Annotated in this window: 58 protein-coding genes, 4 tRNA genes and 2 rRNA genes (2 of these 64 running past the window's edge); 59 read left to right on the forward strand and 5 right to left on the reverse strand. The window is 62.5% G+C overall.

What is annotated here, in order from left to right:
* Positions 1-1,345 (forward strand): 23S ribosomal RNA (locus tag VXM69_RS20710) (it extends 1,537 nt beyond the left edge of the window).
* Positions 1,346-1,466: 121 nt separating this feature from the next.
* Positions 1,467-1,579, forward strand: a 5S ribosomal RNA gene (gene rrf, locus VXM69_RS20715).
* Between the two features lie 218 nt (positions 1,580-1,797).
* On the opposite strand, the gene VXM69_RS20720 is transcribed toward rrf, so the two are convergent.
* Positions 1,798-2,325 carry a hypothetical protein gene (locus VXM69_RS20720; protein ID WP_367190126.1) on the reverse strand — a complete coding sequence of 176 codons (528 nt, stop codon included), beginning with the start codon at positions 2,323-2,325 and terminating at the stop codon, positions 1,798-1,800.
* Between the two features lie 1,458 nt (positions 2,326-3,783).
* On the opposite strand from VXM69_RS20720, the gene VXM69_RS20725 reads away from it, so the two are divergent.
* The 49 genes from VXM69_RS20725 (at position 3,784) to dsbD (ending at position 41,835) form a co-directional block, all read left to right on the forward strand.
* Positions 3,784-3,869: transfer RNA gene (locus VXM69_RS20725), tRNA-Tyr, on the forward strand.
* A gap of 43 nt (positions 3,870-3,912) precedes the next feature.
* Positions 3,913-3,986 (forward strand) — tRNA-Gly (locus VXM69_RS20730).
* Positions 3,987-4,010: 24 nt separating this feature from the next.
* A tRNA-Thr gene (locus tag VXM69_RS20735) sits at positions 4,011-4,085 on the forward strand.
* A 66-nt stretch (positions 4,086-4,151) separates the two neighbouring features.
* Positions 4,152-5,342 (forward strand): elongation factor Tu, encoded by a 1,191-nt coding sequence (tuf, locus tag VXM69_RS20740; RefSeq protein ID WP_006482910.1) that lies wholly within the window; start codon positions 4,152-4,154, stop codon positions 5,340-5,342.
* Between the two features lie 59 nt (positions 5,343-5,401).
* A tRNA-Trp gene (locus VXM69_RS20745) sits at positions 5,402-5,477 on the forward strand.
* A gap of 42 nt (positions 5,478-5,519) precedes the next feature.
* The gene (gene secE / locus VXM69_RS20750) at positions 5,520-5,900 is read left to right on the forward strand and encodes a preprotein translocase subunit SecE (protein WP_059535562.1); all 381 of its coding nucleotides are present in this window, start codon (positions 5,520-5,522) and stop codon (positions 5,898-5,900) included.
* A 1-nt stretch (position 5,901) separates the two neighbouring features.
* Positions 5,902-6,459, forward strand: coding sequence for a transcription termination/antitermination protein NusG (gene nusG, locus VXM69_RS20755; RefSeq protein WP_006400672.1), 558 nt, complete (start codon positions 5,902-5,904; stop codon positions 6,457-6,459).
* Between the two features lie 141 nt (positions 6,460-6,600).
* A complete protein-coding gene (rplK, locus tag VXM69_RS20760; RefSeq protein WP_006477201.1) occupies positions 6,601-7,032 on the forward strand; it encodes a 50S ribosomal protein L11 in 432 nt (143 codons plus the stop codon).
* Positions 7,033-7,731 (forward strand): 50S ribosomal protein L1, encoded by a 699-nt coding sequence (gene rplA / locus VXM69_RS20765; RefSeq protein ID WP_006482906.1) that lies wholly within the window; start codon positions 7,033-7,035, stop codon positions 7,729-7,731. It abuts the gene before it with no gap.
* A 308-nt stretch (positions 7,732-8,039) separates the two neighbouring features.
* Complete coding sequence (gene rplJ / locus VXM69_RS20770; protein ID WP_034191212.1) at positions 8,040-8,537, forward strand: 50S ribosomal protein L10; 498 nt, start codon at positions 8,040-8,042, stop codon at positions 8,535-8,537.
* 63 nt (positions 8,538-8,600) lie between these two features.
* On the forward strand, positions 8,601-8,975 hold the full coding sequence (gene rplL / locus VXM69_RS20775) for a 50S ribosomal protein L7/L12 (protein ID WP_006477198.1): 375 nt from the start codon (positions 8,601-8,603) through the stop codon (positions 8,973-8,975).
* 381 nt (positions 8,976-9,356) lie between these two features.
* The gene (rpoB, locus tag VXM69_RS20780) at positions 9,357-13,463 is read left to right on the forward strand and encodes a DNA-directed RNA polymerase subunit beta (RefSeq protein WP_034191213.1); all 4,107 of its coding nucleotides are present in this window, start codon (positions 9,357-9,359) and stop codon (positions 13,461-13,463) included.
* Between the two features lie 21 nt (positions 13,464-13,484).
* The gene (gene rpoC / locus VXM69_RS20785) at positions 13,485-17,726 is read left to right on the forward strand and encodes a DNA-directed RNA polymerase subunit beta' (RefSeq protein WP_367190127.1); all 4,242 of its coding nucleotides are present in this window, start codon (positions 13,485-13,487) and stop codon (positions 17,724-17,726) included.
* A 266-nt stretch (positions 17,727-17,992) separates the two neighbouring features.
* Positions 17,993-19,840 carry a DNA helicase RecQ gene (gene recQ / locus VXM69_RS20790; protein ID WP_034191215.1) on the forward strand — a complete coding sequence of 616 codons (1,848 nt, stop codon included), beginning with the start codon at positions 17,993-17,995 and terminating at the stop codon, positions 19,838-19,840.
* A gap of 227 nt (positions 19,841-20,067) precedes the next feature.
* Positions 20,068-20,448, forward strand: a complete 381-nt coding sequence (rpsL, locus tag VXM69_RS20795; protein ID WP_006400662.1) for a 30S ribosomal protein S12 — start codon at positions 20,068-20,070, stop codon at positions 20,446-20,448.
* A gap of 172 nt (positions 20,449-20,620) precedes the next feature.
* Positions 20,621-21,091, forward strand: coding sequence for a 30S ribosomal protein S7 (rpsG, locus tag VXM69_RS20800; RefSeq protein WP_006477195.1), 471 nt, complete (start codon positions 20,621-20,623; stop codon positions 21,089-21,091).
* A 123-nt stretch (positions 21,092-21,214) separates the two neighbouring features.
* Complete coding sequence (gene fusA, locus VXM69_RS20805) at positions 21,215-23,317, forward strand: elongation factor G (RefSeq protein WP_006482929.1); 2,103 nt, start codon at positions 21,215-21,217, stop codon at positions 23,315-23,317.
* 42 nt (positions 23,318-23,359) lie between these two features.
* The gene (gene tuf, locus VXM69_RS20810) at positions 23,360-24,550 is read left to right on the forward strand and encodes an elongation factor Tu (protein WP_006482910.1); all 1,191 of its coding nucleotides are present in this window, start codon (positions 23,360-23,362) and stop codon (positions 24,548-24,550) included.
* A 286-nt stretch (positions 24,551-24,836) separates the two neighbouring features.
* Positions 24,837-25,148, forward strand: coding sequence for a 30S ribosomal protein S10 (gene rpsJ / locus VXM69_RS20815; protein ID WP_004199280.1), 312 nt, complete (start codon positions 24,837-24,839; stop codon positions 25,146-25,148).
* 178 nt (positions 25,149-25,326) lie between these two features.
* Positions 25,327-25,977, forward strand: a complete 651-nt coding sequence (gene rplC / locus VXM69_RS20820) for a 50S ribosomal protein L3 (RefSeq protein ID WP_006482922.1) — start codon at positions 25,327-25,329, stop codon at positions 25,975-25,977.
* Complete coding sequence (rplD, locus tag VXM69_RS20825) at positions 25,977-26,597, forward strand: 50S ribosomal protein L4 (RefSeq protein WP_006477192.1); 621 nt, start codon at positions 25,977-25,979, stop codon at positions 26,595-26,597. The genes rplC and rplD overlap by 1 nt, the downstream gene beginning before the upstream one ends.
* Positions 26,594-26,908 carry a 50S ribosomal protein L23 gene (gene rplW / locus VXM69_RS20830; protein ID WP_004199275.1) on the forward strand — a complete coding sequence of 105 codons (315 nt, stop codon included), beginning with the start codon at positions 26,594-26,596 and terminating at the stop codon, positions 26,906-26,908. Before rplD ends, rplW begins: the two co-directional genes overlap by 4 nt.
* A 2-nt stretch (positions 26,909-26,910) precedes the next feature.
* The gene (rplB, locus tag VXM69_RS20835) at positions 26,911-27,738 is read left to right on the forward strand and encodes a 50S ribosomal protein L2 (RefSeq protein WP_006482900.1); all 828 of its coding nucleotides are present in this window, start codon (positions 26,911-26,913) and stop codon (positions 27,736-27,738) included.
* 10 nt (positions 27,739-27,748) lie between these two features.
* Positions 27,749-28,024 (forward strand): 30S ribosomal protein S19, encoded by a 276-nt coding sequence (gene rpsS, locus VXM69_RS20840; protein ID WP_004199273.1) that lies wholly within the window; start codon positions 27,749-27,751, stop codon positions 28,022-28,024.
* Between the two features lie 12 nt (positions 28,025-28,036).
* Positions 28,037-28,366, forward strand: a complete 330-nt coding sequence (rplV, locus tag VXM69_RS20845) for a 50S ribosomal protein L22 (protein WP_004199272.1) — start codon at positions 28,037-28,039, stop codon at positions 28,364-28,366.
* A gap of 11 nt (positions 28,367-28,377) precedes the next feature.
* Positions 28,378-29,178 carry a 30S ribosomal protein S3 gene (gene rpsC / locus VXM69_RS20850; protein ID WP_006482899.1) on the forward strand — a complete coding sequence of 267 codons (801 nt, stop codon included), beginning with the start codon at positions 28,378-28,380 and terminating at the stop codon, positions 29,176-29,178.
* Positions 29,179-29,180: 2 nt separating this feature from the next.
* Positions 29,181-29,597 (forward strand): 50S ribosomal protein L16, encoded by a 417-nt coding sequence (gene rplP, locus VXM69_RS20855; RefSeq protein ID WP_006482873.1) that lies wholly within the window; start codon positions 29,181-29,183, stop codon positions 29,595-29,597.
* Positions 29,598-29,606: 9 nt separating this feature from the next.
* Positions 29,607-29,801, forward strand: coding sequence for a 50S ribosomal protein L29 (gene rpmC / locus VXM69_RS20860; protein WP_006400652.1), 195 nt, complete (start codon positions 29,607-29,609; stop codon positions 29,799-29,801).
* Positions 29,798-30,070 carry a 30S ribosomal protein S17 gene (gene rpsQ, locus VXM69_RS20865; RefSeq protein WP_006752928.1) on the forward strand — a complete coding sequence of 91 codons (273 nt, stop codon included), beginning with the start codon at positions 29,798-29,800 and terminating at the stop codon, positions 30,068-30,070. The genes rpmC and rpsQ overlap by 4 nt, the downstream gene beginning before the upstream one ends.
* Before the next feature lie 309 nt (positions 30,071-30,379).
* Positions 30,380-30,748 carry a 50S ribosomal protein L14 gene (gene rplN / locus VXM69_RS20870; RefSeq protein ID WP_006752929.1) on the forward strand — a complete coding sequence of 123 codons (369 nt, stop codon included), beginning with the start codon at positions 30,380-30,382 and terminating at the stop codon, positions 30,746-30,748.
* A gap of 9 nt (positions 30,749-30,757) precedes the next feature.
* A complete protein-coding gene (rplX, locus tag VXM69_RS20875; RefSeq protein ID WP_367190128.1) occupies positions 30,758-31,066 on the forward strand; it encodes a 50S ribosomal protein L24 in 309 nt (102 codons plus the stop codon).
* A gap of 16 nt (positions 31,067-31,082) precedes the next feature.
* Positions 31,083-31,622: a 50S ribosomal protein L5 gene (gene rplE / locus VXM69_RS20880; protein ID WP_006477186.1), complete on the forward strand. Its 540-nt coding sequence runs from the start codon at positions 31,083-31,085 to the stop codon at positions 31,620-31,622.
* 7 nt (positions 31,623-31,629) lie between these two features.
* A complete protein-coding gene (rpsN, locus tag VXM69_RS20885) occupies positions 31,630-31,935 on the forward strand; it encodes a 30S ribosomal protein S14 (protein WP_006482884.1) in 306 nt (101 codons plus the stop codon).
* 14 nt (positions 31,936-31,949) lie between these two features.
* Positions 31,950-32,345 carry a 30S ribosomal protein S8 gene (rpsH, locus tag VXM69_RS20890; protein WP_006477185.1) on the forward strand — a complete coding sequence of 132 codons (396 nt, stop codon included), beginning with the start codon at positions 31,950-31,952 and terminating at the stop codon, positions 32,343-32,345.
* 18 nt (positions 32,346-32,363) lie between these two features.
* The gene (gene rplF / locus VXM69_RS20895) at positions 32,364-32,894 is read left to right on the forward strand and encodes a 50S ribosomal protein L6 (protein ID WP_006477184.1); all 531 of its coding nucleotides are present in this window, start codon (positions 32,364-32,366) and stop codon (positions 32,892-32,894) included.
* A 12-nt stretch (positions 32,895-32,906) separates the two neighbouring features.
* Positions 32,907-33,272, forward strand: coding sequence for a 50S ribosomal protein L18 (rplR, locus tag VXM69_RS20900; RefSeq protein WP_006477183.1), 366 nt, complete (start codon positions 32,907-32,909; stop codon positions 33,270-33,272).
* A gap of 14 nt (positions 33,273-33,286) precedes the next feature.
* The gene (gene rpsE, locus VXM69_RS20905) at positions 33,287-33,805 is read left to right on the forward strand and encodes a 30S ribosomal protein S5 (RefSeq protein ID WP_006482895.1); all 519 of its coding nucleotides are present in this window, start codon (positions 33,287-33,289) and stop codon (positions 33,803-33,805) included.
* A 15-nt stretch (positions 33,806-33,820) separates the two neighbouring features.
* A complete protein-coding gene (rpmD, locus tag VXM69_RS20910; protein ID WP_006400644.1) occupies positions 33,821-34,003 on the forward strand; it encodes a 50S ribosomal protein L30 in 183 nt (60 codons plus the stop codon).
* 26 nt (positions 34,004-34,029) lie between these two features.
* Entirely contained in the window at positions 34,030-34,464 is a 435-nt protein-coding gene (gene rplO, locus VXM69_RS20915; RefSeq protein WP_006482880.1) for a 50S ribosomal protein L15, read from the forward strand.
* 42 nt (positions 34,465-34,506) lie between these two features.
* On the forward strand, positions 34,507-35,856 hold the full coding sequence (gene secY / locus VXM69_RS20920) for a preprotein translocase subunit SecY (protein WP_006482915.1): 1,350 nt from the start codon (positions 34,507-34,509) through the stop codon (positions 35,854-35,856).
* 5 nt (positions 35,857-35,861) lie between these two features.
* Positions 35,862-36,080 carry a translation initiation factor IF-1 gene (infA, locus tag VXM69_RS20925; RefSeq protein WP_004521905.1) on the forward strand — a complete coding sequence of 73 codons (219 nt, stop codon included), beginning with the start codon at positions 35,862-35,864 and terminating at the stop codon, positions 36,078-36,080.
* Positions 36,081-36,100: 20 nt separating this feature from the next.
* Entirely contained in the window at positions 36,101-36,217 is a 117-nt protein-coding gene (gene rpmJ, locus VXM69_RS20930) for a 50S ribosomal protein L36 (protein WP_004199844.1), read from the forward strand.
* 38 nt (positions 36,218-36,255) lie between these two features.
* Entirely contained in the window at positions 36,256-36,621 is a 366-nt protein-coding gene (gene rpsM / locus VXM69_RS20935; RefSeq protein WP_006477178.1) for a 30S ribosomal protein S13, read from the forward strand.
* A gap of 28 nt (positions 36,622-36,649) precedes the next feature.
* A complete protein-coding gene (rpsK, locus tag VXM69_RS20940) occupies positions 36,650-37,051 on the forward strand; it encodes a 30S ribosomal protein S11 (protein ID WP_004197937.1) in 402 nt (133 codons plus the stop codon).
* 154 nt (positions 37,052-37,205) lie between these two features.
* Entirely contained in the window at positions 37,206-37,829 is a 624-nt protein-coding gene (rpsD, locus tag VXM69_RS20945) for a 30S ribosomal protein S4 (RefSeq protein ID WP_006477177.1), read from the forward strand.
* 124 nt (positions 37,830-37,953) lie between these two features.
* The gene (gene rpoA, locus VXM69_RS20950; protein ID WP_006477176.1) at positions 37,954-38,931 is read left to right on the forward strand and encodes a DNA-directed RNA polymerase subunit alpha; all 978 of its coding nucleotides are present in this window, start codon (positions 37,954-37,956) and stop codon (positions 38,929-38,931) included.
* Positions 38,932-39,068: 137 nt separating this feature from the next.
* Positions 39,069-39,464 (forward strand): 50S ribosomal protein L17, encoded by a 396-nt coding sequence (gene rplQ, locus VXM69_RS20955; RefSeq protein WP_006477175.1) that lies wholly within the window; start codon positions 39,069-39,071, stop codon positions 39,462-39,464.
* Between the two features lie 201 nt (positions 39,465-39,665).
* Positions 39,666-39,992 (forward strand): divalent-cation tolerance protein CutA, encoded by a 327-nt coding sequence (gene cutA / locus VXM69_RS20960; RefSeq protein WP_034189858.1) that lies wholly within the window; start codon positions 39,666-39,668, stop codon positions 39,990-39,992.
* Positions 39,985-41,835 carry a protein-disulfide reductase DsbD gene (gene dsbD / locus VXM69_RS20965; RefSeq protein WP_034189857.1) on the forward strand — a complete coding sequence of 617 codons (1,851 nt, stop codon included), beginning with the start codon at positions 39,985-39,987 and terminating at the stop codon, positions 41,833-41,835. The genes cutA and dsbD overlap by 8 nt, the downstream gene beginning before the upstream one ends.
* 105 nt (positions 41,836-41,940) lie before the next feature.
* On the opposite strand, the gene hemB is transcribed toward dsbD, so the two are convergent.
* Together hemB and yihA are read right to left on the reverse strand one after the other, a co-directional pair.
* Positions 41,941-42,939 (reverse strand): porphobilinogen synthase, encoded by a 999-nt coding sequence (gene hemB / locus VXM69_RS20970; RefSeq protein WP_021161736.1) that lies wholly within the window; start codon positions 42,937-42,939, stop codon positions 41,941-41,943.
* A 253-nt stretch (positions 42,940-43,192) separates the two neighbouring features.
* Positions 43,193-43,852, reverse strand: coding sequence for a ribosome biogenesis GTP-binding protein YihA/YsxC (gene yihA, locus VXM69_RS20975; protein ID WP_034189856.1), 660 nt, complete (start codon positions 43,850-43,852; stop codon positions 43,193-43,195).
* 214 nt (positions 43,853-44,066) lie between these two features.
* Between yihA and VXM69_RS20980 the strand changes: the two genes are divergently transcribed.
* The 5 genes from VXM69_RS20980 to msrQ all read left to right on the forward strand — a co-directional run bounded on the left by VXM69_RS20980 (position 44,067) and on the right by msrQ (position 50,116).
* Complete coding sequence (locus tag VXM69_RS20980) at positions 44,067-44,720, forward strand: c-type cytochrome (protein ID WP_034189855.1); 654 nt, start codon at positions 44,067-44,069, stop codon at positions 44,718-44,720.
* Positions 44,721-44,842: 122 nt separating this feature from the next.
* A complete protein-coding gene (locus tag VXM69_RS20985; protein ID WP_034189854.1) occupies positions 44,843-47,059 on the forward strand; it encodes a cytochrome c biogenesis protein ResB in 2,217 nt (738 codons plus the stop codon).
* 4 nt (positions 47,060-47,063) lie between these two features.
* Positions 47,064-48,254: a c-type cytochrome biogenesis protein CcsB gene (ccsB, locus tag VXM69_RS20990; protein ID WP_049035624.1), complete on the forward strand. Its 1,191-nt coding sequence runs from the start codon at positions 47,064-47,066 to the stop codon at positions 48,252-48,254.
* 159 nt (positions 48,255-48,413) lie between these two features.
* On the forward strand, positions 48,414-49,409 hold the full coding sequence (gene msrP, locus VXM69_RS20995; protein WP_034189863.1) for a protein-methionine-sulfoxide reductase catalytic subunit MsrP: 996 nt from the start codon (positions 48,414-48,416) through the stop codon (positions 49,407-49,409).
* A 20-nt stretch (positions 49,410-49,429) separates the two neighbouring features.
* Entirely contained in the window at positions 49,430-50,116 is a 687-nt protein-coding gene (gene msrQ, locus VXM69_RS21000; protein ID WP_034189852.1) for a protein-methionine-sulfoxide reductase heme-binding subunit MsrQ, read from the forward strand.
* 80 nt (positions 50,117-50,196) lie between these two features.
* Here msrQ and VXM69_RS21005 read toward each other — a convergent pair whose 3' ends face one another.
* Positions 50,197-50,475 carry a lipoprotein gene (locus VXM69_RS21005; protein ID WP_034189851.1) on the reverse strand — a complete coding sequence of 93 codons (279 nt, stop codon included), beginning with the start codon at positions 50,473-50,475 and terminating at the stop codon, positions 50,197-50,199.
* Between the two features lie 36 nt (positions 50,476-50,511).
* On the opposite strand from VXM69_RS21005, the gene cyaY reads away from it, so the two are divergent.
* Positions 50,512-50,838 carry an iron donor protein CyaY gene (cyaY, locus tag VXM69_RS21010; protein WP_034189850.1) on the forward strand — a complete coding sequence of 109 codons (327 nt, stop codon included), beginning with the start codon at positions 50,512-50,514 and terminating at the stop codon, positions 50,836-50,838.
* A gap of 82 nt (positions 50,839-50,920) precedes the next feature.
* On the opposite strand, the gene VXM69_RS21015 is transcribed toward cyaY, so the two are convergent.
* The gene (locus VXM69_RS21015; protein ID WP_034189849.1) at positions 50,921-53,311 is read right to left on the reverse strand and encodes a penicillin-binding protein 1A; all 2,391 of its coding nucleotides are present in this window, start codon (positions 53,309-53,311) and stop codon (positions 50,921-50,923) included.
* Between the two features lie 226 nt (positions 53,312-53,537).
* On the opposite strand from VXM69_RS21015, the gene VXM69_RS21020 reads away from it, so the two are divergent.
* Together VXM69_RS21020 and VXM69_RS21025 are read left to right on the forward strand one after the other, a co-directional pair.
* The gene (locus VXM69_RS21020; RefSeq protein ID WP_069706026.1) at positions 53,538-54,461 is read left to right on the forward strand and encodes a competence protein ComA; all 924 of its coding nucleotides are present in this window, start codon (positions 53,538-53,540) and stop codon (positions 54,459-54,461) included.
* Positions 54,458-54,915, forward strand: the 5' portion of a protein-coding gene (locus VXM69_RS21025) for a fimbrial protein (RefSeq protein WP_343727713.1). 151 nt of this gene lie beyond the right edge of the window; the window shows 458 of its 609 coding nt (coding positions 1-458); it begins with the start codon at positions 54,458-54,460; its stop codon lies off the right edge, out of view. The genes VXM69_RS21020 and VXM69_RS21025 overlap by 4 nt, the downstream gene beginning before the upstream one ends.

Below are 54,915 nucleotides of genomic sequence, written 5' to 3' on the forward strand. Positions count from 1 at the left end.
CAATTGGAAGTGGTTCCAAGAAAAGCCTCTAAGCTTCAGTCTAACGATGACCGTACCGCAAACCGACACAGGTGGGCGAGATGAGTATTCTAAGGCGCTTGAGAGAACTCGGGAGAAGGAACTCGGCAAATTGGTACCGTAACTTCGGGATAAGGTACGCCCTTGTAGCTTGACTGGCCTGCGCCAGGAGGGTGAAGGGGTTGCAATAAACTGGTGGCTGCGACTGTTTAATAAAAACACAGCACTCTGCAAACACGAAAGTGGACGTATAGGGTGTGACGCCTGCCCGGTGCCGGAAGATTAAATGATGGGGTGCAAGCTCTTGATTGAAGTCCCGGTAAACGGCGGCCGTAACTATAACGGTCCTAAGGTAGCGAAATTCCTTGTCGGGTAAGTTCCGACCTGCACGAATGGCGTAACGATGGCCACACTGTCTCCTCCCGAGACTCAGCGAAGTTGAAGTGTTTGTGATGATGCAATCTACCCGCGGCTAGACGGAAAGACCCCATGAACCTTTACTGTAGCTTTGCATTGGACTTTGAACCGATCTGTGTAGGATAGGTGGGAGGCTATGAAACCGGAACGCTAGTTTCGGTGGAGCCGTCCTTGAAATACCACCCTGGTTTGTTTGAGGTTCTAACCTTGGCCCGTGATCCGGGTCGGGGACAGTGCATGGTAGGCAGTTTGACTGGGGCGGTCTCCTCCCAAAGCGTAACGGAGGAGTACGAAGGTACGCTAGGTACGGTCGGAAATCGTGCTGATAGTGCAATGGCATAAGCGTGCTTAACTGCGAGACCGACAAGTCGAGCAGGTGCGAAAGCAGGTCATAGTGATCCGGTGGTTCTGTATGGAAGGGCCATCGCTCAACGGATAAAAGGTACTCTGGGGATAACAGGCTGATACCGCCCAAGAGTTCATATCGACGGCGGTGTTTGGCACCTCGATGTCGGCTCATCTCATCCTGGGGCTGTAGCCGGTCCCAAGGGTATGGCTGTTCGCCATTTAAAGAGGTACGTGAGCTGGGTTTAAAACGTCGTGAGACAGTTTGGTCCCTATCTGCCGTGGGCGTTGGATATTTGAAGGGGGCTGCTCCTAGTACGAGAGGACCGGAGTGGACGAACCTCTGGTGTACCGGTTGTCACGCCAGTGGCATCGCCGGGTAGCTATGTTCGGAAGAGATAACCGCTGAAAGCATCTAAGCGGGAAACTCGCCTTAAGATGAGATATCCCTGGGGACTAGATCCCCTTGAAGGGTCGTTCGAGACCAGGACGTTGATAGGTCAGGTGTGTAAGCGCAGTAATGCGTTCAGCTAACTGATACTAATTGCCCGTAAGGCTTGATCCTATAACAAGTCTGTTTTACAGACAGCGGTTGAATGACCGCGATGTGCTGATACGCACAACACCAAAATTACTGCTTCTTCCAAGATTGGTTGCGCTGCGAAGCAACGCAACAACCCCCTTTGCCTGATGACCATAGCGAGTCGGTCCCACCCCTTCCCATCCCGAACAGGACCGTGAAACGACTCTACGCCGATGATAGTGCGGATTCCCGTGTGAAAGTAGGTAATCGTCAGGCTCCCTAAGCCAAGAACCCCCGCCCGAACAGGCGGGGGTTTTTGCATTTCGGCGACGGAAATGCGCGTGGGCGGTCAAGCGCAATGCGGCCGGAACTGATGCGTCGATGACGTCGACGCGGGCCGCGCTCGTATCCAGTCGGCGCAAATTCCCTCCGTCTGCTGGGTGGCTCAGCACCCGCAAATAGCAATTGGTGTCGCTGAGGTCGGCATCCTCTCGTCATCGACTCGAAGTGACGACACGCTCGGCCGACAGCCGGTCCGCTCGATCGCCTGTTCGCCGGAACTCCATGTCGAGGATTTGCACAACGCCATGTGGCTTGGCGCAATGGTTCTTGCCGTCAGGATATTTGCCATCTCGTCCCATCTGCATACGTACGGAAGCCTTCTCCCGCGAAAATTGCGGCGCTCGTTCCATTGTTACGAGGCCCCCCTTGCGTTTTTCGCGACCGGGTCGGCTGCCGGTGTGAGCGTCGTACGGCTTGCGGCGCAGCTGAACTCCGACGTTTCTTGTCGAAGGTACGGAATGATCGAGGCGCCATGAAACGGCACGACAGAGTTGCGTCGGATAACGCAAAGTGGTGCTATCAAGTGCCGTTCTTCGCCTAATCCGCCGGATATCATCCGGATTCGACTCATCCGAGGCGGTGAGCACCCGGTTCGCGGCAAACGTAACGATCCGGCTGGAGTGCCAGTTGTAACGCCTGTGCGTCGCCCTGCAGGCGCTATCAATCTTTTTAACGAGCATGGGGCGGCCACCTCAGAACACGTAGATTTCCTCGATGAGCGAATAGGCGGTGCCGCCGAAGCAGGCGCTTCCTTCTTCGATCGGCGCAAAGTGCGCGCCGTTTGCGTCGACGCCGGTCGATCGCACCGCGCACGTCGTGCTGAGATCGCGCAGCGCGGAATCCTTGGTTGGCGGAAACCGGCGTGTTGTGTCCCGGCCTTATTCCCGAGTCGGCACGGGCATCGCTGGGCAGCGCGCGCCGGTCATCAACGCCGCGGGGCAGAGGTCAGCTTTCCAGTGCCTCCGGAAGTATGAGGTGCGGCGAAAGCCCCTGCACCGAACCCCGCGTAACTATTCACATTCAGCTGAACGAGATGGGCGTCGTGCGGGCACGCAGGATGTCGTGTGTACGCGGGGGATTCGCTGCGATAAGCCGACCAGATGCTGACGTTGGTCGGCCAGCGCGACGGGGAGAGGTAGCGGGCACCGTATTTCAGGACGTTTGCCAAGGTCGTGGTGCGGGGCGTGTGGGGCGCGCCTGGTGACCGTATATCATCGCCGAGCAAAGGCTGCAGCACGCCCCCCAGGCAGGTCGCGCTGTCGGATTCGGCGGGCGGGGCGCTGTCGCCGGCCGGGACGGGATAAACGGACGCATCGTTGGTCCGCCGTGCATAGGCGATCGCGTCCTGATTCATCGGCCATGCTGCGGTCGAACCGCTATGCGTCGAGCTCAGGCAGCGGACGTCGAGCACGCGGGCTTCAACTGATCATATGCGGCGAGAGCTGCTGCCGCTCCGGAGCGTCTCTCGGCGTGGTTTTTATCCTGGGCTTGCTGACGGATCTTCGCGATCGGGCTCGAGCGACCCCGGGTGTCAGTGGCGGCGGCATGTGCGGCCGGTCCGCCCAAGGCCGTGAAGGCAATCGCAAGAGCGAGCAGGCGCATGGGAATCCACGCGGGAAGATGACGGAAGGCGAGGGTTGGTATCGCGCCGGCCGTAGGTTCGCGTGGGGGATTTCATCCGGGCGCGGCGGTGCCGTTGCCATGGCGCCACCACCGGAAGGTTCGGATAACCCCTTGCCGGGTACCCCGGGCAGTTCGAGCCTGGCCGCGGCGACGCGGGTAGCGAGTAATCCCCGATTTCGTGCAAGCAACCGCGTGCGGAAGCCGCCAGGCACACCGTCCGCGAGGTCGGCGAAGCCGCCCGGCACGAAATTTGCGGAAATTTTGCGTCTACCCGCTTGGCATTGTGTGAAAGAGGTCGTATGATGGCGGTCTTTCGTTTTTAGCGCAGATGCAGATCGGCGCTAAGGGCGGAGTCTGACGAAGATGTGGCGCCGGTCGGCAACATCTCGTGCTTGCCTTAGCCGGGCAAGGGCGGGAGATCGGTGGTAAAGCGGGAGTCAGGAAGAGAGTGAAAATAATCTTCCGGATGTGCTTGACACGAGTGCGATGCACCCCCATAATCGTCAGTTCTCTACGGAGGGGTGCCCGAGTGGCTAAAGGGGGCAGACTGTAAATCTGTTGGCTTACGCCTACGTTGGTTCGAATCCAACCTCCTCCACCAAGATATCAGCGTAGCGAGCGGTAGGGAATCGTTAGTGGCCCGTGCGGGTGTAGCTCAATGGTAGAGCAGAAGCCTTCCAAGCTTACGACGAGGGTTCGATTCCCTTCACCCGCTCCAGACCGCGAAGTTGAAGCGTAAAACGCCCATGTGGCTCAGTGGTAGAGCACTCCCTTGGTAAGGGAGAGGTCGGCAGTTCGATCCTGCCCATGGGCACCAGCAGTAAAAAGTCAGTGTCTTGTTTGCGCGCGGCGCAACCTGTGAAATTCCTTTTGGGAGTTGAAAATGGCCAAGGAAAAGTTTGAGCGGACCAAGCCGCACGTGAACGTTGGTACGATTGGTCACGTTGACCACGGCAAGACGACGCTGACGGCAGCGATCACGACGGTTCTGACGAAGAAGTTCGGCGGCGAAGCGAAGGCGTACGACCAGATCGACGCGGCACCGGAAGAAAAGGCGCGCGGCATCACGATCAACACGGCACACGTCGAGTACGAAACGGCGAACCGCCACTACGCACACGTCGACTGCCCGGGCCACGCTGACTATGTGAAGAACATGATCACGGGCGCAGCGCAGATGGACGGCGCGATCCTGGTTTGCTCGGCAGCTGACGGCCCGATGCCGCAGACGCGTGAGCACATCCTGCTGGCGCGTCAGGTTGGCGTTCCGTACATCATCGTGTTCCTGAACAAGTGCGACATGGTGGACGACGCTGAACTGCTCGAGCTGGTCGAGATGGAAGTTCGCGAGCTGCTGTCGAAGTACGACTTCCCGGGCGACGACACGCCGATCGTGAAGGGTTCGGCGAAGCTGGCGCTGGAAGGCGACACGGGCGAGCTGGGCGAAGTGGCGATCATGAGCCTGGCCGACGCGCTGGACACGTACATCCCGACGCCGGAGCGTGCAGTTGACGGCGCGTTCCTGATGCCGGTGGAAGACGTGTTCTCGATCTCGGGCCGTGGTACGGTGGTGACGGGTCGTGTCGAGCGCGGCATCGTGAAGGTCGGCGAGGAAATCGAAATCGTCGGTATCAAGCCGACGGTGAAGACGACCTGCACGGGCGTTGAAATGTTCCGCAAGCTGCTGGACCAAGGTCAGGCAGGCGACAACGTGGGTATCCTGCTGCGCGGCACGAAGCGTGAAGACGTGGAGCGTGGCCAGGTTCTGGCGAAGCCGGGTTCGATCACGCCGCACACGCACTTCACGGCTGAAGTGTACGTGCTGAGCAAGGACGAAGGCGGCCGTCACACGCCGTTCTTCAACAACTACCGTCCGCAGTTCTACTTCCGTACGACGGACGTGACGGGCTCGATCGAGCTGCCGAAGGACAAGGAAATGGTGATGCCGGGCGACAACGTGTCGATCACGGTGAAGCTGATCGCTCCGATCGCGATGGAAGAAGGTCTGCGCTTCGCAATCCGCGAAGGCGGCCGTACGGTCGGCGCCGGCGTCGTCGCCAAGATCATCGAGTAAGCCAGTTATTCGTTGATCGACAGTTTTGGGGCTGGCAACAGCCGGCCCCAACATGGTTTAGGGGTATAGCTCAACTGGCAGAGCGTCGGTCTCCAAAACCGAAGGTTGGGGGTTCGATTCCCTCTGCCCCTGCCAAAAATAGCCACGTGTCCTACGTGGCATTTGTTTTAAGGTGTTATGGCGAATCCATCCGTCGAAACTGTAAATACCTCCGGCGATAAGCTGATGCTGGCCCTGGGTGTATTGCTGGTGTTGGCCGGATTCGTGGGCTTCTTCTGGCTGGCCAATCAGCAGTGGTATGTCCGCGGTGCCGCGTTGGCGGTAGGGATCATCGCCGGTGTGGCCGTCGGGCTGATGTCGGTCCCTGGCAAGAGCCTCATCGCTTTTGCCAAGGATTCGTACAAGGAAGTCCGGAAGGTCGTTTGGCCCACCCGCAAGGAAGCAACGCAAACCACGCTCGTCGTGTTCGGTTTCGTGCTCGTGATGGCGATTTTCCTCTGGTTGAGTGACAAATCGATCGAATGGGTGATTTTCTCGGCGATTCTGGGTTGGAAATGATATGAGCGATACTCCGGCATCCCCGAGCGGAAAACGTTGGTACGTCGTGCACGCCTACTCCGGTATGGAGAAGAGCGTGCAACGTGCGCTTCAGGAGCGCATCGAACGTGCTGGCATGCAGGACAAATTCGGTCAGATCCTGGTCCCGACCGAAGAAGTGGTTGAAGTCAAGGGCGGTCACAAGGCGGTGACCGAGCGTCGTTTCTTCCCCGGCTACGTGCTGGTGGAAATGGAGATGACGGACGAAACGTGGCACCTCGTGAAGAACACCGCGAAGGTCACCGGCTTCGTCGGCGGTGCGCGTAACCGCCCGACCCCGATTTCCCCGAAGGAAGTCGAGAAGATCATGTCGCAGATGCAGGAAGGCGTCGAGAAGCCGCGCCCGAAGACCCTGTTCGAAGTCGGCGAGATGGTGCGTGTCAAGGAAGGCCCGTTCACGGACTTCAACGGCACCGTCGAAGAAGTCAACTACGAAAAATCGCGCGTGCGTGTGTCGGTCACCATCTTTGGTCGATCCACCCCGGTCGAACTCGAATTCGGCCAGGTCGAAAAAGTTTGATCCCGATTCGGTGGGCAGCCTCGGCTGCCCACCTTCGCGCTTACGGCCCGCGTCATGGCCGTTGAGGAGCGTCAGTAGCCAGCGGCGAACGCGCGTTATTACTCACCGAACGCCCTTTCGGCGTTCCAATGAGGTTCACAAATGGCAAAGAAGATTATCGGCTTTATCAAGCTGCAGATCCCTGCAGGTAAAGCCAACCCGTCGCCGCCGGTCGGTCCGGCACTGGGCCAGCGCGGCCTGAACATCATGGAGTTCTGCAAGGCGTTCAACGCGCAGACTCAAGGCATGGAGCCGGGTCTGCCGGTGCCGGTGGTCATCACGGCATTCGCTGACAAGAGCTTCACGTTCGTGATGAAGACGCCGCCGGCAACCGTCCTGATCAAGAAGGCGGCGAAGGTGGACAAGGGCTCGAGCAAGCCGCACACCGACAAGGTCGGTTCGATCACGCGCGCTCAAGCCGAAGAAATCGCGAAGACCAAGATGCCGGACCTTACGGCAGCTGATCTGGACGCAGCCGTTCGCACCATCGCTGGTAGCGCACGCTCGATGGGCATCACTGTGGAGGGCGTGTAAATGGCTAAGATCTCCAAGCGCCGTCAGGCATTTGCCGCCAAGGTTGATCGTCAGAAGCTGTACGCGATCGAAGACGCACTGAGCCTCGTGAAGGAATGCGCGAGCGCGAAGTTCGACGAGTCGATCGACGTCGCAGTCCAGCTCGGCATCGATGCAAAGAAGTCGGACCAGGTCGTTCGTGGTTCGGTCGTTCTGCCGGCCGGTACGGGCAAGTCGGTTCGCGTTGCCGTGTTCGCGCAAGGCGAAAAGGCCGAGCAGGCACGTGCAGCAGGCGCGGAAATCGTCGGTATGGAAGACCTGGCTGAGCAGATCAAGGCTGGCCAGATGGACTTCGACATCGTGATCGCTTCGCCGGACACGATGCGTATCGTCGGTACGCTGGGCCAGATCCTCGGCCCGCGCGGCCTGATGCCGAACCCGAAGGTCGGTACGGTCACGCCGGACGTCGCAACCGCCGTCAAGAACGCGAAGGCTGGTCAGGTGCAATTCCGTGTCGACAAGGCCGGTATCATCCACGCGACCATCGGCCGTGCATCGTTCGAACCGACCGCACTGCGTTCGAACCTGTCGGCGCTGATCGAAGCGCTGCAGAAGGCCAAACCGGCAACGAGCAAGGGCGTGTACCTGCGCAAGATCGCACTGTCGAGCACGATGGGTGTCGGCGTGCGTGTCGACCAGGCTACGCTGGCAGCACAGTAAGCAAGTATTCGGGCCGCTTCGTTCGCGAAGCGGCCTACATGGGCTTTGGGCGGTTGCTCGTGCAGCAAGGCGAGCAACCGGTTATCAAAGACCGTTGGTGGGGCGCAGCAGTCGGGTGATCCCTTAATTCAAGCCAACGCAGATGGCGAACCCGAAAAAGTTTTGCAGTGGTGAAGCCGCAGGCCGTGAAGCGATTCGCGGCGTGAGGTGGAAATACTCCTAACGAGGTCGGACGCCGTTGTTGAACGAGGTACGTGAGGTTTCGGCCATACCGGCCGCGCCGAACGTATCGTTTCTGGAGGCTAACCGTGCCGCTTAATAGAGAAGACAAGCAAGCCGTCGTCGCTGAGGTTTCCGCGCAAGTCGCGAAGGCCCAGACCGTTGTGCTGGCTGAGTATCGTGGAATTGCGGTTGGCGATCTGACCAAGCTGCGCGCGCAAGCGCGTGAGCAGAAGGTTTACCTGCGCGTGTTGAAGAACACGCTGGCGCGTCGCGCTGTTGAAGGTACGCCGTTTGCTCCGCTGGCAGAGCAGATGACTGGTCCGTTGATCTACGGCATCTCGGAAGATGCAATTGCTGCTGCTAAGGTCGTCAACGACTTCAGCAAGGGCAATGACAAGTTGGTCATCAAGGCTGGTTCGTTCGATGGCAAGGTGATGGACAAGGCTGGCGTGCAAGCGCTGGCAAGCATCCCGAGCCGCGAAGAACTGCTCTCGAAGCTGCTGTTCGTTATGCAATCGCCTGTTTCGGGCTTCGCGCGTGCTCTGGCAGCGCTGGCCGAGAAGAAGCAAGCGGAAGCTGCATAAGCGAGCGTGCATCAGCGTTACTGATCGCTGGCTGTATCCGAATTCAATTTAGGAGTATTTCAAATGGCAATCGCAAAAGAAGACATCCTGGCAGCAGTCGAAGGGATGACCGTTCTGGAACTGAACGAACTGGTCAAGGCGTTCGAAGAGAAGTTTGGCGTGTCGGCAGCTGCAGTGGCAGTCGCTGGCCCGGCAGGCGGCGGCGCTGCTGCTGCTGCAGAAGAGAAGACCGAATTCACGGTCGTCCTGGCTGAAGCCGGCGCCAACAAGGTTTCGGTCATCAAGGCCGTTCGCGAACTGACGGGCCTGGGCCTGAAGGAAGCGAAGGACCTGGTTGACGGTGCACCGAAGCCCGTCAAGGAAGGCGTCGACAAGGCTGCTGCTGAAGAAGCCAAGAAGAAGCTGGAAGAAGCTGGCGCGAAGGTCGAAGTCAAGTAAGTTTCGACGCGCTGTGCGAAGGCTGGCGGTATTTTCACCGCCGGCCTTTTTGTGCTTTGTGGGGACGTTATTCTGGCACTCATTCGGGAGCCCGAATAATCGGCCCCAGAAGCCAAAGAAAACCGCCTGATCGTTGTGAAAGATCACGCACGATTGGCGGTTCTCTTTGTCTTCTGAAGCGACTGCAGAAGGCAAGTTTGGTCGGGTAGCGGGCAACACAGGCATCCGCTGCCGTCAGCCAGCGGTTGGTAGCGGCCAACCACCAAGCTTCTCGGCTCGTTCAAGCCGTCGAACGGCCATCGGGTCTCAGTCGGTGAACACTCGGGTTTGAAACGTCCAGGTATTCCGCCTCGATAGCACCCGCCGTGATTCGGAGATCGTATGCAATATTCCTTCACCGAGAAGAAGCGCATTCGCAAGAGTTTCGCGAAGCGCCCCATCGTTCACCAAGTTCCGTTCTTGCTGGCTACCCAGCTTGAATCATTCAGCACGTTTCTGCAAGCCGATGTGCCGGCGACGCAACGCAAGCCTGAAGGTTTGCAGGCCGCGTTCACATCGGTATTTCCCATTGTTTCGCACAACGGTTTCGCGCGCCTCGAGTTCGTGAGCTATGCGCTGTCCTCGCCGGCATTCAACATCAAGGAATGCCAGCAGCGTGGCCTGACGTACTGCTCCGCGCTGCGCGCGAAGGTCCGCCTTGTCATCCTCGACAAGGAATCGCCGAACAAGCCGGTCGTCAAGGAAGTGAAGGAGCAGGAAGTGTACATGGGCGAAATTCCGCTCATGACGCCGACGGGCTCGTTCGTCATCAACGGCACCGAGCGTGTCATCGTCTCGCAGCTGCACCGTTCGCCGGGCGTGTTCTTCGAACACGACAAGGGCAAGACGCACAGCTCGGGCAAGCTGCTGTTCTCGGCACGGATCATTCCGTACCGCGGCTCGTGGCTCGACTTCGAATTCGATCCGAAGGACATCCTGTACTTCCGCGTCGACCGTCGCCGCAAGATGCCGGTCACGATCCTGCTGAAGGCCATCGGCCTGACGCCGGAACAGATCCTCGCGAACTTCTTCGTGTTCGACAACTTCACGCTGATGGACGAAGGCGCGCAACTCGAGTTCGTGCCCGAGCGCCTGCGTGGTGAAGTCGCGCGTTTCGACATCACGGATCGTGATGGCAAGGTCATCGTCCAGAAGGACAAGCGGATCAACGCGAAGCACATTCGCGACCTCGAAGCCGCGAAGACCAAGTTCATCTCGGTGCCGGAAGACTATCTGCTCGGCCGCGTGCTGGCGAAGAACGTCGTCGACGGCGACACCGGCGAAGTGATCGCGAGCGCGAACGACGAAGTCACGGAAAGCGTGCTCGAGAAGCTGCGCGAAGCGGGCATCAAGGACATCCAGACGCTCTACACGAACGACCTGGACCAGGGCCCGTACATCTCGTCGACGCTGCGTGTCGACGAAACGACCGACAAGACGGCCGCGCGCATCGCGATCTACCGCATGATGCGTCCGGGCGAGCCGCCGACCGAAGAAGCGGTCGAGGCGCTGTTCAACCGTCTGTTCTACAGCGAGGAAGCGTACGACCTGTCGAAGGTCGGCCGCATGAAGTTCAACCGCCGCGTCGGCCGTGACGAGATCGTCGGCCCGATGACGCTGCAGGACGACGACATCCTCGCGACGATCAAGATCCTCGTCGAGCTGCGCAACGGCAAGGGCGAAGTGGACGACATCGACCACCTCGGCAACCGTCGCGTGCGTTGCGTCGGCGAACTGGCGGAAAACCAGTTCCGCGCGGGTCTCGTGCGTGTCGAGCGCGCGGTCAAGGAACGCCTCGGCCAGGCCGAAAGCGAAAACCTGATGCCGCACGACCTGATCAACTCGAAGCCGATTTCGTCGGCGATCCGCGAGTTCTTCGGTTCGTCGCAGCTGTCGCAGTTCATGGACCAGACCAACCCGCTGTCGGAAATCACGCACAAGCGCCGTGTTTCCGCACTGGGCCCGGGCGGTCTGACGCGCGAACGCGCAGGCTTCGAAGTCCGCGACGTGCACCCGACCCACTACGGCCGCGTGTGCCCGATCGAAACGCCGGAAGGTCCGAACATCGGCCTGATCAACTCGCTCGCACTGTACGCGCACCTGAACGAATACGGCTTCCTCGAGACGCCGTACCGCAAGGTCGTGGACAGCAAGGTGACCGACCAGATCGACTACCTGTCGGCGATCGAGGAAGGCCGCTACATGATCGCGCAGGCGAACGCCGCGATCGACGAGAACGGCCAGCTGATCGACGAACTCGTGTCGTCGCGTGAAGCCGGCGAAACGATGATGGTCACGCCGGACCGTATCCAGTACATGGACGTCGCGCCGTCGCAGATCGTGTCGGTGGCAGCCTCGCTGATTCCGTTCCTCGAGCACGATGACGCGAACCGTGCACTGATGGGTTCGAACATGCAGCGTCAGGCGGTGCCGTGTCTGCGTCCGGAAAAGCCGGTCGTCGGTACGGGCATCGAGCGCACCTGCGCGGTCGACTCGGGTACGACGGTTCAGGCGTTCCGCGGCGGCGTCGTCGACTATGTCGACGCGGGCCGTATCGTGATTCGCGTGAACGACGACGAAGCGGTCGCAGGTGAAGTCGGTGTCGACATCTACAACCTGATCAAGTACACGCGTTCGAACCAGAACACGAACATCAACCAGCGTCCGATCGTGAAGATGGGCGACAAGGTCTCGCGCGGCGACGTGCTGGCCGACGGCGCCTCGACGGACCTGGGCGAGCTCGCGCTCGGCCAGAACATGCTGATCGCGTTCATGCCGTGGAACGGCTACAACTTCGAGGATTCGATCCTGATCTCGGAGAAGGTGGTCGCGGACGATCGCTACACGTCGATCCACATCGAAGAGTTGAACGTCGTTGCACGCGACACGAAGCTCGGGCCGGAAGAAATCACGCGCGACATCTCGAACCTGGCGGAAGTCCAGCTCGGCCGTCTCGACGAATCGGGCATCGTGTACATCGGTGCCGAAGTCGAAGCAGGCGACGTGCTGGTCGGCAAGGTCACGCCGAAGGGCGAGACCCAGCTGACGCCGGAAGAGAAGCTGCTGCGCGCGATCTTCGGCGAGAAGGCTTCGGACGTGAAGGACACGTCGCTGCGCGTGCCGTCGGGCATGAGCGGCACCGTGATCGACGTCCAGGTGTTCACGCGTGAAGGCATCCAGCGCGACAAGCGTGCGCAACAGATCATCGACGACGAACTGAAGCGCTACCGCCTCGACCTGAACGACCAGCTGCGCATCGTGGAAGGCGACGCGTTCCAGCGTCTCGCCCGCATGCTCGTGGGCAAGGTCGCGAACGGCGGCCCGAAGAAGCTCGCGAAGGGCACGAAGATCGACCAGGCTTACCTGGAAGACCTCGACCACTACCACTGGTTCGACATCCGCCTGGCGGACGACGAGGCAGCGGCGCAGCTCGAAGCGATCAAGAACTCGATCGAGGAAAAGCGTCACCAGTTCGACCTCGCGTTCGAAGAGAAGCGCAAGAAGCTCACGCAAGGCGACGAACTGCCGCCGGGCGTGCTGAAGATGGTCAAGGTGTACCTCGCGGTGAAGCGCCGCCTGCAGCCTGGCGACAAGATGGCAGGCCGTCACGGTAACAAGGGTGTCGTGTCGAAGATCGTTCCGATCGAAGACATGCCGTACATGGCCGACGGCCGTCCGGCAGACGTCGTGCTGAACCCGCTCGGCGTGCCGTCGCGGATGAACGTGGGTCAGGTTCTCGAAGTGCACCTCGGCTGGGCCGCGAAGGGCCTCGGCTGGCGTATCGGCGAAATGCTGCAGCGTCAGGCGAAGATCGAGGAACTGCGCGTGTTCCTGACGAAGATCTACAACGAGTCGGGCCGCCAGGAAGACCTGGAAAGCTTCACCGACGACGAGATCCTCGAACTCGCGAAGAACCTGCGCGAAGGCGTGCCGTTCGCGACGCCGGTGTTCGACGGTGCGACCGAGGAAGAAATGGGCAAGATGCTCGACCTCGCGTTCCCGGACGACATCGCCGAACAGCTCGGCATGAACCCGTCGAAGAACCAGGTCCGTCTGTACGACGGCCGCACGGGTGAAATGTTCGAACGTCGCGTGACGCTCGGCTACATGCACTACCTGAAGCTGCACCACTTGGTCGACGACAAGATGCACGCGCGTTCGACCGGCCCGTACTCGCTCGTCACGCAGCAGCCGCTGGGTGGTAAGGCGCAGTTCGGTGGCCAGCGTTTCGGTGAAATGGAAGTGTGGGCACTCGAAGCGTACGGCGCGTCCTACGTGCTGCAGGAAATGCTGACGGTGAAGTCGGACGACGTGACCGGCCGGACGAAGGTGTACGAAAACCTCGTCAAGGGCGATCACGTGATCGATGCAGGCATGCCGGAATCCTTCAACGTGCTCGTGAAGGAAATCCGCTCGCTCGGTATCGATATCGATCTCGACCGCAATTAATCGGACTACGGAGAGAAAGCAATGAAAGCTCTGCTCGATCTATTCAAGCAAGTCCAACAGGAAGAAGTTTTCGACGCGATCAAGATCGGTCTGGCCTCGCCGGACAAGATCCGTTCGTGGTCGTTCGGCGAAGTGAAGAAGCCGGAGACCATCAACTACCGTACGTTCAAGCCGGAACGCGATGGTCTCTTCTGCGCGAAGATCTTCGGGCCGATCAAGGACTACGAGTGCCTGTGCGGCAAGTACAAGCGTCTGAAGCACCGCGGCGTGATCTGCGAGAAGTGCGGCGTCGAAGTGACGCTGGCGAAGGTGCGTCGCGAACGGATGGGCCACATCGAACTGGCCTCGCCGGTCGCGCACATCTGGTTCCTGAAGTCGCTGCCGTCGCGTCTGGGCATGGTGCTCGACATGACGCTGCGCGACATCGAACGCGTGCTGTACTTCGAAGCCTATGTGGTGATCGAACCGGGCATGACGCCGCTGAAGGCGCGGCAGATCATGACCGAAGAGGATTACTACAACAAGGTCGAGGAATACGGCGACGAATTCCGTGCCGAGATGGGCGCGGAAGGCGTGCGTGAACTGCTGCGCGCGATCAACATCGACGAGCAGGTCGAGACGCTGCGCACCGAGCTGAAGAACACCGGCTCGGAAGCGAAGATCAAGAAGTACGCGAAGCGCCTGAAGGTCCTCGAGGCATTCCAGCGCTCGGGCATCAAGCCCGAGTGGATGATCCTCGAAGTGCTGCCGGTGCTGCCGCCGGAACTGCGTCCGCTCGTGCCGCTGGACGGCGGCCGCTTCGCGACGTCGGACCTGAACGACCTGTATCGCCGCGTGATCAACCGTAACAACCGGTTGAAGCGTCTGCTCGAGCTGAAGGCGCCTGAAATCATCGTCCGCAACGAAAAGCGGATGCTGCAGGAAGCCGTCGACTCGCTGCTCGACAACGGCCGTCGCGGCAAGGCGATGACGGGCGCGAACAAGCGTCCGCTGAAGTCGCTCGCCGACATGATCAAGGGCAAGGGCGGTCGTTTCCGTCAGAACCTGCTGGGCAAGCGCGTCGACTACTCGGGCCGTTCGGTCATCGTGGTCGGCCCGACGCTGAAGCTGCACCAGTGCGGTCTGCCGAAGCTGATGGCGCTCGAGCTGTTCAAGCCGTTCATCTTCAACAAGCTGGAAGTGATGGGCGTCGCGACGACCATCAAGGCTGCGAAGAAGGAAGTCGAGAACCAGACGCCGGTGGTGTGGGACATCCTCGAAGAGGTGATCCGCGAGCACCCGGTGATGCTGAACCGTGCGCCGACGCTGCACCGTCTCGGTATCCAGGCGTTCGAGCCGGTGCTGATCGAAGGCAAGGCAATCCAGCTGCACCCGCTCGTTTGCGCGGCGTTCAACGCCGACTTCGACGGTGACCAGATGGCCGTTCACGTGCCGCTGTCGCTCGAAGCGCAGATGGAAGCGCGTACGCTGATGCTGGCGTCGAACAACGTGCTGTTCCCGGCCAACGGCGATCCGTCGATCGTGCCGTCGCAGGATATCGTGCTGGGTCTGTACTACGCGACCCGCGAAGCCGTCAACGCGAAGGGCGAAGGCCTGTCGTTCACGGGCGTGTCGGAAGTGATCCGCGCGTACGAGAACAAGGAAGTCGAGCTGGCCTCGCGCGTCAACGTGCGGATCACCGAAATGGTCCGCAACGAGGACACGTCGGAAGGCGCGCCGGAATTCGTGCCGAAGATCTCGCTGTACGCGACGACCGTCGGCCGCGCGATCCTGTCGGAGATCCTGCCGCACGGCCTGCCGTTCTCGGTGCTGAACAAGCCGCTGAAGAAGAAGGAAATCTCGCGCCTGATCAACACGGCGTTCCGCAAGTGCGGTCTGCGCGCGACGGTGGTGTTTGCCGACCAGCTGATGCAGTCGGGTTTCCGTCTCGCGACGCGTGCCGGCATTTCGATCTGCGTGGACGACATGCTCGTGCCGCCGCAGAAGGAAACGATCGTCGGCGACGCCGCGAAGAAGGTGAAGGAGTACGACCGCCAGTACATGTCCGGTCTCGTCACCGCGCAGGAACGCTACAACAACGTGGTCGACATCTGGTCGGCAACGTCGGAAGCGGTCGGCAAGGCGATGATGGAGCAGCTGTCGACGGAGCCGGTGACGGACCGCGACGGCAAGGAAACGCGCCAGGAGTCGTTCAACTCGATCTACATGATGGCCGACTCGGGCGCCCGGGGTTCGGCGGTTCAGATTCGTCAGCTGGCCGGTATGCGCGGCCTGATGGCGAAGCCGGACGGCTCGATTATCGAGACGCCGATTACCGCGAACTTCCGCGAAGGTCTGAACGTGTTGCAGTACTTCATCTCGACCCACGGTGCACGTAAGGGTCTGGCTGATACGGCACTGAAGACCGCGAACTCGGGTTACCTGACGCGTCGTCTCGTCGACGTCACGCAGGATCTGGTCGTGGTGGAAGACGATTGCGGCACGTCGAACGGCGTCGCGATGAAGGCGCTGGTCGAAGGCGGTGAAGTCGTCGAAGCGCTGCGCGACCGTATCCTCGGCCGCGTCGCGGTCGCGGACGTCGTGAACCCGGAAACGCAGGAAACGGTGTACGAATCGGGCACGCTGCTCGACGAAACGGCGGTCGAGGAAATCGAACGCCTCGGCATCGACGAAGTGCGCGTGCGCACGCCGCTGACCTGCGAAACGCGCTACGGCCTGTGCGCGGCCTGCTACGGCCGTGACCTCGGCCGCGGCTCGCTCGTGAACGTCGGCGAAGCAGTCGGCGTGATCGCGGCACAGTCGATCGGTGAGCCGGGCACGCAGCTGACGATGCGTACCTTCCACATCGGTGGTGCGGCATCGCGTGCGGCAGTGGCTTCGTCGGTCGAAGCGAAGAGCAACGGTATCGTGCGCTTCACGGCGACGATGCGCTACGTCACGAACGCGAAGGGCGAGCAGATCGTCATTTCCCGCTCGGGCGAAGCGATGATCACCGACGACTTCGGTCGCGAGCGCGAGCGTCACAAAGTGCCGTACGGCGCGACGCTGCTGCAGCTCGACGGCGCGACGATCAAGGCCGGCACGCAGCTCGCCACGTGGGATCCGCTGACGCGTCCGATCATCACCGAGTACGGTGGTACGGTGAAGTTCGAGAACGTCGAGGAAGGCGTGACCGTCGCGAAGCAGATCGACGACGTGACCGGCCTGTCGACGCTGGTCGTGATCGACGTGAAGCGTCGCGGTTCGCAAGCTTCGAAGAGCGTGCGTCCGCAGGTGAAGCTGCTCGACGCGAACGGCGACGAAGTGAAGATTCCGGGCACGGAGCACGCGGTGCAGATCGGCTTCCAGGTCGGCGCACTGATCACCGTGAAGGACGGCCAGCAGGTGCAGGTCGGTGAAGTGCTCGCACGTATCCCGACCGAAGCGCAGAAGACGCGTGACATTACCGGCGGTCTGCCGCGGGTGGCGGAACTGTTCGAAGCGCGTTCGCCGAAGGATGCCGGCATTCTCGCGGAAGTCACGGGTACGACGTCGTTCGGCAAGGACACGAAGGGCAAGCAGCGTCTCGTCATCACGGATCTCGAGGGCAACCAGCACGAGTTCCTGATCGCGAAGGAAAAGCAGGTTCTGGTTCACGATGCCCAGGTCGTCAACAAGGGCGAAATGATCGTGGACGGTCCGGCCGATCCGCACGACATCCTGCGTCTGCAGGGTATCGAGGCGCTGTCGCGCTACATCGTCGACGAAGTGCAGGACGTGTATCGTCTGCAGGGCGTGAAGATCAACGACAAGCACATCGAGGTGATCGTTCGCCAGATGCTGCGTCGTGTGCAGATCACCGACAACGGCGATACGCGCTTCATCCCGGGCGAACAGGTCGAGCGTTCCGACATGCTGGACGAGAACGATCGCATGATCGCCGAGGGCAAGCGCGCGGCTTCGTACGACAACGTGCTGCTCGGTATCACGAAGGCATCGCTGTCGACCGACTCGTTCATCTCCGCGGCATCGTTCCAGGAAACGACCCGCGTGCTGACCGAAGCGGCGATCATGGGCAAGCGCGACGATCTGCGCGGCCTGAAGGAAAACGTGATCGTCGGCCGTCTGATTCCGGCCGGTACGGGTCTCGCGTTCCACAAGGCACGCAAGGCGAAGGAATCGTCGGATCGCGAGCGTTTCGACCAGATCGCAGCGGAAGAGGCATTCGACTTCGGCACGCCGAGCGCGCCGGCGGAAGAGCCGCAACACCCGGCAGCCGAGTAAGTGCGGGCGGCGCAAGCCGCCTCACCTCGCTGTCACCGAAACCGTCCGGTTCCGCCGGGCGGTTTTTTTTCATCCGTCGTTCACGTGCATGACGTGCCTGAGCCGCGCCCGCGCATGCCCGCAATCGCCGGCCGCGCGGCCGCGACAGGCCCGCGATGCACGCGAACGGACCCTGACCGAACGGCCAACAACGCTCGATTCGCCACGCGCCGCGCAAGCGGGTTGTTAAAATCGCGATCATCGTTCAGCCGTCCTTGTTCCCATTCATGTCCCGCGCCCTCGAAATCCTCGACGAAGTCTTTGGTTATTCCGCCTTTCGCGGCCAGCAGGGCGAGATCGTCGAGCACGTCGCCGGCGGCGGCGATTGTCTCGTGCTGATGCCCACGGGCGGCGGCAAGTCGTTGTGCTACCAGATCCCGGCGCTGCTGCGCCGCGAGGCCGGGCAGGGCGCCGGCATCGTCGTGTCGCCGTTGATCGCGCTGATGCAGGACCAGGTCGCCGCGCTGCGCGAAGTCGGCGTGCGCGCGGCCTACCTGAATTCGACGCTGTCGGGCGCCGAGGCCGCGGCCACCGAGCGCGCGCTGCGCGAAGGCGAGATCGATCTGCTGTACGTCGCGCCGGAGCGGCTGATGACCGGGCGCTTCCTCGACCTGCTCGAACGCGCGAAGATCGGCCTGTTCGCGATCGACGAAGCGCACTGCGTGTCGCAATGGGGGCACGATTTCCGTCCGGAATACATCCAGCTGTCGGTGCTTCACGAGCGCTTCCCGTCGGTGCCGCGCATCGCGCTGACGGCCACGGCCGACGCGATCACGCGCGACGAGATCATCCATCGTCTCGCGCTCGACGACGCACGCGTGTTCGTATCGAGCTTCGATCGCCCCAACATCCGCTACCGGATCGTCGAGAAGGACAACGCGCGCGCGCAACTGCTCGACTTCATCCGCGCGGAGCACACGAATGCCGACGGCACGACCGACGCCGGCGTCGTCTATTGCCTGTCGCGCCGCAAGGTCGAGGAAACGGCCGAATGGCTGAAGGCGCAAGGCGTGCGGGCGCTGCCCTATCACGCCGGGATGGAGTTCGAGGTGCGGCAGAAGCACCAGGAAATGTTCCAGCGCGAAGAGGGTATCGTGATGTGCGCGACGATCGCGTTCGGCATGGGCATCGACAAGCCCGACGTGCGCTTCGTCGCGCACCTGGATCTGCCGAAGAGCGTCGAAGGCTACTACCAGGAAACGGGCCGCGCGGGCCGCGACGGGATGCCCGCGAATGCGTGGATGGCGTACGGCCTCGGCGACGTCGTCCAGCAGCGCAAGATGATCGACGAATCGGATGCGGACGACGCGCACAAGCGCGTGCAGACGTCGAAGCTCGACGCGCTGCTCGGGTTGTGCGAGACGATTTCGTGCCGCCGCGTGCGGTTGCTGAACTACTTCGGCGAAGAGAGCCGGCCGTGCGGCAACTGCGACACCTGCCTCGAGCCGCCAGCGTCGTGGGACGCCACGCGCGAGGCGCAGATGGCGTTGTCGTGCGTGTTCCGCGCGCAGCGCGCGAGCGGTTTCAATTTCGGCTCGAGCCACCTGATCGAGATCCTGCGCGGCGGGCGCACCGAGAAGGTGTTGCAGCGCGGCCACGACCAGCTCAGCACGTTCGGGATCGGCGCGGCGCTGTCCGAACCGGAATGGCGCGCGATTTTCAGGCAGCTCGTCGCGTACGGCTACCTGGCGGTCGACCATGGCGGCTTTGGCGCGCTGATGCTGACGGAGGCCGCGAAGGCCGTGCTGAAGAACGAGGAGAAGGTCACGCTGCGCCGCTACGTGAAGCCGCAGCGCACGCGCCAGTCGTCGAGCCGCAGCGGCACGCGCGTCGACCCGACCGCCGGCATGGGCACGCGCGAGCGCGCACGGTGGGACGCGTTGCGCGCGTGGCGCGCGGAAACCGCGAAGACCGACGGCGTGCCGGCCTACGTGATCTTCCACGATGCGACGCTCGCGGAAATCGCGCGCAACGCACCGGAGTCGATCGACGACCTGCGCCACATCCCCGGCATGGGCGTACGCAAGCTCGAACGCTTCGGCGACGAGATCATCGACGTGGTCGAATCGGCCTGACACAGGTGTTCGGACCCTTCCTGTAAACCACGCGGTCGACCGGCAAATCACGCAACCCGTTGACTTAGTTGGTATTTCCGGACTATTATGCTGGGTTCCGGTATTCGGTGGGCTGTGTCGCGTTCGAAAGCGCGCGCCCGATTCGCCGGTGCGGAAGTCAACTGTGCGCCGATTCTCGCTTTGCCCGAAATCGATGCGCAGATTTTGTTCAATTTCAGGAATAAACAATGCCAACCATCAACCAACTGGTTCGCAAAGGCCGTCAGTCGGAAACGACGAAGAGCAAGAGCCCGGCCCTGCAGGACTGCCCCCAGCGTCGCGGCGTGTGCACCCGTGTGTACACGACGACGCCGAAGAAGCCGAACTCGGCACTCCGTAAGGTCGCCAAGGTTCGTCTGACGAACGGCTTCGAAGTGATTTCGTACATCGGCGGTGAAGGCCACAACCTGCAGGAACACTCGGTTGTGCTGATCCGCGGCGGCCGTGTGAAGGACTTGCCGGGTGTGCGTTACCACATGGTTCGCGGCTCGCTGGATACCCAGGGCGTCAAGGACCGTAAGCAAGCGCGCTCGAAGTACGGCGCGAAGCGTGCAAAGGCTGCCAAGTAAGCAGTTTTTGATCAGGGATCGCCGCAGGGCGGTCAAGGCGGGAGTGCCGGATTGCCGGTGCTGTCGAGTAAGTGGTCACCCGGCCAAGCTGGTTAGTCGTGAAGATGTGATCGGGTTTGTTGGTGGCCGCGGAGCTGGAACCAGCTCCAACTGAACAAGTAAAGGAAGAATCATGCCGCGTCGTCGCGAAGTCCCCAAGCGGGAAGTGTTGCCGGATCCGAAGTTCGGCAACGTTGATGTTGCCAAGTTCATGAACATGCTGATGCTGTCCGGCAAGAAGTCGGTCGCAGAGCGCATCGTTTATGGCGCATTCGAACAAATCCAGACCAAGGGTGGCAAGGACCCGCTGGAAGTGTTCACGGTTGCGCTCAACAACGTGAAGCCGGTGGTCGAAGTGAAGAGCCGTCGCGTTGGTGGTGCCAACTATCAAGTTCCGGTCGAAGTGCGCCCGTCGCGTCGTATGGCATTGGCGATGCGCTGGCTGCGTGAGGCTGCGAAGAAGCGCAGCGAGAAGTCGATGGCCCTGCGCCTGGCAGGTGAACTCTCCGAAGCGGCCGAAGGCCGTGGCGGCGCGATGAAGAAGCGCGACGAAGTTCACCGCATGGCAGAAGCCAACCGCGCGTTCTCGCATTTCCGTTTCTAAGCGCCTGGCTGGGCTGTTAGCGGAAATAAATTCCGGGCGGGTGCGCTTTTCAGGCGCCTCGCCCGTTTGTGTTGAAGCATGATGCAGCCGGGCTGCATCGTGTTATCCCAGTAGAGGATCAAAGTGGCTCGCAAGACTCCTATCGAGCGCTACCGCAATATCGGTATTAGCGCTCACATCGACGCCGGCAAAACGACGACGACCGAGCGCATTCTGTTTTACACCGGTGTGAACCACAAGATCGGTGAAGTCCACGACGGCGCAGCCACGATGGACTGGATGGAGCAGGAACAGGAACGTGGCATCACGATCACGTCCGCTGCTACCACGGCCTTCTGGAAGGGCATGGGCGGCAACTATCCGGAACACCGCATCAACATCATCGACACCCCGGGCCACGTCGACTTCACGATCGAAGTCGAGCGCTCGATGCGCGTGCTCGACGGCGCGTGCATGGTGTACTGCGCAGTGGGCGGCGTGCAGCCGCAGTCGGAAACGGTGTGGCGCCAGGCGAACAAGTACAAGGTGCCGCGTCTCGCGTTCGTCAACAAGATGGACCGTACCGGCGCGAACTTCTTCAAGGTCTACGACCAGCTCCGTCTGCGCCTGAAGGCGAACCCGGTTCCGGTCGTGGTGCCGATCGGCGCGGAAGAAAACTTCAAGGGCGTCGTCGACCTGATCAAGATGAAGGCGATCATTTGGGACGAAGCGTCGCAAGGCACGAAGTTCGACTACGTCGACATCCCGGCCGAGCTCGCGGAGACCTGCAAGGAATGGCGCGAGAAGATGGTCGAAGTGGCTGCCGAAGCCAGCGAAGACCTGATGAACAAGTACCTGGAAGAAGGCGATCTGCCGGAAGCCGACATCGTCAAGGCGCTGCGCGACCGTACGATCGCGTGCGAAATCCAGCCGATGCTGTGCGGTACCGCGTTCAAGAACAAGGGCGTGCAGCGTATGCTCGACGCCGTGATCGACTTCCTGCCGTCGCCGGTCGACATCCCGCCGGTCAAGGGCGAGCTCGAAAACGGTGAAGAAGCGGAGCGCAAGGCGTCGGACGAAGAGAAGTTCTCGTCGCTCGCGTTCAAGATCATGACCGACCCGTTCGTCGGCCAGCTGATCTTCTTCCGTGTGTACTCGGGCGTCGTCAACTCGGGCGACACGCTGCTGAACTCGACCAAGGGCAAGAAGGAACGCCTCGGCCGTATTCTGCAGATGCACGCGAACCAGCGTGAGGAAATCAAGGAAGTTCGCGCAGGCGACATCGCTGCTGCGGTCGGCCTGAAGGAAGCGACCACGGGCGACACGCTGTGCGACCCGGCGAACCCGATCGTTCTCGAGCGCATGGTGTTCCCGGAGCCGGTGATCTCGCAGGCTGTCGAGCCGAAGACCAAGGCTGACCAGGAAAAGATGGGCCTCGCACTGAACCGTCTGGCTCAGGAAGACCCGTCGTTCCGCGTGCAGACCGACGAAGAATCGGGCCAGACCATCATTTCGGGCATGGGCGAGCTCCACCTCGAAATTCTGGTCGACCGGATGAAGCGTGAATTCGGCGTGGAAGCAACCGTCGGCAAGCCGCAGGTTGCGTACCGCGAGACGATCCGCTCGACGGCGAAGGATGTCGACGGCAAGTTCGTCAAGCAATCGGGTGGTCGCGGCCAGTACGGTCACGCGGTCATCACGCTCGAGCCGAACGAACAAGGCAAGGGCTACGAGTTCTTCGACGAGATCAAGGGTGGTGTGATTCCGCGTGAATACATCCCGGCGGTCGACAAGGGTATCCAGGACACGCTGAAGTCGGGCGTGCTGGCTGGCTTCCCGGTCGTCGACGTGAAGGTTCACCTGACGTTCGGTTCGTACCACGACGTTGACTCGAACGAAAACGCGTTCCGCATGGCCGGTTCGATGGCGTTCAAGGAAGCGATGCGCAAGGCGAACCCGGTCGTCCTCGAGCCGATGATGGCCGTCGAAGTCGAGACGCCGGAAGACTACATGGGCAACGTGATGGGCGACCTGTCGGGCCGTCGCGGTATCGTCCAGGGCATGGAAGACATGGTCGGCGGCGGCAAGATCGTTCGCGCCGAAGTGCCGCTGTCGGAAATGTTCGGTTACTCGACGTCGCTGCGCTCGCTGACGCAAGGTCGCGCAACGTACACGATGGAGTTCAAGCACTACGCTGAAGCTCCGCGCAACGTTGCCGAAGCGATCATCAGCGCGAAGTCGAAGTAAATCTGCAGCTACCAACTGATTATTTTTTGAAAGAAGAGAATCATGGCAAAAGAAAAGTTTGAGCGGACCAAGCCGCACGTGAACGTTGGTACGATTGGTCACGTTGACCACGGCAAGACGACGCTGACGGCAGCGATCACGACGGTTCTGACGAAGAAGTTCGGCGGCGAAGCGAAGGCGTACGACCAGATCGACGCGGCACCGGAAGAAAAGGCGCGCGGCATCACGATCAACACGGCACACGTCGAGTACGAAACGGCGAACCGCCACTACGCACACGTCGACTGCCCGGGCCACGCTGACTATGTGAAGAACATGATCACGGGCGCAGCGCAGATGGACGGCGCGATCCTGGTTTGCTCGGCAGCTGACGGCCCGATGCCGCAGACGCGTGAGCACATCCTGCTGGCGCGTCAGGTTGGCGTTCCGTACATCATCGTGTTCCTGAACAAGTGCGACATGGTGGACGACGCTGAACTGCTCGAGCTGGTCGAGATGGAAGTTCGCGAGCTGCTGTCGAAGTACGACTTCCCGGGCGACGACACGCCGATCGTGAAGGGTTCGGCGAAGCTGGCGCTGGAAGGCGACACGGGCGAGCTGGGCGAAGTGGCGATCATGAGCCTGGCCGACGCGCTGGACACGTACATCCCGACGCCGGAGCGTGCAGTTGACGGCGCGTTCCTGATGCCGGTGGAAGACGTGTTCTCGATCTCGGGCCGTGGTACGGTGGTGACGGGTCGTGTCGAGCGCGGCATCGTGAAGGTCGGCGAGGAAATCGAAATCGTCGGTATCAAGCCGACGGTGAAGACGACCTGCACGGGCGTTGAAATGTTCCGCAAGCTGCTGGACCAAGGTCAGGCAGGCGACAACGTGGGTATCCTGCTGCGCGGCACGAAGCGTGAAGACGTGGAGCGTGGCCAGGTTCTGGCGAAGCCGGGTTCGATCACGCCGCACACGCACTTCACGGCTGAAGTGTACGTGCTGAGCAAGGACGAAGGCGGCCGTCACACGCCGTTCTTCAACAACTACCGTCCGCAGTTCTACTTCCGTACGACGGACGTGACGGGCTCGATCGAGCTGCCGAAGGACAAGGAAATGGTGATGCCGGGCGACAACGTGTCGATCACGGTGAAGCTGATCGCTCCGATCGCGATGGAAGAAGGTCTGCGCTTCGCAATCCGCGAAGGCGGCCGTACGGTCGGCGCCGGCGTCGTCGCCAAGATCATCGAGTAACATCGACGATCCGCGGATCCCGACGGGGTCCGCGATTCCACGGTACGCAGTTGTGCCGTCGAAACCGGGTGTCCAGCTTGTGCTGGCACCCGGTTTTGTTTTTCCGGCGGCGCGTTGCGCGGGCCGTGAAATGCACGCCACGGTTTCAGAATTTCGTGTAGAATCGCGGGCTTAGCAGTGGAAGTACTGTCCGGAACCTGATGCTTCGCTCCCCGCTGGCGTCATGTTTCACGTTCTTTTAGTGTCCGGCGATGCAACATCGCCTCGCTCTTTTCAAGGAATCGTCATGCAGCAACAGAAAATCCGCATTCGCCTGAAGGCATTCGACTATCGTCTGATCGATCAATCGGCTGCCGAGATCGTCGATACCGCGAAGCGGACTGGCGCAATCGTCCGTGGCCCGGTGCCGCTGCCGACGCGCATTCAGCGTTTTGACATCCTGCGTTCGCCGCACGTCAACAAGACGTCGCGCGATCAGCTCGAAATCCGCACCCACCAGCGCCTGATGGACATCGTCGACCCGACGGACAAGACCGTCGACGCGCTGATGAAGCTCGACCTGCCGGCTGGCGTCGACGTGGAAATCAAGCTGCAGTAAGGCTTCCGGCGCCGATCGGCATGCCGGGTGGCGCTAAGTCTTTGTATTGCTTGCGGAAATGGAAAAGTCGGGCTATACTGCTTGGCTTTTCGCGTATTCGCGTAAAAAAGTTGGGCCTTGCGTGCCCGGCATTTTGTAAATCAGCCCCGACCAATCGCAGTCGGGAATGGAGAAAATGATGAGCCTTGGACTCGTAGGTCGCAAGGTTGGCATGACCCGTATCTTCACGGCTGAAGGGGATTCGATTCCCGTCACCGTGCTGGACGTGTCGGACAACCGCGTGACGCAGATCAAGACTGTTGAAACCGACGGCTACACGGCCGTGCAGGTTGCATTCGGCTCCCGTCGTGCATCGCGCGTGACGAAGCCGCTGGCAGGTCATCTCGCCAAAGCCGGTGTCGAAGCCGGTGAAATCCTCAAGGAATTCCGCATTGACGCGGCCAAGGCAGCCGAGCTGTCGAATGGCGCCGTGGTCGGTGCAGATCTTTTCGAAGTGGGCCAGAAGGTCGACGTGCAAGGCGTGTCGATCGGTAAGGGCTACGCCGGTACGATCAAGCGTTACAACTTCTCCTCCGGCCGTGCCACGCACGGTAACTCGCGCTCGCACAACGTGCCGGGCTCGATCGGTATGGCGCAGGATCCGGGTCGTGTTTTCCCGGGTAAACGCATGACGGGTCACATGGGTGACGTGACGGTGACGGTGCAGAACCTCGAAATCGCTCGTATCGACGCAGAGCGCAAGCTGCTGCTCGTGAAGGGTGCGATTCCGGGCGCGAAGGGCGGCAAGGTCTTCGTGACGCCGGCCGTCAAGACCAAGGGGGCGAAATAATGGAACTCAAGCTCCTGAACGAAAATGGTCAGGAAGGTGCAGTGGTCAACGCATCGGACGTCGTGTTCGGTCGTGATTACAACGAAGCGCTGATCCACCAGGTCGTCGTCGCTTACCAGGCGAATGCTCGCCAGGGTAACCGCGCACAGAAGGACCGTGAGCAAGTCAAGCACACGACCAAGAAGCCGTGGCGCCAGAAGGGTACGGGCCGTGCTCGTGCCGGTATGTCGTCGAGCCCGTTGTGGCGTGGCGGTGGTCGTATCTTCCCGAATTCGCCGGAAGAAAACTTCTCGCACAAGGTCAACAAGAAGATGCATCGCGCAGGTCTCTGCTCGATCTTCTCGCAGCTGGCCCGTGAAGGCCGCCTGTCGGTCGTCGAGGACATCATCCTCGAAGCGCCGAAGACCAAGCTGCTGGCCGACAAATTCAAGACCATGGGTCTCGACTCCGTGCTGATCATCACCGACACGGTTGACGAAAACCTGTACCTGGCATCGCGCAACCTGCCGCACGTGGCAATTGTCGAGCCGCGCTACGCTGACCCGCTGTCGCTGATCTACTTCAAGAAAGTGCTGGTCACGAAGGCTGCGGTCGCCCAGATCGAGGAGTTGCTGTCATGAGCGAGATTCGCAAGAACGATCATCGTTTGATGCAGGTCCTGCTCGCACCGGTGATCTCGGAAAAGGCGACGCTGGTTGCCGACAAGAACGAGCAAGTCGTGTTCGAAGTCGCACCGGATGCCACGAAGCAGGAAGTGAAGGCGGCCGTCGAGCTGCTGTTCAAGGTTGAAGTTGATTCCGTCAACGTGCTGGTTCAGAAGGGCAAGCAAAAGCGCTTTGGCCGTTCGATGGGCCGCCGCAAGGACGTGAAGAAGGCGTACGTTTGCCTGAAGCCCGGCCAGGAAATCAACTTTGAAGCGGAGGCCAAGTAATCATGGCAATCGTTAAAGTTAAGCCGACATCGCCGGGTCGCCGCGCGATGGTCAAGGTGGTCAACAAGAACCTGCACCAGGGCAAGCCGTTCGCGGCACTGCTCGACTCGCAGAGCTCGACCGCCGGCCGTAACAACAACGGTCGTATCACCACGCGTCACAAGGGTGGTGGTCACAAGCAGCACTACCGTATCGTCGATTTCCGTCGCACGAAGGATGGCATCCCGGCAAAGGTCGAGCGTCTCGAGTACGACCCGAACCGTAGCGCGAACATCGCGCTGGTGCTCTACGCAGACGGCGAGCGTCGCTACATCATCGCCCCGAAGGGTCTGACCGTCGGCCAACAGCTGATGTCGGGTTCGGAAGCGCCGATCCGTGCAGGCAACACGCTGCCGATCCGCAACATTCCGGTCGGTACGACGATCCACTGCATCGAGATGCTGCCGGGCAAGGGCGCGCAAATGGCGCGTTCGGCTGGCACGTCGGCCATGCTGCTGGCACGTGAAGGCGTCTACGCGCAGGTTCGTCTGCGTTCGGGCGAAATCCGCCGCGTGCACATCGAGTGCCGTGCAACGATCGGTGAAGTCGGTAACGAAGAGCATAGCCTGCGCCAGATCGGCAAGGCTGGCGCGAACCGCTGGCGCGGTATCCGCCCGACGGTGCGTGGCGTTGCGATGAACCCGGTTGATCACCCGCACGGTGGTGGTGAGGGCAAGACGGCTGCAGGTCGCGATCCGGTGAGCCCGTGGGGTACGCCGGCTAAGGGTTACCGCACCCGCAGCAACAAGCGCACGACGACGATGATCGTCCAGCGCCGTCACAAGCGTTAAGGAGTAGGCAATGGCACGTTCTGTTAAAAAAGGTCCGTTCTGCGACGCCCATTTGCTGAAGAAAGTTGAGGCGGCTGCAGCTTCGCGCGACAAAAAGCCGATCAAGACCTGGTCGCGTCGCTCGACGATTCTGCCGGATTTCATCGGCCTGACGATCGCTGTTCACAACGGCCGTCAACACGTTCCGGTGTACATCTCGGAAAACATGGTCGGCCACAAGCTTGGCGAGTTCGCACTGACCCGTACGTTCAAGGGTCACGCAGCCGACAAGAAGGCCAAGAAATAAGGGGCAATCAAGATGGAAGTGAAAGCAATTCATCGCGGTGCCCGCATCTCGGCGCAAAAAACGCGCCTTGTGGCTGACCAGATCCGCGGTTTGCCGGTCGACAAGGCGCTGAACGTTCTGACGTTCTCGCCGAAGAAGGCGGCTGGCATCGTGAAGAAGGTTGTGCTGTCGGCAATCGCGAATGCGGAGCACAACGAAGGCGCCGATATCGACGAGCTCAAGATCAAGAGCATCTACGTCGACAAGGCTGCATCGCTCAAGCGTTTCACCGCGCGCGCCAAGGGCCGCGGTAACCGCATCGAGAAGCAATCCTGTCACATCACTGTGACGGTCGGGAATTAAGGAGCCATACGATGGGACAGAAAATTCATCCGACTGGCTTCCGCCTGGCTGTCAGCCGCAATTGGGCTTCGCGTTGGTACGCGAACAACAACAATTTCGCGGCGATGCTGCAGGAAGACATCGGTGTTCGTGAATACCTGAAGAAGAAGCTGAAGAACGCTTCGGTCGGTCGGGTCGTCATCGAGCGTCCGGCGAAGAACGCGCGCATCACGATTTACAGCTCGCGTCCGGGCGTGGTCATCGGCAAGAAGGGCGAGGATATCGAACAGCTGAAGACGGAACTGCAACGCCGCATGGGCGTGCCGGTTCACGTCAACATCGAGGAAATCCGCAAGCCGGAAACCGATGCTCAGCTGATCGCTGACTCGATCACGCAACAGCTCGAGCGCCGGATCATGTTCCGTCGCGCGATGAAGCGTGCGATGCAGAACGCGATGCGTCTGGGTGCCCAAGGCATCAAGATCATGAGCGCGGGCCGTCTGAACGGTATCGAAATCGCTCGTACGGAGTGGTATCGCGAAGGTCGCGTGCCCCTTCACACGCTGCGTGCTGATATCGACTACGCGACTTCGGAAGCGAAGACGACTTACGGGATCATCGGCGTCAAGGTGTGGGTCTACAAGGGCGATACGCTCGGCCGCAACGACGCACCGGTGGTGGAAGAAGTAGCCGAAGACAAGCGTCCGCGTCGCAATGCGCGTCCGGGCGACCGTCGTCCGCGCCGTGACGGCGAAGGCGGCGCTCCGGGTGCTCGTCGTGGCGCACCGCGCCGTGGCGCCGGCAAGCCCGAAGACGGCAAGACTGGAGAATAACGATGCTGCAACCGAAACGCAGAAAGTATCGTAAAGAGCAGAAGGGTCGTAACACCGGCAAGGCGACGCGCGGCAACGCAGTGTCGTTCGGTGAATTCGGCCTGAAGGCGATCGGTCGCGGTCGTTTGACCGCACGCCAGATTGAAGCGGCGCGTCGTGCAATGACGCGTCACATCAAGCGTGGCGGCCGCATCTGGATCCGGATCTTCCCGGACAAGCCGATTTCGCAGAAGCCGGCCGAAGTGCGTATGGGTAACGGTAAGGGTAACCCGGAGTACTACGTCGCCGAGATTCAGCCGGGCAAGATGCTCTATGAAATGGACGGCGTAACCGAAGAACTGGCACGCGAAGCGTTCCGTCTGGCTGCAGCCAAGCTGCCGCTGAAGACGGCATTCATCGTGCGCCAGCTCGGCGCCTAAGGAGAAAACATGAAGGCTTCCGAACTTCTCCAGAAAGACCAGGCCGCGCTCAACAAGGAGCTGGCGGACCTGCTGAAGGCGCAATTCGGCCTGCGCATGCAACTCGCGACCCAGCAGCTCACGAACACGAGCCAGCTGAAGAAGGTTCGTCGCGACATCGCACGTGTGCGGACCGTCATGACTCAGAAGGCGAACCAGAAATGAACGATAGCGTGAAAACCTCGCTGAAGCGGACGCTGGTCGGTCGGGTCGTCAGCAACAAGATGGACAAGACCGTCACCGTGCTGATCGAGCACCGCGTCAAGCACCCGATCTACGGCAAGTATGTCGTGCGCTCGAAGAAGTACCACGCGCATGATGAAGCGAACACCTGCAACGAAGGCGATCTCGTCGAAATCCAGGAAACTCGTCCTGTTTCGAAGACGAAGGCCTGGACGGTGTCGCGCCTCGTCGAAGCCGCTCGCGTCATCTAAGCGGGCAGCGCAGTAGGCAGTAACAGGCACCTCTCCTCGAAGTGCTTGAAATCGCAAAGTTTTTGCTTGCGTGACCAGGATTATTTGTTATAATCCTGGTCTTCCCTCTTTATGGGAGCCCCGTCGCGGGCGAAGTTGGTGGGGGAAGCGGACTGGCGCCTGCCTGTCCGAAAGATTCACCGAATTGCGATGGCGGGTTTCGTTTGCCGTCGCTGCTGTTCCAACCCAAGCAGCCGATTGGCTGACGGGACCAAGACTGACCGAATGCATCATGGTGGTGCATCCGGATTAAGTTGGGAAAGACAAACCATGATCCAGACCGAATCTCGGCTCGAAGTAGCCGACAACACGGGTGCGCGTGAAGTCATGTGCATCAAGGTGCTCGGCGGCTCGAAGCGTCGTTATGCCGGCATTGGCGACATCATCAAGGTGACCGTCAAAGAGGCAACGCCGCGCGGGCGCGTGAAGAAAGGCGAAATTTACAACGCCGTGGTGGTCCGCACCGCCAAGGGCGTGCGCCGTCAAGACGGCTCGCTGATCAAGTTCGACGGCAACGCCGCTGTGCTTTTGAATAACAAGCTCGAGCCGATCGGCACCCGTATCTTCGGGCCGGTGACGCGTGAGCTGCGTAGCGAACGATTCATGAAGATCGTTTCGCTGGCGCCGGAAGTGCTGTAAGGAGTCGCGATGAACAAGATTCGCAAAGGCGACGAAGTGATCGTCGTCACTGGCAAGGACAAGGGCAAGCGCGGCGTCGTGCTGGCTGTCGGTGCTGAGCATGTGACGGTTGAGGGTATCAACCTCGTCAAGAAGCATGTGAAGCCGAACCCGATGAAGGGTACGACGGGTGGCGTGGAAGCGAAGACGATGCCCCTGCATATTTCGAACGTCGCACTGGTCGACGCGAATGGCAAGGCGTCGCGTGTTGGCATCAAGGTCGAGGAAGGCAAGAAGGTTCGCTTCCTGAAGTCGACCGGTGCCGTACTGAGCGCCTGACGCAGCGGAGTAAAAAATGGCTCGTTTTCAAGAGTTTTACAAAGAAAAGGTTGTGCCCGGCCTGATCGAGAAGTTCGGTTACAAGTCGGTCATGGAAGTGCCGCGCATCACCAAGATCACGCTGAACATGGGTCTTGGCGAAGCGATCGCTGACAAGAAGATCATCGAGAACGCCGTTGGCGACCTCACGAAGATCGCCGGCCAGAAGCCGGTCGTCACGAAGGCACGCAAGGCAATCGCTGGCTTCAAGATCCGCCAGGGTTACCCGATCGGCGCGATGGTGACGCTGCGTGGCCAGGCGATGTACGAATTCCTCGACCGTTTCGTGACCGTTGCCCTGCCCCGCGTGCGAGATTTCCGCGGCGTGTCGGGTCGTGCGTTCGATGGCCGTGGCAACTACAACATCGGTGTGAAAGAGCAGATCATTTTCCCCGAAATCGACTACGACAAGATCGACGCACTGCGTGGGCTGAACATCAGCATCACGACGACTGCGAAGACCGACGACGAAGCAAAGGCTCTGCTCGCCAGCTTCAAGTTCCCGTTCAGAAACTGAGGTTACCGTGGCTAAACTGGCACTGATCGAACGTGAAAAGAAGCGCGCCCGCCTGGTCGCGAAGTTCGCAGCAAAGCGCGAAGCGCTGAAGGCGATCGTCGAAGACCAAAGCAAGTCGGAAGAAGAGCGCTACGAAGCACGCCTGGAGCTGCAGCAACTGCCCCGCAACGCAAACCCGACCCGCCAGCGTAACCGCTGCGCGATCACGGGCCGTCCGCGTGGCACGTTCCGTAAATTCGGCCTCGCGCGTAACAAGATTCGTGAAATCGCATTCCGTGGCGAGATTCCTGGCCTGACCAAGGCGAGCTGGTAATAGGAGAAACGTAAATGAGCATGAGTGATCCTATCGCCGATATGCTGACTCGCATCCGCAACGCGCAGATGGTCGAGAAGGTATCGGTTGCGATGCCCTCGTCGAAGGTCAAGGTTGCAATCGCGCAAGTCCTCAAGGACGAAGGTTATATCGACGATTTCGCCGTGAAGGCGGAAGGTGCGAAGTCCGAACTGAATATCGCGCTGAAGTACTACGCAGGTCGCCCGGTCATCGAACGCCTCGAGCGCGTGTCGAAGCCTGGTCTGCGCGTGTACCGCGGCCGTAACGACATTCCGCAGGTCATGAACGGCCTCGGCGTGGCTATCGTGTCGACGCCGAAGGGCGTGATGACCGACCGCAAGGCGCGCGCTACCGGCGTCGGCGGCGAAGTCATCTGCTACGTCGCTTAAAGCCGAGGAGAGAGAAACATGTCTCGAGTAGGTAAGAGCCCGATCGCGCTGCAAGGCGCGGAAGTCAAGCTGGCCGACGGTGCTATCACCGTCAAGGGCCCGCTGGGCACCATCACGCAAGCGATCAATCCGCTCGTGAACGTGGCGAACAACGACGGCACGCTGAATCTGTCGCCGGTCGACGAAAGCCGCGAAGCAAATGCACTGTCGGGCACGATGCGCGCGATCATCGCGAATGCCGTGCACGGCGTGACCAAGGGTTTCGAGCGCAAGCTGACGCTGGTTGGCGTCGGTTACCGTGCGCAAGCGCAAGGCGACAAGCTGAACCTGTCGCTGGGTTTCTCGCACCCGGTGGTGCACCAGATGCCGGAAGGCGTCAAGGCTGAAACCCCGACGCAAACCGAAATCGTGATCAAGGGGATCAACAAGCAACAAGTCGGTCAAGTGGCTGCGGAAGTCCGCGGTTACCGTCCGCCGGAGCCCTACAAGGGCAAGGGCGTGCGTTATGCCGACGAGGTTGTGATCCTCAAAGAAACGAAGAAGAAGTAAGGGTGCGCAATCATGGATAAGACTCAATCTCGCCTGCGCCGCGCTCGCCAGACGCGTATCAAGATCGCTGAGCTGCAGGTCGCGCGTCTCGCCGTGCATCGCACGAACACGCACATCTACGCTCAAGTGTTCTCGCCCTGCGGCACCAAGGTGCTCGCCAGCGCGTCGACGCTCGAAGCAGAAGTGCGCGCCGAACTGGCCGACAAGTCGGGCAAGGGCGGCAACGTGAATGCCGCGACGCTGATCGGCAAGCGTATTGCCGAGAAGGCAAAGGCTGCCGGCATCGAATCCGTCGCCTTCGACCGCTCGGGCTTCCGCTACCACGGCCGCGTCAAGGCGCTGGCTGAGGCAGCTCGCGAAGCTGGGCTCAAGTTCTAAGGAAGGAATTCGTCATGGCAAAGATGCAAGCGAAAGTTCAGGCTGACGAGCGCGACGACGGCCTTCGCGAAAAGATGATTTCGGTCAATCGCGTGACCAAGGTCGTGAAGGGTGGCCGTATTCTCGGCTTCGCCGCACTGACCGTGGTTGGCGACGGTGATGGCCGCATCGGTATGGGCAAGGGCAAGGCGAAGGAAGTGCCGGTCGCTGTCCAGAAGGCAATGGAACAAGCTCGCCGCAACATGTTCAAGGTGCCGCTCAAGAACGGCACGCTGCAACACGAAGTGCACGGCAAGCACGGCGCATCGGCCGTCCTCCTCGCTCCGGCGAAGGCAGGTACGGGCGTGATCGCCGGCGGCCCGATGCGCGCAGTGTTCGACGTGATGGGCGTTCAGAACGTCGTGGCGAAGAGCCACGGTTCGACGAACCCGTACAACCTCGTTCGCGCCACGCTGGACGGCCTGCGCAAGCAGTCCACCCCGGCAGACATCGCGGCGAAGCGCGGCAAGTCCGTCGAAGAAATTTTGGGCTAAGCCCGGGTGGTCACCATGTCTGAAAAAACTGTCAAGGTTCAGCTCGTTAAGAGCCTGATCGGGACCCGCGAATCGCACCGCGCGACCGTGCGTGGTCTGGGCCTGCGCCGACTCAATTCGGTCAGCGAGCTCCAGGACACGCCGGCGGTCCGCGGCATGATCAACAAGGTCTCGTACCTCGTTAAGGTCATCGCGTAAGCGGCCCTACGGATCAAGGAGTTGATATGGAATTGAATAACCTGAAGCCGGCCGCTGGCGCCAAGCACGCCAAGCGTCGCGTCGGTCGTGGCATCGGTTCGGGCCTCGGCAAGACGGCTGGCCGTGGTCACAAGGGTCAGAAATCGCGTTCGGGCGGCTTCCACAAAGTCGGTTTCGAAGGCGGTCAGATGCCGCTGCAACGTCGTCTGCCGAAGCGCGGCTTCACGTCGCTGACGAAGGAATTCGTCGGTGAAGTGCGCCTGGGCGACCTCGAGAAGCTGCCGGTCGACGAGATCGATCTGCTCGCACTGAAGCAAGCCGGCCTGGTCGGCGAGCTGACGAAGAGCGCAAAGATCATCGCGACGGGCGAACTGAAGCGCAAGATCGTCGTGAAGGGTCTCGGTGCCACCAAGGGTGCGCGCGCTGCGATCGAAGCGGCCGGCGGTTCGTTCGCCGAGTGACACGCGTAGCGCGTCGTCACTTGCATTCATCGGAGAAGGTACTTGGCTAACAGCCCGAGTCTTGCAAAACCCGGTCGAAGCACGGCGAAATTCGGCGATCTGCGTCGGCGAGCGATGTTCCTGCTCCTGGCGCTGATCGTCTATCGCATCGGCGCGCACATTCCCGTGCCGGGCATCGATCCGGATCAACTGGCTAAGCTGTTCCAGAGCCAGGCGGGCGGCATCCTGGGCATGTTCAACATGTTCTCGGGTGGCGCGCTTTCCCGCTTCACGATCTTTGCGCTGGGGATCATGCCGTACATTTCGGCGTCGATCATCATGCAGTTGCTGGCGATCGTATCGCCGCAGCTCGAGGCGCTGAAGAAGGAGGGGCAGGCAGGGCAACGGAAGATCACGCAGTACACGCGGTATTTCACCGTGGTGCTCGCGACCTTCCAGGCGTTCGGTATCGCGGCCGCGCTGGAAAACCAGCCGGGCCTCGTCACCGACCCCGGCATGCTGTTCCGTCTGACGACGGTCGTGACGCTGGTGACCGGTACGATGTTCCTGATGTGGCTCGGCGAGCAGATTACCGAGCGTGGTCTGGGCAACGGTATCTCGATCATCATCTTCGGCGGGATCGCAGCAGGGTTCCCGAATGCCGTGGGTGGGTTGTTCGAGCTGGTGCGTACGGGTTCGATGAGCATCATTTCGGCGATCATCATCGTCGTTCTGATCGCCGCGGTGACTTACCTGGTCGTGTTCATCGAACGCGGTCAGCGCAAGATCCTCGTGAACTACGCGAAGCGCCAGGTCGGCAACAAGATCTACGGTGGGCAGTCGTCGCATCTGCCGCTGAAGTTGAACATGTCGGGCGTGATTCCGCCGATCTTTGCATCGTCGATCATCCTGTTCCCGGCGACGATTCTCGGCTGGTTCAGTACCGGTCAGCCGACGGGAAGCTGGATTTCCAATACGTTGCATAACGTAGCGGAAGCGCTGAAGCCGGGCCAGCCGGTCTATGTGCTGCTGTACACGCTGGCGATCGTGTTTTTCTGCTTCTTCTACACCGCACTGGTGTTCAACAGCAGGGAAACCGCGGACAACCTGAAGAAGAGCGGCGCGTTTGTTCCGGGCATCCGTCCGGGCGATCAGACCGCACGATATATCGACCGCATCCTCACGCGTCTGACGCTGGCCGGTGCGATCTACATCGTCTTCGTGTGTCTGCTGCCGGAATTTCTGGTGCTGCGCTGGAACGTGCCGTTTTATTTTGGTGGAACGTCGCTGCTGATCATTGTCGTCGTCACGATGGACTTTATGGCGCAGGTGCAGTCGTACGTTATGTCGCAACAGTATGAGTCTCTGCTCAAGAAGGCGAACTTCAAGGGCGGCAACATCCCGATGCGTTAAGGACTATGGCCAAAGACGATGTAATCCAGATGCAGGGAGAGGTGATTGAAAACCTCCCGAATGCGACCTTCCGTGTGAAGCTGGAAAACGGCCATGTCGTATTGGGACATATTTCCGGGAAGATGCGGATGCACTACATCCGTATCCTGCCGGGCGACAAGGTGACGGTTGAGTTGACGCCTTATGATCTGTCTCGTGCGCGGATCGTGTTCCGGGCGAAGTGATTTGAAAAAAGGGTATTATCATGAAAGTGATGGCATCGGTTAAGCGCATTTGCCGCAATTGCAAGATCATCAAGCGCAAAGGCGTCGTTCGCGTGATCTGCAGCTCGGATCCGCGCCACAAGCAGCGCCAAGGCTGACCGCGCGTTTGTTTGCGCTTTTTGTTTGAGGAAAAACAATGGCTCGTATCGCAGGGGTTAACATCCCGAATCACCAGCACACCGAGATCGGCCTGACGGCTATCTTTGGTGTCGGCCGCACCCGTTCGCGCAGCATCTGCGTGGCAGCTGGCGTCGATTTTTCGAAGAAGGTCAAGGATCTGACCGACGCAGACCTGGAAAAGCTGCGTGAAGAAGTGGGCAAGTTTGTCGTCGAAGGCGATCTGCGCCGTGAAGTGACGATGAACATCAAGCGCCTGATGGACCTCGGTTGCTACCGTGGCGTCCGTCATCGCAAGGGCCTGCCGATGCGCGGTCAGCGTACGCGTACGAACGCACGTACCCGTAAGGGTCCGCGTCGTGCAGCGCAAGCGCTGAAGAAGTAAGCGGAACTGACAGTTACAGGAAAACGTAATGGCTAAGGCTTCGAACACCGCGGCGCAACGCGTTCGCAAGAAGGTTAAGAAGAACGTCGCTGAAGGCGTGGTTCACGTTCACGCGTCGTTCAACAATACGATCATCACGATCACCGATCGCCAAGGCAACGCTCTGGCATGGGCGACGTCGGGCGGTCAGGGCTTCAAGGGCTCGCGCAAATCGACGCCGTTCGCTGCTCAGGTCGCAGCCGAGTCGGCTGGCCGCGTCGCGATGGAATACGGCGTGAAGAATCTGGAAGTGCGGATCAAGGGCCCGGGCCCGGGTCGCGAGTCGGCAGTGCGCGCACTGCACGGCCTCGGCATCAAGATCACCGCGATTTCGGACGTCACCCCGATTCCGCACAACGGCTGCCGTCCGCCGAAGCGTCGTCGTATCTAAGGATGTGCTGGCACGTTCGTGCTAGCGCATTGCCTGTCGCCGCTCAGCGTCGACGGGCGTTGCTTTTTTGATTGACTAAGCCCACCGTTCGCCCCAAAGGGAGCGGACTAGCGCGGATTTCGGTTCGCGTGACTGATTGATAAAGGAATGCAAAGTGGCACGTTATATCGGCCCCAAAGCCAAGCTGTCCCGCCGTGAAGGCACCGACCTGTTCCTGAAGAGCGCACGCCGCTCGCTCGCCGACAAGTGCAAGCTCGACAGCAAGCCGGGCCAGCACGGCCGTACCTCGGGCGCACGTACGTCCGACTACGGTACGCAGCTGCGTGAAAAGCAGAAGGTCAAGCGCATCTACGGCGTGCTGGAGCGTCAGTTCCGCCGCTACTTCGCTGAAGCCGACCGCCGCAAGGGCAACACGGGTGAAAACCTGCTGCAACTGCTCGAGTCGCGCCTCGACAACGTCGTGTATCGCATGGGCTTCGGCTCGACCCGCGCTGAAGCGCGTCAGCTGGTGAGCCACAAGTCGATCACCGTGAACGGCGTCGTCGCAAACGTCCCGTCGCAGCAAGTGAAGGCAGGTGACGTCGTCGCGATCCGCGAAAAGGCGAAGAAGCAAGCGCGTATCGTCGAAGCGCTGTCGCTGGCCGAGCAAGGCGGCATGCCGAGCTGGGTTGCAGTCGATGCGAAGAAGTTCGAAGGCACGTTCAAGCAAATGCCGGAACGCGCCGAGATCGCAGGCGACATCAACGAAAGCCTGATCGTCGAATTGTATTCGCGTTAATCCGATTGACGGCCGAGGTACCCCGATTGCGTTGCGCAAGGAAGGGCCTCGGCTGTTTATTTTCTGGTTGTTACCGGTCAGCCTTATCGGTGTAACGAGCCGAGGGTATTGAAAAGGAAAACCCATGCAAACCAGTTTGCTGAAACCCAAGATCATCGCCGTGGAATCGCTGGGCGAGAACCACGCGCGGGTGGTCATGGAACCGTTCGAACGCGGTTACGGCCATACCTTGGGCAATGCGCTTCGCCGCGTGCTGCTGTCGTCGATGGTTGGCTACGCGCCGACCGAAGTCACGATCGCAGGCGTGGTGCACGAGTACTCGACGCTGGACGGTGTGCAGGAAGACGTCGTCAACCTGCTGCTGAACCTGAAGGGCGTGGTGTTCAAGCTGCATAACCGTGACGAAGTGACGGTTACGCTGCGCAAGGAAGGTGAAGGCGTTGTCACGGCCGGCGATATCGAACTGGCCCACGATTGCGAAGTCATCAACCCGAATCACGTGATTGCGCACCTGTCGAAGGGCGGCAAGCTCGACGTTCAGATCAAGATCGAAAAGGGTCGCGGCTATGTGCCCGGCAACGTCCGTCGTTATGGCGAGGACACGGCCAAGATCATCGGCCGCATCGTCCTCGACGCGTCGTTCTCGCCGGTTCGCCGCGTGAGCTACGCGGTCGAAAGCGCACGTGTCGAGCAGCGTACCGACCTCGACAAGCTCGTGATGAACATCGAGACGAGCGGCGTGATCACGCCGGAAGAAGCGATCCGTCAATCGGCCCGCATCCTGGTCGACCAGCTGTCCGTGTTCGCGGCGCTGGAAGGCACGGAAACGGCAGCCGAAGCACCGTCGCGCGCGCCGCAGATCGACCCGATCCTGCTGCGTCCGGTGGACGATCTCGAGCTGACGGTTCGTTCGGCGAACTGCCTGAAGGCCGAGAACATCTACTACATCGGCGACCTGATCCAGCGCACGGAAAACGAGCTGCTGAAGACGCCGAACCTCGGTCGCAAGTCGCTCAACGAGATCAAGGAAGTGCTCGCTTCGCGCGGTCTCACGCTGGGCATGAAGCTCGAGAACTGGCCGCCGGCTGGTCTCGACAAGTAAGCCCGGTTGTTGCTGTAGTTGGCAAAGATGCGGATTTTCCTTTAAAATCCGCATCTTGCTTTTTTTCGCTACCGGCCCGTGCACCCTCGGGGTGCGATAGAAGAGCTGGATCAAAACTTTGAATCAAGGAAACTGAAATGCGCCATCGTCATGGTCTGCGGAAACTGAACCGCACGAGCAGCCACCGTCTGGCTATGCTCCGTAACATGTCCAACTCGCTGATCGAGCACGAAGTCATCAAGACGACGCTGCCGAAGGCGAAGGAACTCCGTAAAGTCGTCGAGCCGCTGATCACGCTCGGCAAGAAGCCGTCGCTGGCAAATCGTCGCCTGGCGTTCAACCGCCTGCGCGATCGTGACTCGGTGGCGAAGCTGTTCGACGTGCTCGGTCCGCGTTTCGCGAACCGTCCGGGCGGCTACCTGCGCGTGCTGAAGTTCGGCTTCCGCGTGGGCGACAACGCACCGATGGCACTGGTCGAACTGCTCGACCGTCCGGAAGTCGACGAAACGGAAAACGTGCAAGAAGCCGAGTAAGCTTCCGGTACGCCGCAGTATCTGAAAAGGGCCGAGCAATTGCTTGGCCCTTTTTGTTTTCGAGATGCCGGCTGCGATCGATTGTCGCAGGCCGGCGCCGGCAGCATTGCGCGGGCTGCGCTACGATACGGGCAGCCGACGCGATCCGAGGACAGGCAATCCGCGCCGGCCGGAGCCGGTAGACCAGCCAGGAGGGCGCGGATGATAGTGGTGCTGATGCTGACGACGGTGCCCGATGCGGCGACGGCCGCGGCGCTGTCCGATGGCGCGCTCGACGCGCGGCTGGCCGCATGCGTGTCGGAGCTCGGCGCGATCAAGTCGCGCTATCACTGGCAGGGCAAGGTCGAAACGGCCGACGAGATCCAGTTGCTGTTCAAGACGAGCCCCGTGCGGGCGCTCGAACTGGAGCGATTTATTCTCGCGCATCATCCGTACGAGACGCCCGAAATCGTCTCGTGGCAAACGACGGCGTCGGCCGCGTATGGCCAGTGGGTGACCAGCGAAACTCAACGTCTATTTCATGTTTAACGGTATGGCGCTTTCCGTGCGCGTGCGCGCGCTGCGGTTCCTGGCAGTCCTGTTGTCGTTCGCGGTCATGCTGGGCGGCCTGTCGGTCGCGCGCGCGGCCGACGATTTCCTCGATCCGTCGGTCGCGTTCAAGTTCAGCGCGAGCGAGTCGCCGGGGCAGGTGGACGTCCGCTTCAAGGTCGCCAACGGCTATTACCTGTACCGCGAGCGGTTCGCGTTCGCGGTGAAGAGCGGACAGGCGACGCTTGGCGAGCCGCAATTCCCGGCCGGCCACGTGAAGTTCGACCAGACGTTCCAGAAGAACGTCGAGACCTATCGCGACGAAGTCGTCATCCACGTGCCGGTGAAGCAGGCGGCCGGGCCGTTCGACCTCGCGGTGACGTCGCAGGGCTGTGCGGACGAAGGGATCTGCTATCCGCCGGCCGAGCACGTCGTGAAGGTCGGCGGTGCGGCGCTCGGCGCCGCGTCGTCGTCCGGTGGAGACGCGGCGGCCGCGGGCAGCTGGTTCGACAAGGTCACGAGCGCCGATTTCGCGCAGTCGCTGCTCGAAGGCCACGGCTTCTTCACGATCGTCGCCCTGTATTTCGTCGCGGGTGTCGTGCTGAGCCTCCTGCCCTGCTCGTACCCGATGATCCCGATCGTGTCCGCGATCATCATCGGCCAGGGCACGCGGGCGACACATGCACGCGGCCTCGCGCTGTCGCTGACCTATGTGGTCGGCATGGCGCTCGTCTACACGGTGCTCGGCATTGCCGCGGCACTGGTCGGCCAGAGCCTCGGCGCGTGGCTGCAGAACCCGTGGGTGCTCGGCGCGTTCGGCGTGCTGCTGACCGCGTTCGCGGTATCGCTGATCTCGGGCAAGGACATTGCGTTGCCCGCACGCTGGCAGAACGGCGCGGCCGAAGCCTCGAGCGCGCGACAGGGCGGCCACTTCGTCGCGGTCGCGGCGATGGGCGCGTTGTCGGCGCTGGTCGTCGGCGCATGCATGACGGCGCCGCTGTTCGCCGTGCTCGCCTTCATTGCGCACACCGGCAATGCACTGCTCGGCGGGGCGGCGCTGTTCGCGATGGGGCTGGGGCTCGGCGTGCCGCTGCTGGTCGTCGGCGTCGGTGCCGGGACGGTGCTGCCGCGCGCAGGCGCGTGGATGGACGGCGTGAAGGTGTTCTTCGGCATCGTGCTGCTCGCGGCCGCGCTGTGGATCGTGTGGCCGGTGCTGGCAGGCGGCCTGAAGATGGTGCTCGCCGCGTTGTGGCTGCTGGTCGCGGCCGCGGCGCTCGGCCTGTTCACGCCGAATGCCGGCGCCGCGTCGATCTGGCGCCGCCTCGGCAGGGGCCTTGGCGCCGCGCTCGCGATCTGGGCCGCGACGCTGCTCGTCGGCCTGGCGGCCGGCTCGACGGATCCCGTGAAGCCGCTGGCCGTGCTGGCGGCACGCACGGCGGCGTCCGGCGGCGCTGCGGCTGCCGGCGCGGCCGCAGCGCAGGACGGCCCCGCGTTTGCGTCGGTGCGCTCCAGTGGCGAACTCGACGCGCTGCTGAAGACGTCTGGCAAGCCCGTGATGCTCGACTTCTACGCGGACTGGTGCGTGAGCTGCAAGGAGATGGAGCATCTGACGTTTACCGACGCTCGCGTGCAGGCGCGTCTCGCACAGCTCCATCTCGTGCGCGCGGACGTCACCGCGAACAATCCGGACGACCAGGCGCTGCTCAAGCGCTTCAACCTGTTCGGGCCGCCGGGCATCATCTTCTTCGATCGCAGCGGCAACGAGATCGGGCGCGTGGTCGGTTATCAGGCGGCCGAGACGTTCCTGCGCAGCCTCGACCGCGCTGCCGTCCCGACGGTGTAGCGAACGAGGGCGTTCGACGCGGCATCGGCTTCGATCGGCGGTAAACAAAAAACGGCGGAACACCGAAGTGTCCCGCCGTTTTTCGTTGGGCCTGCCGGCGCGCGATCAGCGCTGCGCTTTCAGCAGGCGCGCGGCGTCGAGCGCGAAGTACGTGAGCACGCCGTCGGCGCCGGCGCGCTTGAACGCGAGCAGCGATTCGAGCACGACCTTGTCGTGGTCGAGCCAGCCGTTCATCGCGGCCGCCTTCAGCATCGCGTATTCGCCGCTCACCTGGTACACGTAGGTCGGGAAGCGGAACTCGTCCTTCACGCGGCGCACGATGTCGAGATACGGCATGCCGGGCTTGACCATCACCATGTCGGCGCCTTCGTCGATGTCGAGGCGCACTTCGCGCAGCGCTTCGTCGCTGTTCGCCGGATCCATCTGGTAGGTCATCTTGTTGCCCTTGCCCAGGTTGGATGCCGAGCCGACCGCATCGCGGAACGGACCGTAGAACGCCGACGCGAACTTCGCCGAATAGGCCATGATCCGCGTGTGGATGTGGCCGTCGCTTTCCAGCATTTCGCGGATCGCGCCGATGCGGCCGTCCATCATGTCCGACGGCGCGACGATGTCGACGCCGGCTTCAGCCTGCGCGCGCGCCTGATCGATCAGGATCTCGATCGTGTCGTCGTTGATCACGTAGCCGTTCTCGTCGAGCACGCCGTCCTGGCCGTGGCTCGTGTACGGGTCGAGCGCGACGTCGGTCAGCACGCCGAGCTCGGGGAAGCGTTTCTTCAGCTCGCGCACCGCGCGCGGAATCAGGCCTTCCGGATTGGCTGCCTCGCGGCCGTCGGGCGTCTTCACCGATGGCTCGATGGCGGGGAACAGCGACAGCACGGGCACGCCGAGTTCGACGCATTGCTCGGCGACGTGCATCAGCAGATCGACCGACACGCGCTCGACGCCGGGCATCGACGGCACCGGCTGCCGTTCGTTGGTGCCTTCGACGACGAACACCGGGTAGATCAGGTCGTCGGTGGTCAGGCGGTTTTCGCGCATCAGGCGGCGGGAGAAGTCGTCGCGGCGCATCCGGCGCGGACGATGAAGCGGATGGAAGCTCATGGCGATTTGGCAGAAATCAGGGCGGTAAGGACCTTACGGAACCCTTAGGTGATTTTTGAGAGCGTTGGTATATGATAGCGATCGAGCGGCACGCGTCGCGTGCAGCTCCCCGCTTCTCCTCCCTGAGCGGGTGCCTGTCGTTTTTCGATTAGGCTGTTTGACCCGCCGTCCAACGGCGGGTTTTTTTATGAGCCGGCCGAATCCGCAGGCGCCATCAGGTGCGCGCCGCCGATCCCGGCCGCGCGTTGCCCGATCATTGTGCTACAGGCTCGCCTTTTTCGTCGGCGACGGACGGCCGCACCCAGCTCTCGATCAGCTCATGTGCCTCGTCGAGCCCCGTGCGCTTCAGCGCGGAGAACAGCTGGACCGTCAGCTTGCCCTGGACGCCCTGGTCGCGATACGCATCGAGCCCCTTTTGCGTGGTCCGCAGCGCGTTGATGCTTTCCTGGCGCGTCAATTTGTCGCACTTGGTCAGCAGCGTGTGGATCGGCTTGCCGGTCGGCGTGAACCACTCGATCATGCGGCGATCGAGGTCGGTCAGCGGACGGCGCGAATCCATCATCAGGATCAGGCCGCAGAGCTGCGAACGCGTCGCGAGGTAGGACGACAGCAGCATCTCCCAGTGCGCCTTGGCGGCGCCGGGCACTTCCGCATAGCCGTAGCCGGGCAGGTCGACGAGGTTCGCTACGGGCTCGGCGGCCGGGCCGACGGAGAAGTAGTTGATATGCTGCGTGCGGCCGGGCGTCTTCGACGCGAAGGCCAGCCGCTTCTGGTTGCACAGCACGTTGATCGCCGTCGACTTGCCGGCATTCGAGCGGCCCGCGAACGCGATTTCCGGCTGGACCGTCGGCGGCAGGTCGCGCAGATGGTTGACGGTCGTGTAGAAGCGGGCTTGATGGAGCAGAAAGGCCATGGGAACCGGAAGGACGGGCGGCGCGAGCCGCTTGGTGGAGGCGGGGTAGCCCCGATAGGCGCGGGAGCTTTCAACGCGATATTGTACAATACGGCGGTTTTACCGAAGGCCACCCGGCGCCTGCCTCGCGCTTTTATGTGGCTTCTGCGGTAGACTGGTCGCCGTCGTTTTTTGCAGAACCTCAAATTCCCACAAGACGAAACAGGGTGTGCGAATGAATCGACTGTGCAAGTCTCTGATGGTGCTTCAGGTTGCAGCAGGGTTCGTAGGTTTCGTAGCGGAGGCAAACGCGGCGGATGCGGCAAAGCCGGATCTCGACCGCGGCAAGGCGATTGCCGGGCAGGTCTGCGCGTCGTGTCACGGCGCCGACGGCAATAGCGCGTCGGCCAGTTTCCCGAAGCTGGCCGGCCAGCATCCCGAATATCTGGTCAAGCAGCTGAACGACTTCAAGACGCAGCCGGGCGCGAAGGGGCCGGCGCGCAACAACGCGGTGATGGTCGGATTCGCGAGCGCGTTGAGCGCGGACGACATGCGCAACGTCGCCGCGTACTACGGGTCGCAGACGACGAAGCTCGGTACCGCACGCGACGCGGCGACCGTGCCGGTCGGCCAGAAGATCTATCGCGGCGGCATCGCGGAGAAGGGCGTCCCTGCCTGCGCGAGCTGTCACGGGCCGACGGGGCAGGGGATGCCGGTCCAGTATCCGCGTCTGTCGGGGCAGTGGGCCGATTACACGGTCGCGCAGTTGACCGCGTTCCAGCAGGGTGCCGGCGCGCGCAACAACAACGAGGCGATGCATCAGATCGCCACGCGCCTGTCGGACAACGAGATCAAGGCCGTCGCGGATTACATCGCGGGCCTGCGTTGACCGGCCGGTCGCGAACCGAATGACCGGTCGCCCGCAGGGCGGCCGGAGCCAGAACAAGAAAAGGGTGGGGCGCCGCGCCAGTGCGGCCGCCTTGCCCTTTTTTGTTGTCAGTTGGAGTTTGAATGAGCGTTACCACGTCGGGGTTGCAGTCGAAGTCGGGTCAGGGTGCGTCGAGGCGCGCGGTCGAGTTGCTGAGCTCGATGCGCTTCGCGATCGCGCTGCTGGTGGTGCTGTCGATCGCGAGCATCATCGGGACGGTCCTGACCCAGGACGATCCGTATCCGAACTACGTGAACCAGTTCGGGCCGTTCTGGGCGGACATCTTCCGCTCGCTCGGCCTGTACAACGTGTACAGCGCGTGGTGGTTCATGCTGATCCTGATCTTCCTCGTCGTGTCGATCTCGCTGTGCGTGATCCGCAACGCGCCGAAGATGCTCGCCGATGCGAAGAGCTGGAAGGACAAGGTCCGCGAAGGCAGCCTGCGCGCGTTCCACCACAAGGCCGAGTACTCGGCTTCCGGCACGCGCGCGAGCGTCGCGGCGACGCTCGCCACCTTCGTCACCAAGGCCGGCTACAAGCACGTCGTGCGTGAAAACGACGGCGCGACGCTGATCTCCGCGAAGCGCGGCGCGATGACCAAGTGGGGCTACATCTCCGCCCACCTCGCGATCGTCGTGATCTGTATCGGCGGCCTGCTCGACAGCAACCTGCCGATCAAATTCCAGATGTGGATGTTCGGCAAGAGCCCGGTCAACACGAGCGCGACGATCAGCGAGATCTCGCCCGACCATCGGCTGTCCGCGTCGAACCCGACGTTCCGCGGCTACGCGTGGGTGCCCGAGGGCCAGTTCGTGTCGACCGCGATCCTGAACCAGCCGAGCGGCTCGCTGATCCAGGATCTGCCGTTCTCGATCCAGCTGAACAAGTTCATCGTCGACTACTACACGACGGGCATGCCGAAGCTGTTCGCGAGCGACATCGTCGTGATCGATCGCGAGACCGGCCAGAAGATCCCGGCGCGCGTCGAGGTCAACAAGCCGTTCACGTACAAGGGCGTGTCGATCTACCAGTCGAGCTTCCAGGACGGCGGCTCGCAGATGCAGATGACGGCCTACCCGATGACGGGCGGCAGCGCGACGACCCTTCCCGTGAAGGGCACGATCGGCAGTTCGGCGCCGCTGCAGGTGCCCGGCGCCGACGGCGACACGATCGAGTTCTCCGATTTCCGCGCGATCAACGTCGAGAACATGGCCGACGCGAACGGCAAGCCGGACGTGCGCGGCGTCGCGACGACGAGCTCGCTGAAGGAAGTGTTCGACGAGCGGCTCGGCTCGGGCGCGAAGACGTCGAAGCCGACGCAGCTCCACAACATCGGCCCGTCGGTGCAGTACAAGATCCGCGGCAAGGACGGCCAGGCGCGCGAATTCAACAACTACATGCTGCCCGTCGACATGAACGGCGAGCGCGTGTTCCTCGCCGGCGTGCGCGCGAGCCCGAACGATCCGTTCCGCTACATGCGGATCCCGGCCGACAGCCAGGATTCGATCGGCGAATGGATGCGCCTGCGCGCCGCGCTGGAGGATCCGGCCGTGCGCGCCGAGGCCGCCGCGCGCTTCGCGCAGCGTTCGCTGCCGGGCACCGACGCATCGCTGCGCGGCCGCCTGCAGGACAGCGCATCGAAGGTGCTGACCCTTTTTGCTGCAAGCGACGACAGCGTCGGCCGCGGTGCCGACGGCCAGCCGGTCGGCGGCTTTCAGGCGGTGGCGACGTTCATCGACCGCTCGGTGCCGAAGGCCGAGCAGGAGAAGGCGGCGAGCCTGCTGCTGCGGATGCTCGAAGGCTCGATGTGGGAGGTCTGGCAGATCGCGCGCGAGCGTGCCGGCGAGCCGGCCGCCCAGCAGGGCACCGAGACGATCCGCTTCGTGCAGAACGCGATCAATGCGCTATCCGACAGCTTTTTGTATGGATCGCCGGTCTATTTGCAGCTTGACTCATTCAAGCAGGTGCAAGCTTCGGTATTTCAGTTGACGCGCGCACCCGGCAAGAATCTGGTGTATCTTGGCAGCCTGCTGCTGGTCGCCGGCATCTTCTCGATGTTCTACGTGCGCGAGCGGCGCCTCTGGTTCTGGCTGAAGGACGCCGGTTCGGGCGTCGATGTGGTGATGGCGATGTCCACGGCCCGCAAGACCTTCGATTTCGAGAAAGAATTCGTGCAGACGCGCGACGCGGCCGGCGTCGCCTTGCGCGCCGCACCTCGCGACGCCGCGCCCGCCGGTGCGGCATCGACGGCCCGCCCGCCTGCCGGCGGCGGTTCCGATTCCGAGAATTCCACCCGGTAACATCATGGATCTCACGCAAGTTTCCTCTTCCCGTGCGGCGTCGGCCCAGGCGCCGGTTTCGTCGCCGCTGTTCGACGACCGTCCTTTCCTCGCGCGCCTGTCGCTGTTCGACTGGCTGTTCGCTCTGGCGCTCGTGGCGGGCGCGGGCTATGCGCTCGTGCACTACAACGCGCACATGGATTACTACGACAAGGCGGTGATGATCGGCACCGTGCCGGCGCTCGTCGCGCTCGGCTGGCGCTGGAAGCCCGCGCGGCTGATGATGGCGTCGATCGCCGTGCTGTCGCTGCTGTCGATCCAGATCTACCAGGGCGATCTCGCGCGCGCCGATTCGGCGTTCTTCCTCAAGTACTTCCTGTCGAGCCAGTCGGCGATCCTGTGGATGAGCGCGCTGTTCGTGCTCGCGACGATCTTCTACTGGATCGGCCTGCTCGCGCGCTCGGAAACGGGCGCCGCGATCGGCCAGAAGCTCACGTGGGTCGCCGTGCTGATGGGCTTCACGGGGCTGATGGTGCGCTGGTACGAGTCCTACCTGATCGGCTCGGACGTCGGCCACATCCCGGTTTCGAACCTCTATGAAGTGTTCGTGCTGTTCAGCCTGATTACCGCATTGCTGTACCTGTATTACGAAGGCCACTACGGCACGCGTTCGCTCGGCGCGTTCGTGCTGCTGGTGATCAGCGCGGCGGTCGGCTTCCTGATGTGGTACTCGGTCGCGCGCGATGCGCAGCAGATCCAGCCGCTCGTGCCGGCGCTGCAGAGCTGGTGGATGAAGATCCACGTGCCGGCGAACTTCATCGGCTACGGCAGCTTCGCGCTGTCGGCGATGGTGTCGGTCGCGTACCTGATGAAGGAGCGCGGCGTGCTCGCCGATCGCCTGCCGACGCTCGAAGTGCTCGACGACGTGATGTACAAGTCGATCGCGGTCGGTTTCGCGTTCTTCACGATCGCGACGATCCTCGGCGCGCTGTGGGCAGCCGAGGCATGGGGCGGCTACTGGAGCTGGGACCCGAAGGAAACCTGGGCGCTGATCGTATGGCTGAACTACGCGGCGTGGCTGCACATGCGGCTGATGAAGGGCCTGCGCGGCGCGGTCGCTGCATGGTGGGCGCTCACCGGCCTGCTGGTCACGACGTTTGCGTTCCTCGGCGTCAACATGTTCCTGTCGGGGCTGCACAGCTACGGCAAGTTGTAAGATTTCCGCCGCTCGTCCGACTATCGAACCGCCGGTGCACTGCGTGCCCGGCGGTTTTGTTTTGTAACGGGCGGGCGAACCGGGCGTCGAACGGCGCACGACGGGCCGGGTCGAACGCTCATGAAGCATGCGCGCCGCGCATGCAGGAGGAACAGCACGATGTGGATCAAACGCCCTTTGCGGAACGTACTGACCGGCGGTGATATTTCGTCCAGCGAGGTCACGCCGCGCGCGGTATTCGAGAACCGGCGGCGCGTATTGCAGGCGGCCGGCCTCGCGGCGGCGGGCGGGCTGCTCGGCGGCAGCGGCGCGGCATTCGCCGCGTATGCGTCGCCCGACGCGCGGGCGACGAAGCTCGCGGCAAAAACGAATCCGAAGTTCGTCGCCGCCGACAAGGTGACGCCGTTCAAGGACATCACGTCCTACAACAACTTCTACGAGTTCGGCACCGACAAGAGCGACCCGGCGCAGAACGCCGGCACGTTGCGGCCGCGCCCGTGGCGTGTGAGCGTCGAGGGCGAGGTGCTGCACCCGAAGGTGTTCGATCTCGACGAACTGATGAAGCTCGCGCCGCTCGAGGAGCGCGTGTACCGGCTGCGCTGCGTCGAGGGGTGGTCGATGGTGATCCCGTGGATCGGTGTGCCGCTGTCCGAGCTGATCAAGCGCGTGCAGCCGACCGGCAACGCGAAATACGTGCAGTTCATCACGCTGGCCGATCCGTCGCAGATGCCCGGTCTGTCGACGCCCGTCCTCGACTGGCCGTATTCGGAAGGGCTGCGGATGGACGAGGCGATGAACCCGCTGACGCTGCTGACGATGGGCGTCTACGGGCAGGTGCTGCCGAACCAGAACGGCGCGCCGGTGCGGATCGTCGTGCCTTGGAAGTACGGCTTCAAGAGCGCGAAGTCGCTCGTGAAGATCCGCTTCGTCGACAAGCAGCCGAAGACGAGCTGGAACACCTACGCGTCGAACGAGTACGGCTTTTATTCGAACGTGAATCCGAACGTCGATCATCCGCGCTGGAGCCAGGCGACCGAGCGGCGCATCGGCGAGGACGGCTTCTTCACGCCGAAGCGCAAGACGCTGATGTTCAACGGCTACGGCGATCTCGTCGCGTCGATGTATCAGGGCATGGACCTGAAGAAGAACTTCTGAACGCGACCGTGAGAAACGACATGCCTCCTCCGACGCTCACGCCCGCGCGTGCCGCGGGCGCCGGGCCGGCCGCGCGCGCGGCGCGAAACGGTGCGGTCCGACCCGCCGCGCCGCGCTGGCTCGTGCCGGCCAAGGTGCTGGTGTTCGCGGCCGGCCTCTATCCGCTCGCGCGTCTCGTGCTGTTCGGGCTGACCGACCGGCTCGGCGCGAATCCGATCGAATTCATCACGCGCTCGACGGGCCTCTGGACGCTCGTCTTGTTGTGCATCACGCTCGCCGTCACGCCGCTGCGGCGCATGACGGGGTTCGCCGCGCTGCTGCGTTTTCGCCGGATGATCGGGCTGTTCGCGTTCTTCTACGCGACGCTGCACTTCACGACCTACCTGTGGTTCGACAAGTGGTTCGACGTCGTCGCGATCCTGAAGGACGTCGGCAAGCGTCCGTTCATCACGGTCGGCTTTGCCGCGTTCGTGCTGCTGATCCCGCTCGCCGCGACATCGACGCGCGCGATGGTGCGCCGGCTCGGCCGCCACTGGGCGACGCTGCATCGCACGATCTACGCGATCGCGCTGTTCGGCGTGCTGCACTTCTGGTGGATGCGGGCCGGCAAGCACAATCTCGCGCAGCCGAAGCTCTATGCGGCCATCGTCGCCGTGCTGCTCGGCTGGCGGCTGATCGCATGGGGATGGCGGCGCGTGCGTGCGTGACGGCGCGGCCTGGAAAAACAAAAGGCGATGACTGGAAGTCATCGCCTCGTTTCGCCGGCCGCGCGTGCGGCCTCGCGTCGTTACTTCGCGGCGGCCGGGCTCGATGCCGGCGCGGGCATGGTCGATGCGCCGCTCGACAGCTCGGGCGACAGCGTGAGCGGCGAGCCCGACGTGTCGGGTGTGTCGTCGGACGACGCGTTTTCATCGGTCGGTTTCACGTCCGACGGCGGCGTATCCTGCTGCTGGAGCGGCTTGGGCATCGGAGGCACGGTGGGCAGATAGAGCGCGCCGCTTTGACCGCAGCCGGCAAGAATCGCCAAAGCCGCTACAATCGCGCTCATCCGGAAAACGACTCGCATGATCGTCCCTGAACAATTGAACCGATAGAGTTTAGCATGTCCGATACCGAATACCTGACCCGTGCCGAGGCCGTGCTGATGGCCGTCGAGCGTACTGTCGACGCCGCGAACGACGGCGACCACGACATCGATCTGGAGCGTAACGGCAGCGTCTTGACGCTGACGTTCGAGAACGGCTCGAAGATCATCGTCAACCTGCAGCCGCCGATGAAGGAAGTGTGGATCGCCGCGAAGGCGGGCGGATTCCACTACCGTTTCGTCGACGGTCAATGGCGCGATACGCGCACGGGCACCGAGTTCTTCTCGGCGCTCTCCGAATACGCGACCCAGCAGGCCGGCTTGCCGATCACGTTCAGCCTGTGACGTGCCGGGGCGCCGGAGCCCGAGCGTTGCCGCCAAAGAAAAAGCGCCCCGCGGGGCGCTTTTTTCATGTCCGGGCCGTGTGTCAGTGGCCGCGGAACAGGTTCATGATGTCCTGCTTTTCCTGTTCGTCGACGTGCGGGACCGCTTCGTCGACGCCCTGCGCGGCCGGTGCCTGCGGTACGCCGACCGTCGACACGAAGCCGTGACCCGGCGTGAATTCGGTGAAGTACAGCTCGCTGCCGAGCGATTCGACACCGTCGGGCATCGTCGGCTTGAACTCGGGCACGCCCTTCAGCGCTGCGCCCATGTAGTCGATCCAGACCGGCAGCGACAGGCCGCCGCCCGTTTCGCGATCGCCGAGGCTGCGCGGGTTGTCGTAGCCGATCCACGCGATCGCGGCGAGCGTGTGCTGGTAGCCGGCGAACCACGCGTCGTGCGAATCGTTCGTCGTGCCGGTCTTGCCCGCGAGGTCGGTGCGCTTCAGGATGTTGGTCCGTGCGCCCGTGCCGCGCTGCGCGACGCTCTGCAGCAGGCTGTTCATCACGTACGCGTTGCGCGCGTCGATCGCGCGCGGCGCGTTCTGCTCGGCGACGAGCGGTTGCGCGCGGGCGACGATCGCGCCGTTCGGATCGGTGACTTCAGCGATCAGGTAAGGATTGACGCGGTAGCCGCCGTTCGCGAACACCGAGTACGCGCCGGCCATCTGCAGCGGCGTGACCTGGCCGGCGCCGAGTGCCATCGGCAGGTAGGCCGGATGGCGCTCGGCGTCGAAGCCGAAGCGCGTGATGTACTGCTGCGCGTACTTCGTGCCGATGTGGTTCAGGATCCGGATCGACACGAGGTTGCGCGAGCGCTGCAGCGCGGTGCGCATCGACATCGGGCCTTCGAAGCCGCCGCCGTAGTTCTTCGGCTCCCACGGCTGGCCGCCCGTTTCCGCGGCACTGAAATACAGCGGGCCGTCGTTGATCACGGTGGCCGGCCCGAGGCCCTTGTCGAGGGACGCCGAGTAGATGAACGGCTTGAACGACGAACCCGGTTGCCGCCACGCCTGCGTGACGTGGTTGAACTTGTTCTTGTTGTAGTCGAAGCCGCCGACGAGCGAGCGGATCGCGCCGTCCTGCGGGACGATCGACAGGAACGCGCCTTCGACCTGCGGCAATTGCGTGATCGACCACTTGCCGGTGTCGTTCTTCACGACGCGCACTATCGCGCCGGGGCGGATGCGGCGGTTCGGCTGCGCGTTGGCCGACAGCGCGCCCGACGCGAAGCGCAGGTTGTCGCCCTCGACCGTCGCCGTGCTGCCGTCGATGAATGCCACCGTGATCTGGCGCGGGCTCGCGGCCGTGACGACCGCGGCAATCAGCTCGCCGTTGTCGGGATGTTCGAGCAGCGCGTCGTCGATCGCCTGTTCGCGGTCGTCGGCACCGGCGGGCAGCTCGATGAAGCCTTCCGGCCCGCGATAGCCGTGGCGGCGCTCGTAATCCATGATGCCCTTGCGCAGCGCGGTGTACGCGACCTGCTGGTCCGCGGAATCGATCGTCGTGACGACGTTGAAGCCGCGTGTGTAGGTTTCCTCGCGGTACTGCGCGTACATCATCTGTCTGACCATTTCCGCGACGTACTCGGCGTGCACGCTGAAATCGCGTCCCGGGCCCTTGACGACGAGCGGTTGCGCGACGGCTTCGTCGTACTGCTCGCGCGTGATGAAGTTCAGCTCGAGCATCCGCTGCAGGATGTATTCCTGGCGCACCTTCGCGCGTTTCGGATTGACGACCGGGTTGTACGCGGACGGCGCCTTCGGCAGCCCCGCCAGCATCGCGGCTTCCGCGAGGCTGATGTCCTTCAGGTCCTTGCCGAAATAGACCCGCGCGGCGCTCGCGAAGCCGTACGCGCGCTGGCCGAGATAGATCTGATTCATGTAGACCTCGAGAATCTGATCCTTCGTCAGCGCGCGCTCGATCCGGTACGCGAGCAGCATCTCGTAGATCTTGCGCGTGTAGGTCTTCTCGCTCGACAGGAAGAAGTTGCGGGCGACCTGCATCGTGATCGTGCTCGCGCCCTGCGACGCGTGGCCGTTCGTCAGCGCGACGAAGCCGGCGCGGATGATGCCGGTGAGGTCGACGCCGCCGTGATCGTAGAAGCGCGCGTCCTCGATCGCGAGGATCGCCTTCTTCAGCGAGTCGGGCACGTCCTTGAAATGCACGACGTCGCGGCGCTCCTCGCCGAATTCGCCGATCAGCACGTGATCGGACGTATAGATGCGCAGCGGCACCTTCGGGCGATAGTCCGTCAGCGCGTCGAGCGACGGCATGTTGGGCCAGGCGATGACGAGGGCATAGCCGAGCACGAGGCCGCCGGCCACGACGGCGGCCACGCACATCGCGGCGAAGCCGAGCAGGACTTTTTGCCACCAGGGCCGCTTCTTCTTCGGCTCCGGGGCGGGAGGCGGGGACGTAGGAGTCGTGGATTGCATAGGCACACCGGAAAACAGTCCCGCGATTATAGCCGCCCGGTAACACCGGTCCTGGCGCGGGGGGCGCCCGCCGGCAAGCCGCGGGTCGGCGGGCCGCCAGTATGACCCGCGCACGGCCGCCGCCGGCCGCTGCTGGCCGTTTGGCCGACTGTCGGCCCTGCACGCCGCTTTGCAGAATCAGGTCTCGGCAACGTGGCGTGGGCCGCGACGATTTCGGGAGGCTGGGATGGCGGGACGATGGGTAGCGCGGTTGGCGCAGGGCAAGCACCGGTCGACGGGGATCGACATCGGCGCGGACGAGTTGAGGGTGGTCGTGCTGAGCCGGCGCGGCCGGGGCGCGGACGTGCGGGTCGAGGGGCTCGAGCGGGAGCCTGTCGGATTGTGCGGCGGCCCGGAAGACGCGCGCTGGGCCGCGGTCGCGCGGGCGCTGGCGGCAGCCGTCGCGCGGCTGTCGGCGGCCGACGTGCGGTGCGACACGCGCGGCGTGATGGCGTTGCGCGATGACGAGATACGTACCGCGACGCTCGACCTGGCCGGGCGTCACGACATCCCGGACGCCGCGCGGCAGGCGGCCGAGCGCATCTCGGGGCTGGCGCCGGACAGTTTCGCGTTCGACTGGCGGCAGCACGGCGGCGCGCGATCCGGTGAAATCGCGGTCGCCGTGGCCCCGCTGGCGCTGCTGGAGCGGCGGATCGACGTGGCCGCCCAGGCCGGTATCGACCTGACCGCGGTCGACGGCGAGTCGGCCGCGATGCTGCGCGCGTTGCGCTATGCCGCTCAGTTCGAACTCGACGCGCAGGGTTCGTACGCCGCGCTCTGGTTCCGCGACTCGGAGGTGCGAGGCTGGCGAATCGAAGGGCCGCTGGCGGTTCCGGTGCTCACGCTGTCCGGCCTCCCTCCGGAGGCGCTTCCCGATGCGCTGCGCCGGTGCGCGCTCGGCGCCGTGCGCCGTGTGTTCGTCGCCGGGGACGAGCGAAGCATCGCGCGCTTCGATACGTCCGTCGCGGAGATTGGCGACGTGCTTGGCTCGGCGGTGGTGCCGTTCGACTGCACGGGCTGGGACGGGCAGCCATGCGCGCCCGGCGGCATGCCGGGCGGCCCGGCATTCGCCGTTGCATTCGGGCTGGCGTTGCGCGGGGTGTGGGAATGATGGCCGACCAGGCGGCACTCGGCGGCTTCAACCTGCTGCCGTACCGCGAGCGGCGGGCGCACGCGTTGCGGCGTCGCCGGGCTGTGCAGTGCGGGGCGGCGATCCTGCTCGGCGTGCTCGGCGCCGCACTGTGGACGGGCGCGGCCACCTGGATGCGGTGGCGCGCGGACGCCGCGCGCATAGGCGTGGAGACGCGGCTGCGGCAGTTGCAGCCGCGGGTGCATGCCGCGACGCGCGCCGCCGATGCGGCGGCAGTCATCGCGCGGCGCGATGCACAGGTCGCCGCGCTTGCCGCACCGTACGAGCGCGCCGCGGGGCTGCTGGCGACACTGGCGCGGGTGCGCGACGACGGCGTCCGGCTCGACACGCTGCGCACGACGCCGGCCGGGGCCGTGCTCGAGGTGCGTGCCACGAGCTATCGGGCAGCCGCGCGATGGCTTGCCGGGATGGCGCG

This window comes from Burkholderia sp. Ed8 (assembly GCF_040761425.1).
GTDB classification, from domain to species: domain Bacteria; phylum Pseudomonadota; class Gammaproteobacteria; order Burkholderiales; family Burkholderiaceae; genus Burkholderia; species Burkholderia seminalis.

What these genes read in the sequence shown, in the direction of transcription:
- rpsE (WP_006482895.1), top strand. Translation starts at nt 33,287, where the DNA reads ATGGCAAAGATGCAAGCGAAAGTTCAGGCTGACGAGCGCGACGACGGC.
- dsbD (WP_034189857.1), top strand. Translation starts at nt 39,985, where the DNA reads ATGTTTAACGGTATGGCGCTTTCCGTGCGCGTGCGCGCGCTGCGGTTC.
- rplB (WP_006482900.1), top strand. Translation starts at nt 26,911, where the DNA reads ATGGCAATCGTTAAAGTTAAGCCGACATCGCCGGGTCGCCGCGCGATG.
- msrP (WP_034189863.1), top strand. Translation starts at nt 48,414, where the DNA reads ATGTGGATCAAACGCCCTTTGCGGAACGTACTGACCGGCGGTGATATT.
- rpmJ (WP_004199844.1), top strand. Translation starts at nt 36,101, where the DNA reads ATGAAAGTGATGGCATCGGTTAAGCGCATTTGCCGCAATTGCAAGATC.
- rplL (WP_006477198.1), top strand. Translation starts at nt 8,601, where the DNA reads ATGGCAATCGCAAAAGAAGACATCCTGGCAGCAGTCGAAGGGATGACC.
- rplF (WP_006477184.1), top strand. Translation starts at nt 32,364, where the DNA reads ATGTCTCGAGTAGGTAAGAGCCCGATCGCGCTGCAAGGCGCGGAAGTC.
- rpsH (WP_006477185.1), top strand. Translation starts at nt 31,950, where the DNA reads ATGAGCATGAGTGATCCTATCGCCGATATGCTGACTCGCATCCGCAAC.
- rplN (WP_006752929.1), top strand. Translation starts at nt 30,380, where the DNA reads ATGATCCAGACCGAATCTCGGCTCGAAGTAGCCGACAACACGGGTGCG.
- rpsL (WP_006400662.1), top strand. Translation starts at nt 20,068, where the DNA reads ATGCCAACCATCAACCAACTGGTTCGCAAAGGCCGTCAGTCGGAAACG.
- VXM69_RS20720 (WP_367190126.1), bottom strand. Translation starts at nt 2,325, where the DNA reads ATGCTCGTTAAAAAGATTGATAGCGCCTGCAGGGCGACGCACAGGCGT.
- rplA (WP_006482906.1), top strand. Translation starts at nt 7,033, where the DNA reads ATGGCTAAGATCTCCAAGCGCCGTCAGGCATTTGCCGCCAAGGTTGAT.
- rpmC (WP_006400652.1), top strand. Translation starts at nt 29,607, where the DNA reads ATGAAGGCTTCCGAACTTCTCCAGAAAGACCAGGCCGCGCTCAACAAG.
- rplE (WP_006477186.1), top strand. Translation starts at nt 31,083, where the DNA reads ATGGCTCGTTTTCAAGAGTTTTACAAAGAAAAGGTTGTGCCCGGCCTG.
- tuf (WP_006482910.1), top strand. Translation starts at nt 23,360, where the DNA reads ATGGCAAAAGAAAAGTTTGAGCGGACCAAGCCGCACGTGAACGTTGGT.
- rplW (WP_004199275.1), top strand. Translation starts at nt 26,594, where the DNA reads ATGAGCGAGATTCGCAAGAACGATCATCGTTTGATGCAGGTCCTGCTC.
- nusG (WP_006400672.1), top strand. Translation starts at nt 5,902, where the DNA reads ATGAGCGATACTCCGGCATCCCCGAGCGGAAAACGTTGGTACGTCGTG.
- ccsB (WP_049035624.1), top strand. Translation starts at nt 47,064, where the DNA reads ATGGATCTCACGCAAGTTTCCTCTTCCCGTGCGGCGTCGGCCCAGGCG.
- rplQ (WP_006477175.1), top strand. Translation starts at nt 39,069, where the DNA reads ATGCGCCATCGTCATGGTCTGCGGAAACTGAACCGCACGAGCAGCCAC.
- msrQ (WP_034189852.1), top strand. Translation starts at nt 49,430, where the DNA reads ATGCCTCCTCCGACGCTCACGCCCGCGCGTGCCGCGGGCGCCGGGCCG.
- cutA (WP_034189858.1), top strand. Translation starts at nt 39,666, where the DNA reads ATGATAGTGGTGCTGATGCTGACGACGGTGCCCGATGCGGCGACGGCC.
- rpmD (WP_006400644.1), top strand. Translation starts at nt 33,821, where the DNA reads ATGTCTGAAAAAACTGTCAAGGTTCAGCTCGTTAAGAGCCTGATCGGG.
- rplK (WP_006477201.1), top strand. Translation starts at nt 6,601, where the DNA reads ATGGCAAAGAAGATTATCGGCTTTATCAAGCTGCAGATCCCTGCAGGT.
- rpsK (WP_004197937.1), top strand. Translation starts at nt 36,650, where the DNA reads ATGGCTAAGGCTTCGAACACCGCGGCGCAACGCGTTCGCAAGAAGGTT.
- rplX (WP_367190128.1), top strand. Translation starts at nt 30,758, where the DNA reads ATGAACAAGATTCGCAAAGGCGACGAAGTGATCGTCGTCACTGGCAAG.
- rplV (WP_004199272.1), top strand. Translation starts at nt 28,037, where the DNA reads ATGGAAGTGAAAGCAATTCATCGCGGTGCCCGCATCTCGGCGCAAAAA.
- VXM69_RS20980 (WP_034189855.1), top strand. Translation starts at nt 44,067, where the DNA reads ATGAATCGACTGTGCAAGTCTCTGATGGTGCTTCAGGTTGCAGCAGGG.
- rpoA (WP_006477176.1), top strand. Translation starts at nt 37,954, where the DNA reads ATGCAAACCAGTTTGCTGAAACCCAAGATCATCGCCGTGGAATCGCTG.
- VXM69_RS21005 (WP_034189851.1), bottom strand. Translation starts at nt 50,475, where the DNA reads ATGCGAGTCGTTTTCCGGATGAGCGCGATTGTAGCGGCTTTGGCGATT.
- hemB (WP_021161736.1), bottom strand. Translation starts at nt 42,939, where the DNA reads ATGAGCTTCCATCCGCTTCATCGTCCGCGCCGGATGCGCCGCGACGAC.
- rpsM (WP_006477178.1), top strand. Translation starts at nt 36,256, where the DNA reads ATGGCTCGTATCGCAGGGGTTAACATCCCGAATCACCAGCACACCGAG.
- recQ (WP_034191215.1), top strand. Translation starts at nt 17,993, where the DNA reads ATGTCCCGCGCCCTCGAAATCCTCGACGAAGTCTTTGGTTATTCCGCC.
- rpoB (WP_034191213.1), top strand. Translation starts at nt 9,357, where the DNA reads ATGCAATATTCCTTCACCGAGAAGAAGCGCATTCGCAAGAGTTTCGCG.
- rplR (WP_006477183.1), top strand. Translation starts at nt 32,907, where the DNA reads ATGGATAAGACTCAATCTCGCCTGCGCCGCGCTCGCCAGACGCGTATC.
- rpsJ (WP_004199280.1), top strand. Translation starts at nt 24,837, where the DNA reads ATGCAGCAACAGAAAATCCGCATTCGCCTGAAGGCATTCGACTATCGT.
- rplO (WP_006482880.1), top strand. Translation starts at nt 34,030, where the DNA reads ATGGAATTGAATAACCTGAAGCCGGCCGCTGGCGCCAAGCACGCCAAG.
- VXM69_RS21015 (WP_034189849.1), bottom strand. Translation starts at nt 53,311, where the DNA reads ATGCAATCCACGACTCCTACGTCCCCGCCTCCCGCCCCGGAGCCGAAG.
- secE (WP_059535562.1), top strand. Translation starts at nt 5,520, where the DNA reads ATGGCGAATCCATCCGTCGAAACTGTAAATACCTCCGGCGATAAGCTG.
- cyaY (WP_034189850.1), top strand. Translation starts at nt 50,512, where the DNA reads ATGTCCGATACCGAATACCTGACCCGTGCCGAGGCCGTGCTGATGGCC.
- yihA (WP_034189856.1), bottom strand. Translation starts at nt 43,852, where the DNA reads ATGGCCTTTCTGCTCCATCAAGCCCGCTTCTACACGACCGTCAACCAT.
- infA (WP_004521905.1), top strand. Translation starts at nt 35,862, where the DNA reads ATGGCCAAAGACGATGTAATCCAGATGCAGGGAGAGGTGATTGAAAAC.
- rplD (WP_006477192.1), top strand. Translation starts at nt 25,977, where the DNA reads ATGGAACTCAAGCTCCTGAACGAAAATGGTCAGGAAGGTGCAGTGGTC.
- rplC (WP_006482922.1), top strand. Translation starts at nt 25,327, where the DNA reads ATGAGCCTTGGACTCGTAGGTCGCAAGGTTGGCATGACCCGTATCTTC.
- rpsQ (WP_006752928.1), top strand. Translation starts at nt 29,798, where the DNA reads ATGAACGATAGCGTGAAAACCTCGCTGAAGCGGACGCTGGTCGGTCGG.
- rpsG (WP_006477195.1), top strand. Translation starts at nt 20,621, where the DNA reads ATGCCGCGTCGTCGCGAAGTCCCCAAGCGGGAAGTGTTGCCGGATCCG.
- rpoC (WP_367190127.1), top strand. Translation starts at nt 13,485, where the DNA reads ATGAAAGCTCTGCTCGATCTATTCAAGCAAGTCCAACAGGAAGAAGTT.
- rpsC (WP_006482899.1), top strand. Translation starts at nt 28,378, where the DNA reads ATGGGACAGAAAATTCATCCGACTGGCTTCCGCCTGGCTGTCAGCCGC.
- rplP (WP_006482873.1), top strand. Translation starts at nt 29,181, where the DNA reads ATGCTGCAACCGAAACGCAGAAAGTATCGTAAAGAGCAGAAGGGTCGT.
- rpsS (WP_004199273.1), top strand. Translation starts at nt 27,749, where the DNA reads ATGGCACGTTCTGTTAAAAAAGGTCCGTTCTGCGACGCCCATTTGCTG.
- tuf (WP_006482910.1), top strand. Translation starts at nt 4,152, where the DNA reads ATGGCCAAGGAAAAGTTTGAGCGGACCAAGCCGCACGTGAACGTTGGT.
- VXM69_RS21020 (WP_069706026.1), top strand. Translation starts at nt 53,538, where the DNA reads ATGGCGGGACGATGGGTAGCGCGGTTGGCGCAGGGCAAGCACCGGTCG.
- VXM69_RS20985 (WP_034189854.1), top strand. Translation starts at nt 44,843, where the DNA reads ATGAGCGTTACCACGTCGGGGTTGCAGTCGAAGTCGGGTCAGGGTGCG.